The organism is Oxalicibacterium faecigallinarum, assembly GCF_014635705.1.
GTDB lineage: Bacteria > Pseudomonadota > Gammaproteobacteria > Burkholderiales > Burkholderiaceae_D > Oxalicibacterium > Oxalicibacterium faecigallinarum.
Window position 1 is genome coordinate 1 of sequence record NZ_BMDI01000005.1, and the last position, 51,565, is coordinate 51,565.

Below are 51,565 nucleotides of genomic sequence, written 5' to 3' on the forward strand. Positions count from 1 at the left end.
CTGAACCCCGAAGAAACACAAGCCCGGAACCCGCGAAAAATCAGGCTTTTTTCTCTCGCAAACTATTGACGGTCAATAGTTTGACGGGTAGAATATAGGCATTGCTTCAGTGATGAGGCGATGCCCCGGCAGGGGTGACGGTGAGCAGACCAGACCCCAGCCGCTTAGACCATCTTCAACCCTTCCGCATAAGGAAAACGACCATGCAAACGCTGACCGCCACCTACTCCCCCGAAGACAACAAGCTGCGCCTTTATCCGTCCTCCCGACTGGATAGCGCGACTTATGAGCGCGTGAAGGCGGCCGGGTTCAAGTGGGCACCCCGTCAAGAGCTTTTCGTGGCCCCCATGTGGACGCCGGCCCGCGAAGACCTGCTGATGGAGCTGTGCGGCGAGATTGGCGACGAGGACACCGGCCTAGTCGAGCGCGCCGAGGAACGCGCCGACCGTTTCGAGGACTACAGCGACAAGCGCGCCCATGACGCCAGCGCCGCGCGCAACGCCGTGCAGGCCATCGGCCAGCGGTTCGAGTTCGGGCAACCCATCCTTGTGGGCCATCACAGCGAACGCAAGGCCCGCAAAGACGCCGAGCGCATGGAAAACGGGATGCGCCGCGCCGTGCAGATGTGGGAAACCTCCGAATACTGGAAGCAGCGCGCAGCCGGTGCCCTGCGTCATGCGAAATACAAGGAGCTGCCCGCCGTCCGTCATCGCCGCATCAAAGGGCTGGAGGCCGACAAGCGCAAGCAGGAGCGCAGCAAGCAAGAGGCCGAAATGTGGCTGAAGCTGTGGCTTGAATGCGAGGCCGAGCAAGACGCCGAGCTGCAAAAGGCCGTCGCCCTGCGCATCGCTGGCATGTGCTGGCTGCACCTGCCGCGCAAGGAAGGCGACCGCGAAGACTGGAGCCACACCCCGACCGCTTACGACGCCTTGAACGGCTCGCATCCGAACCTCTACGCGCCGCGCACCCTAGCCGAAGTGATCGAGGCGGCCAAGAAAACCTACCCGGCGACGATTGCCCATTGTGACCGCTGGATTGCCCACTTTGAAAACCGGATTGCCTACGAACGCGCCATGCTGGACGAGCAAGGCGGCCTGAAGGCTGAAGGCTTCGACATCCAGCCGGGCGGCCGCGTCCTGGTCGATGGTGAATGGCTGGTGGTGATGCGCGTCAACAAGAAGGGCGGCCAGATCAACAGCGTGACCACGAATGCCCGTTATGTGCGCGTGCGCGGCATCGAGGAAATCAAGGACTACCGCGCGCCGACCGAGGAAGACGCCGCCAAGGTCAAGAAGGCCGCCAAGCTGCCGCCGCTGGTGAATTTCCCCGGTGAAGGCTTCATCGAAATGACCGCCGAGGAATACAAGCGCAAGCCCACCGATTACAAGGGCACCCGCACCGCGCAAGCCACGGCCGAGCATGGCGCATACCGCTACCGCACCGCCTTTTTGGCCAATAGTGGCTATCGGATCGTGCAGGTTTACATCACCGACGCCAAGCGCGTGGACAAGCCTGCACCCGAGGCCGCCGAGCCGGTGAAATTCGAGCGCGAACCCGTGGCCCCGGCCCCGGTGGCGACCGAGCAGGCCCCAGCCAGCGCCGAGAGCACCGACAAGCGCGCGGCGATGGCCGAGGACTTCCAAGCCATGCGCGACCAGCTCAAGGCCGGCGTGCAGGTTGTGAGCGCCCCGCAGCTTTTCCCGACCCCGGCCGACTTGGCCGCCCGCATGGTGGAGCTGGCCGACATCGAGCCGGGAATGCGCGTGCTGGAGCCGAGCGCCGGCACCGGCCGCATTCTGGAGCAGTTGCCCGAGGGCTGCGAAGTGGTGGCCGTGGAGATTAACGCGGCCTTGGGTGGCCGCCTCGATGCAGACCGCCGCGCCGTGGTGATCGGTGACTTCCTGCAATGCACGCCCGAAACCTTGTGGGGATCGTTCGACCGGATTCTGATGAATCCGCCCTTTGCCAACGCAGACGACATCAAGCACATCCGCCACGCGCTGCGCTTCCTGAAGCCTGGCGGCAAGCTGGTGGCGATCTGCGCCAACGGCCCCCGCCAGAATGCCCAGCTTCGCCCGCTGGTGGAGCAGCACGGCGGCGAATGGGAGAACCTGCCGCCCGATACCTTCGCGGAATCCGGCACCGCCGTTAATACCGCCCTTTTCACCCTGACCGCCTAACCCACCAACGCACGCGCCCCGGCTTCGCCGGGGCCGCTCAAGGAGTACGAGCCATGCAACCGAAATTTATGCCTTGGGTTGACCTGCTGCCGGAAGTGGGCGACCCGATCCGCAACGAGCGCAACAAGCTGGCCGCCAAGCTGGCCAGCGCCGAGGAACTGGAAAAACAAGCCGCCGCGCTGCGCGCGGGAGTCCGTGAGGGCCGCGCGGCCCTGCTGGATCGAATCATGAAGCAATGGACGCTGCACGACATCGAGCAGGCCGCGACCGCTGCCGCCGACCGTGGCCAGCCGTTCCCGCCCGGCTTCGTGAAAGACGGCGAGCTGCGCGAGGCGCTGCGCGCCCTCGATGGTGCCCCGTCCCCGCTGGAGGTGTTGCAAGCCTTCCACGCTGGCCGCGTGATCCGGCAACACAACCTTTTCAGCACCGCGACCGAGGACGAACAGCGCGACACGCTGCACCGGGTTTTCGACTGGTGGAATTACGGCGCTGTCCCGCTGCTGACCCGCTTGGAAGGCTAGGGGAGGGCGGCCGATGTCTATACAGGAGCAGGCCGCCGCACTGGTGGCCGCCGTCGATCCGGCCGCTGTCGCGGCCGTGATCGCGGAATTCCCCGAGGCCGAGAAGGTGGGCATCCGCACCAACTGGCAAAGCCTCGATCCCCATCTAGGGCACCGCGTCCCGAAGGCCCCGGCCGACCGGGCCGAGTACCTGGCCCGGAAAATCGAGCAGTACGAGGCCGAGCTACAGCGCGACATCGCCACATATACGCGCTACCGCGAGCAGGGCCTAGCGGCCCTGTCCGCTTACGACGTGTGCATTTCCAGCGGTAACAACCCGCTGGGCGCGCTGCGCACGGCGCTGCGCCTGAAGGACGCCCACATTTCCTATGACCTGTCCATTCTGGTCAAGCTGACGCTTGAGCTGGAGGACGTGAAAACCGAGCTGGCCGAGGCGGAACCCCCGCAACTGGCCCTTTTCTGAAACGCGCGGCCGCCCGGTGCCGGCCGCAACTGGAGCACCTACTATGCCCCGCGCCCATGTCCCAACCATTGACGAAGTTTTAGCTGATCCCGCCGCCTCCCACTGGATGAAAGACGCGCTGCGCTCCGCGCTGGCCCGTGACCCGGTGGACGTGGCCAACGATGCCGCCTTCCTGTGCGCCCTGCTGGACAAGCGGGCCGATGCTGCTATGGAGGCGGGCAGGGCGGCCGTGGCCGCGACCGCTCCCCAGGTGGAGCGGTAGGCCGGCGACAAGCCCGGCTGCGCCGGGCTGGAAGGGCAGGGCTTCGCCCTGCTGGCTGGGCCGGCAAGCCTGCGCGCTGCGCGCGCCGTCCTGCCGGCGTCCTTCCTTGTGTCGCTGCTGCTGGCTGGCTGGATCTTCTCCTTCCCCCTGTTCCGCTCCCTCCGTGGCTTGCCCTGGCCCCTGAAAACCTGCTGGGCGAATCGTCCCGCTTCGCGGGCCGACCGGGCTGCTCCAGGTTCGCGCATTCGCGCTCATCCCCTTCGGGGACTGCTGCGCAGCCTTGCACATCCCTTTCGCTTGCGCCCTCCGGGCGCTGGCCTGACGGCCTGAAGTGAGCTTTCGCGCGCGAAAGCTGGACAACTGCACAAAGGCGTCCGTGGTGTGCAGAGGGTGGGGATTGCCTGTCACTTCCAAGGGTATCAGTTCGTTCTCGCCGTCAAGGGCTGCGCGCCCTGAAGGGCGCTTGCGGCCGCTGGCCGTTTCACCCTTGACCGCTGCGCTGCGAACCGATCCAGAGGAAGTAGGCAATCCCGCCCACTTCCTGGAGTCCATGACATGACCGCTTCGCACATCGACCTTTTCACTATTGACGACAACGGCCAGTTTCAACTGGCCAGCGCCGGCCAAGTCATCGAGGCCGCCTTGGCCATCCTTGACGAAAAGGTGATGCGCAACGGCCTGATTTCAGCGCCGGCTGACGCCAGCGCCTTCTTCTCGCTGCGCCTCGGGAACCTGGAGCATGAGGTGTTCGCGGCCATCTTCCTGGACGCACAGAACCGCGTCATCGAGTACATCGAGCTGTTCCGGGGCACGCTGACGCAGACCAGCGTGTACCCGCGCGAGGTGGTGAAGACCTCGCTGCGCCTGAACGCTGCCGCCGTCATTTTCGCGCACAACCACCCGTCCGGGGTGCCCGAGCCGTCGCGCGCCGATGAGAACCTGACCAGAGTGCTGAAGGACGCGCTCGCCCTGGTGGACGTGCGCGTGCTGGATCACGTCGTCGTCGCGGGTGGCGCGTCCGTGTCCTTCGCTCAACGCGGCTTGCTGTAGCCGCTGCTGGCCGGGTGAAAAACCCGGCAAACGCCCCTTCGGGGCGTTTTGCCCGGTAGTTTTAACGACCGTTTTTCCTGCCGGAAAAAGCGGCATTAAAACGTACCTTTTAATTACCATTGAATCCGGTAAAATTCGCCCTTTCTGGACAAATAACTACCGTGAGGCCCTTATGAGCGAGCATCGCCCGATCTACGGCGCGAATACAGCCGTTTTGAGCGACTTTCCCGAGCCGGTGAGGGCAACCCTTCACCTGATCGAAAAAAACCCGTCTAACGAGGCCGCGCTGATCCTGCTCCAGTGCGCCGCTTCCGCCGCGCACCCGGACTACCTTTTCAGTCTGGCCATGCTCAGTGCTCTCCCCATCGAGTACAAGGAGGCCGCCCTGGAGCTGATCGAGCACAGCCTGACCAGCGGTTTCACCGTGGACGAGCAAAGCGCACTGCTGCGCTTTGTTGAGCCATTCATGGCCACCGCGCTGCGCGCTCCGCGCGGCCGCTGACGCGCCGGCCCATCATGGCGCTCGACATCTTCGCGCTGCTGACTTCGGACGGCGATCACGCCCAGGCCGACCACATGTTCACCGGCAAAGCCGGCGACATGCTGGCCGTGGCCGACGTGCTCGATGCCGTGCATTGTGCGAATCGCCGGCTGCGCGCCGTGCCGGCGCTGGCCCGTCGATTCCGCGATGGCGCTACCTATCCCATTCCCTGCGTGCGACTGACCAAAGCCGAGTGCCGCGTCCTGGTGGACGCGATCACCGACTTTGGCCAATCCATGCCCAAGACCACCAAAGCCCGCAAACTCGCTGACCTGCTGGCCAGCTCCGTTTGCGTCTACTGATCGGAGCCTTTCATGGATGACAAAACCGCCGACCGAGTGATGTCCGCATCCCTCGACTATTTCAGCCGCAGCACCTTCTTTGCCCTCCTGGTGCTTGTCGCCGGCTGGGGCCTTGGCTGGCTGCTGGGCTTCGCTCTCGCTCGCAGCATCCAATCCAAGACCGGCGCGGCGATCTGCCGCCGCCTGTGCCCGATTGTGGGCGTGCTGGCCGCCTTCCCGCTCGCCTACAAGCTCATGTTCTCCGCGTGAATCTGCCGTGCCTCGTTACTTCGCTTACTTGCGAGTCTCCCGCGACTCGCAAGACGTGGCGAACCAGCGGCTTGGCCTGCTGGATTTCGCCAACTCGCGCGGCTACGCCCCGCTCGTTGTCGTTGAAGAAACGGCAAGTCGCACCGTTCCCTGGCGGGAACGCGCTCTAGGCTCGCTCCTGCTGGAGCAGAGCCAGCGCGGCGACCTGATTCTGACCTCAGAATTCACCCGCCTGGGTGGATCGCCCGGCCAAGTCTTTTCGATTCTGGAGACTGCCGCCGAGCGCGGCGTCACCATCATCATCACGAAGAACGGCACCGTCATGGACGGTAGCCTGAATGCCCAAATTCAGGCCGCCGCTTTCGCTATGGCGTCCATGATCGAGGTGGAATTCACCCGCGCGCGCACCCGTGAAGGCTTGCAGCGTGCTCGCCTTGAGGGCCGCATCGGCGGCCGGCGCAAAGGCAGCACCGGCCGCCTCAAGCTCGACCCTCAACGCGACAAAGTAGGGGAGCTGCACGCCCTTGGTTTGACGACGCCGAAGCTCGCCAAATACTTCGGCGTCACCGAGAAAACCATGCGCAAGTTCCTTGCGCGGCACTTCCCCAAAAAAGCACCGGATTGACACCGCCGGCCCTTCGGCCCGGCCGTGCCAATCCGGTTTCCCCGGCTTCGCTTCTTCCCGGCCTCTCGTTCCCGCTTCGCAGGAACTCGGGCCGTAAATCGCTCCGCTTGCCTTGGCTCGATGGTGGCCAGCCTTCGGCCGACCACCATCCTTGCCCTATTGCCGCCATCGCCGGCTTTTGCCGCTTCGCTGCAACCGGCGCCGGCCGCGAAATGCGCGGCCTGGCTTCCGGCTGCCGATAGCCTCTCCGCTACCGCTTCTAGGCTCTCCGCTGCTAGCCCCGTAGGCCGCCACCCTCGCAAACTTGCTTCGTGTCGCCGGGCCGTCGCGGTTCCCGCTGCCGCCATTCGGCGGCCGTCCCGGCCCGTCCGCTTTGCGGCCGGTAATGCGCAACTTTCGCACGCGAAAGTCGGGGAGGCGCTGGGCGGCTTCCCTTGCTTTGCTGCGGTTCGCCTTGCGCCTACTCCCCGCTTTCCGGCCTGCTGTTTCGTTCCGCGCTTGTGCCGCGTCACGCAGGGCCGGAAAGTGCGAAAGGCGAAGACGACTTCCTTCGTTCGCCGCCTTCGCCTTTCCTTGTCACGCAACCGCGCCCCTTCCGTGGCGTCTGTCGGTTGCCCTCAATTTCTGAATGGCTCCGCTACAGCGTACCCCATTCCCGTTCGTGATCGTCTGTTGAAATGCGCTCCAGGATGCGGCCGCATCCTTCCGCGTCGTTGTCGTAAAACCCCACGTCGATGCCGTAGGGGTTAGTTAGCCAGATTTCAGCACCGTCCGCATTGATCGCCCAGCCGTCGATTTCCGCGCGGCCGTGTGTTTTCAGGTGCTGGTGCAGCTCCTGGCTTCCGATGTTTGGCTGCATCTTCTTCACCATCCTTTGCTGGGCGAATCGTCCCGCTTTGCGGGCCGACCGGGCTGCTCCAGGTTCGCGCATTCGCGCTCATCCCCGCTTTGCGGGGACTGCTGCGCAGCCTTGCACATCCCTTTCGCTTGCGCCCTCCGGGCGCTAGGCCGTGCGCCTATCAACCGCCGCGTTTCCCACAAGCTCAACAGGCCCTCGCGCTGATCCGCTTTCCCACAAGAGGTTTCTTGTGGAAAAGCGGGCGCGACCGTTGCCTCTTGCGATATTGAGGTATCGCGGGCAACGGCTACGGAGCCTGTTGATTTGTGGAAAACGCTCATCCGCTGCCTGCACCGTCCCGCCGCTGGATGCGTCAAAACCCAACCCCACCCATTTCGTCTCCCCGTGAGGGGAGCCGACCAAAGGCGCGCCTCTGGACTCGGGGCCGTCTCTCCTACAAACGCCGCGTTTCCCACAAGCTCCACAGGCCCTCGCGCTTTTCCGGTTTCCCACAAGAAGTCTCTTGTGGAAAACCGGGCGCGACCCTCTCCCTTTGGGATATTTGGGTATCCCCGGTCGAGGGCACCGGGGCCTGTGGATTTGTGGAAAACGCTCACTGGCTGGCCTCGGCCGTCGCTGCACCATCCGGCGCAGTTTGAACAGGCTTCGCCGGCTCTGCCGGCTTCGCTGCATCAACGATCAGAAGCGCCTTGATCTTTGGCATCGCTTCGCGCCAAAGATCAGATGGAACCGCATCAAGCCGTTCCGTCTTGATGAGTTCCATCACGGCCTTCTGGTTCCTCTCGCGCTCCTTGCGCTGCTGCTCCCGCTGTCGTTCCTCCAGCTTCCGCAGCTTTTCGCGCTGGGCTGCGATTTCTTCATCCAGCGTCTTGGCCTTGCGGCCTGACTTCGGATTCGTCGTTTCACTACTCATGGCTCTTACCTCGCAATGTGGGTTCTAGTGGAAAACCTGCCTGATCTGGCGGGACGTGCTGCGTCCCTGATCGGCTGCATTTTACCAAATGCCCGGTTTTCTTCCACTAGGGCCTGGGAGAGAGAACGGCACCGTTCTTCCAGCTCGCAGGGCAAGCCCCGCGCCCCGGAAGAACGGTCACACACCACGCAACATAGTTGGCGGTGCTAAAAGCCGCGCTGTGGCGCGCCTTTTAGCGTGGCGACACCGAAAAGACAACGCGGCGACACCGAAAATGCTATAATGGTCTAAACCCTTATGGAGTAAAGGAAAATGCCGAGAGCGAAAGGAACAGGGAAAGGCCCCACCGAGCGGTTCAACATCCGGCTCGATGAGGACACGGCGGGGTTCTACCGAACCAAGGCCAACGAGCACGGAATCAGCATTTCCGAGTTTTTGCGCCAAACGCTGGTGCAGGGCGTGATCGCGGAAAACGTGCAAGACATCGAGCAGCGCCTGCGCCGCCTTCTCGATGAAATCCGCACTGGCGGGCAAGGTGGCGGCAAGGTCGAGATTCCCGACGAGTTACTGCTTTCGGTCTTCACCGCCGAGAACATGCTGGCCGCGATTGTTGAGGCCAAGGATGTGCAGCAGTTGTACGAAGCGCAGAACAAGGCGAAGGCCAAGCTCAAGCGACTGAAAGGAGGCTGAAATGGCAAAGCGTGAGGAAAAGGGGAGTGCGGGCAGCTTCTCCCGTGGGGCCGAGTTGTGGATGCACCAAGCCCGGCTGTTCGTGGTGGCGATCTGGACGGTCGTGCTGATTTCCATCCTGGCCGGCTTGGGCGTGACTACCGCCTACTTCTGGAATGCGACGACGGCAGACGAAAAGTACGCGCTGGAGCGGAACGTCCTGGCGCACACGCGGGATGCGCTCTACATGACGGCCGGAAAGATGGAACTGAACGTCAACGGCGAACTGCGCAAGATGGAAGTGTCGGAGGTAGCCTTGCTGACCGACGACATGGCCGAGGACGCTTGGCGAAAGCTGCGCAACGGTGGCATGTTCGGCTTGCTGACTTCCATCGGTGTGGTGTTTCTGATCTCTTTGTACTGGTGGGGCTACGGCCGCGAACGTATGCAGGACAATCAACTACGCGGGGCCAAGCTAGTGGAAGGAAAAGAGCTTGCGCGCCTGATCCGGCACCGCGACGAGGCAAGCCCTTATGAGATTGCTGGCGTACCCATGCGCGTGAAGTCGGAGACGCTGCATACGCTGTTTGCAGGTGCGCAGGGTACGGGTAAGTCACAGCAGTTTTTCGCACTCATGAAGCAGGTGCGGGCGCGTGGAAAGCGGATGATCGTGTATGACCCGACCGGCGAGTTCACCCAAGCGTTCTACCGTGAAGGCAAAGACATCCTGATGAACCCGCTGGACTCCAGAAGCCCGAACTGGAACATCTGGAACGAAATCGCCAAGGACTACCACTTCGACAACATGGCGAACGGCCTGATTCCCGATCCGGCCGAGTCTGATCCATTTTGGGCACTTGCTGGCCGGATGGTGCTCAAGGACGTAATCGCAGTATTGGGACGCGAGGGCCGCCGCACGAACCGCGACCTCTACAACGCTATCGCCAAGAGCAACCTGGACGCCATGCACGCATTGTTGCAGGGAACGGCAGGGGCAACCTATGTTGACCCAACGACCGAGCGCACGGGGATGTCGCTCAAGATGACGGTTCAGAACCAGCTCGAAGCCTTCCGGTTTTTGCCAGATGAGGGCGAATCGTTCTCCATACGCAAGTGGGTACATGAAGAAGGCGATTCATGGATGTTCATCACCGCACGGGAAGCGATGCGCGAGGCATTGAAGCCTGTTTTGTCGTTGTGGATCGACACGGCAATCAAGGCCGTGCTCGACCTGGAGCCTATCCACCGAGAACGGCTTTGGTTTTGTATTGACGAGCTGCCGACGCTCCAGAAACTGGACATCCTGAAGCTGGCTCTGACGAATACCAGAAAGTACGGTTTGTGTATGGTGCTGGGCGTGCAGGACTTCAGCCAGCTCTACGAAATCTACGGGCACGATCTGGCCAAGACGATCATTTCCGGGTGCCAAACGAAGCTGCTGCTGCGTGTGACGGATGGTGCTGCGGCGAAGCTGTTGGCCGAATTGATGGGGCAGGCCGAGGTGGATGAAAAGGATGAAACCTTGAGCTACGGCCTCAGTTCGCAACGTGACGGCGTGAGCGTTATGGCGCGCCGACAGATGCGCGACCTTGTGCTGACATCGGAGATTTTGACGTTGCCCGACATGACCGGCTATCTGCTGGTTCCGGGTGACTATCCCATTGCCCGTGTCAAGTACGGCTACGTCCCGACCGAGAAACAGGCCAACGGATTCATCGAGCGCGACGGCTTTGCGATCAGCTTCAAGCCGACTACGGCGGCCGCCGCGCCGGCACCCGCACAGGCGACCGCAGAAGTTCATCAGCAGCCCGCGCCGGAGCAAGGCGACATGCTGGATGATGATGATATGGACGCGCCGGCTACGGTGGAGGTAATGCGCAACGAAAACGGCGATGTGATCGACAAGGCGACCGGCGAAATCATCAAGCCAGCCGAGAAGGTTTCGCGCGCGAAAGACGATACAGATGCGAATTCAGCGAGCCAAGGCAAGAAGCCCAACCCGCTGGCGGATGCGCTATAGGAGGATACCCAATGAAGACTCAGAGACGGGCATTTCTACATTCCGTCGCGGCCGCCTGCTTGGCGGCTTTTTGCGTTTCCGTGCAGGCTGAACCGGACTTGCTGCAACCTGATGAAGCCTTCCGTGTGTTGGCTCGCCGGGTGGATGCGCGGGTGGTGGAGCTGGAGTACATCATCGCGCCGGGCTATCACCTGTACCGCGACCGTTTCAGCTTCAAAACGGACAACCCGGCCGTTACGGTGGCAGGCGTTGAGCTGCCGCCACCGCTTGAAAAGTTCGACAAGGCGATGGGCCAGAACATGCGCTACTACACCGAGCGGGTGGCCGTGCGCGTGCGCTTGGCTGGGGCCAATCAGACCGTCAAGCTGGTGGCCACGGCGCAGGGCTGTGCGGCCATTGTGGGGGTGTGTTATGCACCGATCACCAAGGCTTTCAGCGTGCCGGCAATGGGAGGAAAACAGGGATGATTAGCATGAACAACGTAGGCAGCGCCGGGCAGGCACTGCACTACTTTTCCGCTGATAACTACTACACCCAGGACGAGGGATTGGAGCATTCCGAGTGGTTCGGCAAGGGGGCCGAGCACCTTGGGCTTTCAGGCAAGATCGACCGTCAAGCCTTCTTCGAGGTGTTGAACGGGAAGGTGGAAGGCCAGGAACTGGGCAAGTGGGTCAAGAACGAGGAAACCGGCGAGAAGGAACGCGAGCACCGGCCGGGCACCGACATGACGTTTTCCGCGCCCAAGAGCGTTTCGCTCATGGCCGAGGTGTACGGCAAGCGGGATGTGCGGGAAGCGCATGAGGCAGCAGTCAAAAAGGCACTCAGCCACATAGAAACAGAGCTGGCCAGGACGCGCCAAACCGTGGACGGGAAGACCGAGGCGGTGCAGACCGGCAACGTGACCGTGGCCATGTTCCGACACAACACAAGCCGCGACCTCGACCCGCAGACGCATACGCACGCCGTCATCATGAACGCCACCAAGCGGGAGGATGGGCAGTGGCGCTCCCTGACCAATGAGGAAATCTACAACGCGCAGCGCGTCATCGGGGCCATCTACACGTCCGAGCTGGCCGACCGGCTCCAGGCGCTGGGCTACGACATTCGCCGCACCGACGAGAAGGGCAACTTCGAGATTGCCGGCATCACCCGCGAACAGATCGAGCACTTCAGCCAGCGCCGGGCCGAAATCGAGGCGGCGCTGAAAGCCAAGGGCGTGGACATCGACGACGCCAGCGCGCAGCAGAAGGAGGACGCCACGCTGAAGACCAGGGCGCGCAAAGTGGACGTGGATCACGAAGCCCTGATCGGGAGCTGGAAGGAGCGGGCCAAAGAAATCGGGATCGACTTCGACGCCATCCAGGCGAAGGCCGACGCGCAGCGCGCGCAGGGCGGCGTGATCCGGGCCGACAAGCTCACCGGCCGGGAAGCGATGTCCTTTGCGGCTGCGCACCTGATCGAGCGCGAGGCCGTGGTATCAAAGAACGACCTCATGGCGGCGGCCATCGAGCACGGGGCAGGGCGCGTTTCAGCATCGGAAGTGAAGCGCGCCTTCGACAAGCTGGAGAAGGACGGCGATCTGGTGGCCTTGCCTGACGGCAACTACACGACCAAGAAGATGCTGGGCAGCGAAATGTGGGCGCTCGACCAAGTGCGCGCACAGAAGGGCCAGACGCCGAAGATGATGGAGCCGGAAGCGGTGGCAGCGCGGATCGCGCAGGCCGAGGGCAGGCAGGGCTTCAAATACAGTGAAGGCCAGAAAGAGGCCATCAGCAAGGTACTGACCACTGAAGATCGTTACGTGGCGGTGCAGGGCCTTGCCGGGACGGGTAAAACCACCATGCTCAAAGGCGTGCGCGAAATGGCGCAGGAGCAGGGCTACACGGTGCGCGGTATGGCTCCGACCGGCGCGGCCAGCAAGGTGCTGGCCAGGGAGACAGGTATTGCTACCGATACCGTCTCGATGTTCCAGATCAAGGAGCGGCAGCTACAGAAGGACATCGAGTTTGCCAAGCAGTACGCACCCGACTTCCAGCGCAAGGCGGAAGTCTGGATCGTGGATGAATCGTCCTTCCTGTCGCAGCGTCAGAAGGCCCAGCTCGACCACATGGCCGAAAAGGCCGGGGCCAAGGTGGTGTACCTGGGCGACACGCTCCAGTTGCAGGGCGTGGAGGCCGGCAAGCCCTTCGAGCTGGCCCAGCGGGACGGCATGGAAACCGCCTACATGACCGAAATCAACCGCCAGAAGACCGCCGACCTGAAGCAAGCCGTGGACATCATCACCGGCCGCGACAACCTTGGGGAAGGTCAGCGGCTCACCCAAGTGGAGCTGGCCAACAACGCACGGGCCTTCGAGTACATGGACAAGGCGGGAATGATCCGGGAAATCCCCGAGAAGTCCGAGGACGACAAGGGCCGCCTGGTGGCGGCCGTGGTGCAGGACATCTTGAAGCTCGACAAGGCCGAGCGGGAGCGCACCATCGTCATTACCGCCTATAACGAAGACAGGCGGGCCATCAATGCCGGCGTGCGCGAGGGACTGAAGGAACAGGGAGAGCTGTCGCGCTCCGAGGACACGCGGGAAATCTACACCTCGAAGGGCTGGACGCGCGCCATGCAGAAGGAGGCGCAATACTACAAGGCTGGCGACGTGGTGCGCTTCGGGCGGGACTACCAGCAGATCGACGCCAAGAAGGGTGAATACATGCGCGTTTCGGCCGTGGATGCACCCAACGGCACCGTGGTGCTCCAGAAGGAAGACGGCTCTGTGATCGCGTGGCAGCCGAAGAAGCACAACAAGATCGAGGTGTACGACCGCGACACCCGCGAGCTGGCCAAGGGCGACCTGATCCGTATCACCCGCAACGAAGGCGAGTTCAAAAACGGCGAGGTGGCGCGCGTCACGGCCGTGGCTGGGGACAAAGTGACGCTGGAGCTGAAGCAGGGTAAAGACGTGTCACTGCACCAAGTGGATCTGTCGCGCAACAAGCATTGGGATCATGCCTACGCGCAGACGGTTCACGCCTCGCAGGGTGCGACTCAGCACCGGGCCATCTTCCACATCCGCGCGCCTCAGACCGAGAGCGAGAAGAAGCAGGAGCGGGCGCTGGAGAACATGGCCAAGGTCTTCGGTGATCGGAGCTTCTATGTCGGGGCCACGCGCGCCTCGCATGAGCTGCGCATCTATACCAACGACAAGGCGGTGGCGGCCAAGGCGGTGGCGGCCAAGCAGGACAAGACCAGCGCCGTGGAAACGCTCCGGCAGCACGAACGGGCCACGGCAATCACCGCCGACAACGTGGGGGAACGCCCGGTGTCGCCGCAGCGAAACGGTGACGTGCAAAGGTAATCCCGATAAAATGTCAACTTGCGCGCGCTGGTCTTGACCGACTTTCGCGCGCGAAAGTTGGCGGCTGGTTCCGCTTTTCGCCAGTAGGCAAGTCGGCTTAGACTTGTGTGATGAACCTTTGACTATGCAAAAGAACAAGCCATGACCGACCCAAAGGACGCCGAGATGTCGGCCGATGGGCAGGGAACGAAACGCCGTAGAACTCGCAATTATGGCGACCGCCGAACGGTATCCCTGCGGATGGACCCCGAGCTGCACGAGCGCATGATGGACTTGTGCGACGATCTGAAAATCCCCGCCAACACTTATATTTCGGGACTCATCGAAAGCGACTTGAAGAAACGGAAAAAGTGACCGCGCCATAGTCGCCTCGCCCTGTTTGCCGGGGTGCCGGGAACCCGAATATCATGTGAGGTTCTTCGGTGGATTCAGGGAGAGGTGCGCGTGTCTATTATTTCAACGATCAACTGGAAACGCTTGGCTTCGGTTTTTGTGCCGGGCGTACTGATCGCAGCCATCAGCATTTATGTGCTGGGCTTTCGTGCCCCGCCTTCCCCTGATCTTAGGGTTCTGCCCGGTAAAGCACTGGCCGCCTACGACGAGTTCTACCCGATCCGCGCCGATGACACCGGGGCGCTGTACCTGGATCGGGAATTGTTCGTGAAGGCGGTCAACTACCTCTCTCAGCATCCCTCGCCGCGCGCCGTCGCGGATTTGATCTACCTGGGCAACTCCAACAACGTCACCCTGTTGCTGGACGGGCCGACCAAGGCCAAGTACCTCATGCTGACCCAGCAGCCCGACTATGCGGCGCTGTCAGAGGTGGATCGGGAGAAGGATCGCATCTTCCAGTCCTATGCGGACATCGTGAACGGCATTGGCCAGACCTTCGCGGGCACGCCGGTAGAAATCGTCTTGCACGACACGCGCAACCCACTGCGCTCGATTGTGGCCGTGCAGAACCCCATTTCAGGCCGCAGGCTGGGTGACACGAATACCAACTTCGGTATCCAGCTCATCAAGAACTACAGCTATGGCGAAGGGCAGGGCCAAGGGCGTGGCGCTTCGTTCGTGAGCTACGACATCAGCCTGAAAGACGGTCGGGCAGTGAAGTCAACCACGATCCCGATCTTTCATGACGTGTACGGCTTGATCGGGTTTATTTGCATCAATATCGACATATCCAAAATGGACAAGAAGCACCCGGAATATGTCGATCATTTTGTAGATGCGTTCAAGGCGACCATCGCCAATGACGCTATCAGTGAAATGATCCAGAACAGCAAACGCAAGAACTGATTTTTTCAACCCTCTCTATAAAGGAAATGACTATGGACGCTGGAGCCATTCAAGAGCACTTGGAACTGCTGCAATTCGATCTGGCGCGGCCGCTGCTGGTAATGAAGGCCCCAAAGGGGATTCTCGGTTGCGGGTATATCAATGTCGAAACCTGCAACAAAACCGGCGAGGTTTGCGCAATCGTGACCGGGGTGAATACCTTTGACGACATGCGCAAGGCCAAGGTGGTGGCCACCTCGAACAAAGCGGTTGAGCTGGGTATCCAGGTGGGCGAGTCTGGCCAAGACGCACTGAACAAGATGCGGTGATTTAGACCGTGCCGCCTGGAGAGTGGAGCGAGGGCATCCAAGTGGAAGTCATCTTCTATACGAGCTGCGCTTTCTTGCTGACCGTCTTTTTGGTCAGCATGGTGCTGGCTGTGCGCGGCAACCAGGCGGCCAAGTATTTCCTTTGGGTATGGGCGGCGCTGATGATCCTGGCGCTGCCGCTCATGAACCGGGCCAACATGATTTCGCACATCGCCGCTGGCCTGATGCTTGTGTTTTTTCTCTACGTGCTCTACATCACCGTCCGCTACGGGATGGAGCGCGTGGACGTTTCTCACGAAGAAACCCGCCGTGTCCTGGCTGAATCGAACCGGCGCATTGACGAGGAACGGCGCACCCTCGCACGCCGTCTGCACGACGAGGTGAATCCCCAGCTCCTGCTCACGCGCAACGTGCTGAAGCAGCTTGAGCCGCTGGTGGCTGGGAATACGCGGGCGGCCGAGCTGTTGGGCAACGCCTCGGGGATGCTCAACGACGCCTACGCCGAAATGCGGGACATCATCAAGAACACGCGGATCGAGGTTATCGACTCCATCGGCTTCACGGCCGCCCTGGAGTCGCTGGTGGCCCACTACACGAATATTTCCGAGAAACCGGCCATCACGCTGGAGCACAACCTACCGAAGCGGCCGGCGCTGCCAGAGACATCCGCAGTCAGTGCCTACAAGATCATCCGGGAAGCGATTTTCAACGCCATCAAACACTCCAAAGCCGACCAAGTTCACGTCAGCATCCACCACAACAAGGCGATGGATACTTACAAGGTCGAAATCACAGACGACGGCGTAGGCATGAAAGCTACCGCCCGGAATGGAGAGCACGCCGGAATCGGGTTGATCGACATGCGTGAGCGGGTGAGGGTGCTTGGCGGTGCGCTGAAAATACAGGCGGCCGATCCTACCAACCAGAAGCGGCCGGGAACGAAACTCAGCTTTTCGTTTTCAGGGCAGTTGTCGTAATGCCGTGACGGATCGCCAGCTTGGTGATGTCCGCTTGGCTTTCAACGCCTAGCTTGGCTTTTACGCCCTTCATCAAGTGGCCGATGGTCTTGGTGGACAAGTCCATTGCGGTGGCAATTTCGGTCATGGATGCGCCATCGGCTGCAAGACTGAAGGCCCGCATTTCGTTCTCATCCAGCAGCCGGTTCGGGTTCCGATCCTTGACGGCCGACCATGCGAGTAGGCGGGCAATCTCCGGGGAAAAGTATTCCTTGCCCTGGGCTACCGTGTTGATCGCCTCGTTGAGCACTTCCGTGCTTTCATCCTTGCGCACAAAGGCCAGCACGCCGAGCTTGTAGGAACGCTCGATGATGTATTGATCGTCAAACTGGCTAAAGACGATGATTTTGGCCGAGGGATCGCGGGCCAGCAGTTCCTCACACACGTCCAGCCCGTTCTCGCCACAGCCTTTACTGTCAAAGCGCACGTCGATCACCAGGACATCCGGCTTGACCTCTAGGAAGCGGTCGATCAGCCCGTCCAGGCTGTAGGCCACCTCTACTACGTCGATCCCGTAGTCCTTCAATACATCGCGGAAACCGGCCACCAGCAGCCGGTGATCGTCCGCAAGAAATACTTTTATTCCCAAAACGTCACCTATTGGTTTGGGATCGTGTTGATCCCGAAGTTCGTTGGCCATGCAGGCAGGCGCTGCCGTGCTTGGCGGATTTAGCGGCCATGCAGATCAGCGGTGGGTGCAACACCCTCGCCGGCGAGGCAATAACCGAATTTTGACAGAAAAGCCGCATTCGATATACCGCGCCCGGCTGATCTAGCCATGATCTGCACCGTTCGGGGGACAGCATTATACGTGCCATCTAACCCAATGCTTCCGCCGACAGGAAGTTATTTTTCTCCTACATGGTATCATTTGGCCCCTTGCCGTGGGCATTTCATGCCTTTGGCAAGCGGGATTCGGCGGGTAAAGCGGGGCTGTCGGATGGGTGCCGCAAGACCACATCCCAAGATGACAAACCTAGGCTAGATGCCTTGTCGCTCTAGGTTTTTTCTGTTATCGTGCTTTCACCGTGAAAGCAAGTTGACTGCTACAATAACGCAATGGGAAACGCCTCTATGTACTTCTCTGCACGCGCACTGATCGCGGCGGCATCGCTGATGCTGCCGCTTGCTGCTTCTGCAACGTGCTGGGATGAGGCTGGGCGCGGCTACGGGATCGACCCCCTGCTGTTGAAGGCGATTGCCTGGAAGGAATCGCGCGGGTGGACGGGGGCAGTCGGCCCGAAGCTGAAAGACGGCAACCGCGCGCTGGGCCTCATGCAGATCAACACGATCCACCTGCCGAACCTCGCTCGCTTCGGCATCCGCCGTGAACACCTGTTCGACGCTTGCACCTCGCAGAAGGTGGGGGCCTGGGTTCTGGCCGACTGCATCCAGCGTTTCGGCGCTACCTGGAAGTCCGTGGGCTGCTACTACGCCGGCCCGGCATCAACCAATGTGAGCGCCCAGGTCGAGTACGTCCGCGACGTGCAGCGGTTCTACGAGGGCTACCGCAGACAGCAAGCCCACCAAATTTCAACTTCACCGGCCCAAGTGGCCAGTTTCCAAGGGGATTGATATGGCGTTGCCAGCCAAACCGTTTCGCATTTCTATCGTCTTTGCGCTGGCTGCTGCTGGCGTCACTGCTGCCAATGCGCAGTCACTGAACCAGCCAAACCCCCTGGATCGTCTCTCCGACGTGGTGCAGTTCGGCGTCCCCCGCGACACCAAGTTTGTGTTCTGCGACGGGGAAGACTGCCCGGAACGCTCCATCAAGCACCTGTACGTCCCGCCTCCGCCGCCGCCTCCTGTTCAAGAGCCGGTCATGCCTGCGCCTCAATCCATCCAGCCGCCCGAAGAACTTTCGCACGCGAAAGTTCCGGCCAAGAAAAAGCCACTGAAGAAGAAGCGGAAGAAGCCCGCGATTCAGTACGAATGCAAGCCTGTCACCAAACCGAAGTGATGGGCTTTCCGTCTTTGCGCATCCCCCTGGCGCAAGGCCCCACACGGGGAAATTCAGGGGTTCCAACCAACTTTCTACGTAGGAGTTTTTGAAGATGAACGCAGCAATTCAAGCAGTCGATGTTCGCAAGGAAGCGGGCCAGTGGTTCAAGGCCCTGATGCTCGCCGGCCTGATCCTGGGTCTGATGATGCTGGCTTCCGGCGCATACGCCAGTGACGGCACGGAGTTCGACGCCGCCGTAACCAAGTGGGACGGCTGGGTGAAGGGCAACCTGGGCAAGCTGGCCGCCCTGATCGCCATCGGCGTGGGTTCCGTCGTCGCCGCCGTCAAGAAGGACTGGAGCTGGTTCTTCGGCGCGGTGGTGCTGTCGATGGGTATCGGCGTGATCGTCGGCATCGTCAACGCCAGTTTCACGGCCGTCATCTAAGCGCAGGAGGTGGCCATGTCCGAAAAAACGGATCTCTCTCACTACATCCCGCGCCGACTGGACGACGGAGCCAAGTTCCTCTTTTGGGAAATGGACGTTGCCATGATCGGCCTCATGGGCGTGTTGGTTGGCATTGGCTCCGGCTTCCCGGTGATTGGGCTGTTCCTTGGTATTGGAGCTGCCTTTTTCTACGGGAAGCTGAAGGCTGGGAAGCATCCGGGCATGGCCACCCACCTCCTGTACTGGTTCACCGGGTTTCCCGAGCCGAAAGAACTGCCGGGTAGCCACATTCGAGAACTCAATGGATAAGGGGCTACACGAGCAATGGCACCAGATAAAGCAAACAACGAGCGGGACGCGCTGAAAACGCAAGTCCGCTTTCACCGCGCGATGAACGCGGGCCTGCTGGGCACCCTGTTTTTCGGGGTGCTGCTGCTGGGCTTCGTAGTCGTGCGCGACACAACCAAGATCGTGCCGCCTGAAGTTAAGCGGCCCTACGAGATTGGATCGAACTACGCCAATAAGGACTACCTGCTGGATATGGCTGGTTATGTCCTGGGCACGGTGTTGACCGTCACGCCGGAGACGGTTGATTACAACAACAAGGTGATTCTCAAGATGGCCGACCCGGACGGCTACGCCGGGTTGAAGACCGCGCTGGATGCGGCCGCAATGCGGCTCAAACAGGAGCGAGTCACCACCATTTGGGTTCCTCGCAAAGAGGAAGTCAGCGAGCAGGACAAGCGCGTGAAGGTCAGCGGAAAACTCAAGACCTTTATTGCCGACAAGCTCACTTCCGAACGCGAGAAGGACTATCTCGTTGAATTCACCATCACTACCTCGGGGCGTCTCTATGTTTCCAAGATCGAAGAAATCGTTAAGCGCGATCCTTCTGCTAACAAGCCTGCTGGCAACTGAAGCAGGCGCAACGCAAGTCGTTGAGAACGCTGACCGGGGCCACGTTCAAGTCAATATCTCGGTCAACGAAACCAACCGTCTCGCAATCGACGGGCGCCGCATTGCCAATGTGGTGCCCAGCGTGAAGGGCGTGCTGGCAGGCCAGAAGGACGAGGCCCTGGGGGCTTACTACTTCACGCTGGCCAGCGAGTCGCCCAACCAGGGCACGGTCACAGTTTTCGTGTCCGACGAGAAGGGCGTCACCTACAAGCTGATCCTCGTTCCGCGTCCGGTGGCCGGCGAGGAAATCATCATCCGGCCGCCGAGCGAGAAGGCCACGCCTTCGAGCCGCGCAGCCGCTGATGGCCGCACCGTCTCCTACCAGCGCCGCATCAAGGACTTGATGCTGGTGATGGCCGACGACGAGCTGAAGGACAGCGTTGAAACCATCCCGGTGAACAAGGAAGTGCCTTTATGGAAAGAGGGGCGCTTGATCCTGGTGGCCAAGTACATGGATGGCGAAGTGGTGGGCGAGAAATACCGCCTGACCAATGTTTCCCCCTCCGAAATGCTGCTGGTCGAGCAGGAGCTTTACCGCCGTGGCGTGCGCGCCATTGCCGTGGAGCACCACACGCTGATGCAGGGCGACGGGACGGACATCTACATCGTTCGGGAGCGCAAAGACAATGAGTGAACCGAACGCACAAACCAAGAAACGCCAGATGATGCTCATCGGCGGGGCCGTGACCGGCATTCTCGGTCTGGCCGGGGCCGGCATGTTCCTGTTCGACAGCGGCCCAGCGCAGCACCGCGAAAAGCCCAAAACCGTAAGCATCACCGCACCGGGAACGGTAGATGACAAGGATGCGTGGCGCGCACAGCAGGCGGCCAAGGAGAAGTCCAACGAAGCCCTGATCGGGGAGGTTAAGACCCAGCTCAAGGCGCAGGAGGAACAGAACAAGAAGCTCGCGCAGGCGCTGGAGGAACTGAAGGCCAACAAGGCCGCTGCCGGTTCCGCTGGCACCACCACGGCTGCGAAGCCGGATGCTTCCGTTCTGGACAAGCCTTTGCCCATTGGCAATGGCACCGGGCCGGGCCAGCGTGTTCTCCAGTCACCGAACGGCAAGGCCGGGGCCACCGCCCTGAATCAGCCGCTCAATCAGGTGGATGTGCCGGCGCGGCGCGAGGTGGAAATCATCACCTTCAACAACGCCGAGGGCAAGGGCGCAGCGGGTGCGGCCGTTGGCGGCGCTGGTGGCATCACCGAGGTGCTGGGCTTCCCAACCGACGAGAAAGCCAAGAAGTACGGCACCACCTCCGGCGGTGCAGACGGCAAGAAGCAGACCATCGAGTTCCTGCCGGCTGGCTCCTTTGTGCGCGTGGCCATGCTCAACGGCGTGGATGCACCGACAGGCGGGCAAGCCCAATCGAACCCGCTGCCGGTGGCCTTCCATGTGCTCGATGTCGCCAATTTGGCCAACAAGCACAAGCTGGACATCAAGGATTGCCGCATCGTTGCCGCCACCTGGGGCGACCTGTCCTCCGAACGGATGATGGGCCGTACCGAGACGCTGGCCTGCGTCATCAACGGCGAGGCCGTTGAAATGGCGATCAAGGGCCAAGTGATCGGGGAAGACGGCAAGGCGGGCGTGCGGGGGCGTCTCGTCACCAAGCAGGGCCAGTTGCTCGCCAATGCCCTGTTTGCCGGCGCGCTCAGTGGTATCGGCAAAGCCTTCCAGTCCTCCGCAACCATCACCAGCACGGGCGGCGGCGGCATCACGCAAACCATCGACCCGGACAAGATCGGGCAAGCCGCTATCGGTGGGGGGGTAGGCAGCGCGGGCCAGCAGCTCGCTCAGTACTACCTCAAGGCGGCGGACAAGCTGTACCCCGTCATCGAAACCGATGGCGGCCGTACCGTCGAAATCCTCATCACCAAGGGCGCTGTTTATTCCGGCAAGGCGCTCGCCAAGGACGATTACCGGGGCCTCCTGAAGCGCACCGGCACCAACTCCAGGAGATACGAAGATGATTAAACGAGTGTTGACCCTCGCGCTGGCTGCTGCGCTGGCTGTTCCCGCATTTGCCCAGGATGAAGCACCCGCTTCCGTGGTCGAGAAGTTCAAGACCATGTACCCGAAGACGACCTTCAAAGAGATTCGCAAGTCGCAAGTCTCCGGGCTGTATGAGGTGGTGATGGGCGAGAACATCGCCTACACCGACGAGTCGGGCCGCTACTTCATTTTCGGGCACCTGTTCGACATGCAGCAGCAAGTCGATCTGACTGCCCAGCGCAAACTCGATAGCAAGAAAACCGAGTTCCCGGCGCAGCAACTTGGCCAAGCAATCAAGACGGTCAAGGGCGACGGCAGCCGCATCCTGGCTGTGTTCAGCGACCCGGACTGCCCCTACTGCAAGCAGTTGGAGGGCGAGCTGGCCCGCCTGGACAACGTGACCATCTACACCTTCCTGTACCCGCTCGAATCGCTGCACCCGGAAGCCAAGACCAAGGCTGTCAGCGTGTGGTGCGCGCCGAACAAGGCCAAAGCCTGGAGCGAGCTGATGCTGGCCGGCAAGAAGCCCAAGCTGGTGGCCTGCAACAACCCCGTCAACGACAACTTGGTGCTGGGTTCCAAGCTGGGCGTCGTGGGCACTCCGACCCTGATTGCCGCCGATGGCCGCGTCCTGCCTGGCTCCGCACCGGCCGAGAAGATCGACCAATGGCTGAACGCCGGCAAGCCTGCCGCGCCGGCCGCCACGCAGGAGGCAACCCAATGAAGCGCACGGCCTTGATGTTTGGTGCCGGCGCGCTGGCCCTGGCCCTGACGGGCTGCGGTTCGCTGGCTGGCCGCGACTGCGGCGCTTGCTGCAAGGGAGTCGGTTTCAGCGGCAGTGCCGCGCACGCATGGGAGGGAAGCAAATGAAGGCACTGGCCTTGACCTTTGGCATCGGGGCCGTGGTGGCCCTATCCGGTTGCAGCAGCATGTCCGGCTTTGATGCGAAATCCGAATTCGCGTGCAAGGCCCCGGACGGCATCTTGTGCGAGTCGATGAGCGGCATCTACGCCAATGCCCAGGCGAAGAACCTGCCGGGCCAGCGCGTGAATGCGCGCGGCGAGGCTCCGGTGGAACTTTCGCAGGCGAAAGCCGGCAGCAACGTGATGACCAAGCCCATCTACTCGGGCACGCCGATCCGCAGCGCCCCGCGCCTGCTTCGGGTCTGGTTCGCGCCGTGGGAAGACACCGATGGCGATCTGCATGACCAGTCCTACGTGTACCTGCCGGTCGATTCCGGCCGCTGGCTGATCGAGCACAACCGCCGCCGCATCCAGGACAACTACCGGCCGGTGCGCGCCCCGTCGAATGTGACGGCCCAGGCTGCGCAGCCGCAAGCGGCCGGCGCTGGCCAGCAACGGCAAAGCCCTGGCGTGCTGGGGCAGCAGCCGACGCCTCCCGCTGACAACGGGATGGAGTCTATCGGCGTCCGTCAAGACCGCATGAGCAACGAGCAAGCCACCGAGCTGCTGAACGGAATCATGCGCCCCGGCAACGTCATCCCGGACAGCGAATAAACAACGCTGGCCGGGCGGCCAACATGGAGAACATTCAATGCAAGACAGCATGATGGACAAGCTAAAGGGTGCTGCCGCCCGGTTTTGGGACGAAACCGTGCTGGGTAACACCTCGGATGTCGGGAGCCAACCGGCCCCTGTGGCGGCCGCCAACGAGGTGACGAGCCTCTACGGTCTTCACAGCATCCTCAAGTACGACCAATACGACCCCGACACGGGCCTTTTCTACAACGACAACTCGGTGGCCTTCTGCTTTGAAGTCATCGCCCAAACGGGCGCGGACGACGACATGGCAAGCCGCCTCAATACGCTCTTTACCCCGGTGCCGCCGCACTACGGGATTCAGTGGTGCCTGTTCGGTAGCCCGGTGCTGGATGACCAGTTTCAGGCGTACATGGATCAACGCCATATCGCGGTGGACAACGGCAAGACGACCCCGTTCTTCCAGGAGCTGGCCAAGCGCCGCGTGGAGTACATCTACAAGGCCAAGGGCAAGCCGCTTTGGCCCAATGACAACTACGTGGTGAAGAACATCCGGCTGTTGTTCTCCATCACAAAAGCCGGCTCTTTCCGTGACGCCAAGCTGGTGGAGGAAATGTACGAGCTGCGCGAGACAGTGCGCGCCTCACTGCGCACGGCAAGCCTGCCGTCCTTCCCCCTCGATGCTGACGGGCTGATTAGCTTCCTGTGGCCGATCCTCAACCCCGAAAGCATGTTCAGCAAGGAGCCGTTCCCCGACCTGCGCTACGACGACGGGAAATCCATCAAGAACCAAGTCACCGCCTTTGGCCAGCATGTGCGCGTGAAGGCCAACGAGCTGCTGTTTGGCCTGCCGCCCGAGAAGCAGGGCGACGAAGACAAGCGCATTGCCGTGCGTGGCTTCGGCGTGCTTCAGTACCCGCAGAAGAAAGAGCTGTGGGAGATGGCCAACATCATCGGTTCGTTTTTCGATGACGGCCTTCAATACCCGTGCCCGTTCCTGGTGTGCGGTGGCGTCTTCACGCTTGACCCCAACGTGGTGGACGGCAAGGCTCAGATCAAGGCCGCGCGCACCAAGCAAAACGCCAAGTCCAAGATGGCCGAATTCCAGCCCGAGCTTCAGGCCCAGGCGAACGATTGGGACATCGTGCTGCACCAGCTCAACAACGGCGGCAGCATGTGCGAGCTGTACCACACGTTGCTGCTGTTCGCGCCCAAGCGAGTCATCAATCGGGCCAGCCAAGTGGCCCTGAACGTGTGGCGCAGCGAACGCTTCACGATCTGCCCGCTGCAACTGCTGCAACTGACGGCCCTGTATTCCAGCCTGCCGATGACGCTCACCGAGACGGTGCGCGACGACTTGCAGAAGCTGCGCCTCATCACTTCCAAGACCACGGTGAACGCCGTGGACATGGCTCCGGTGATTGGCGAATGGAAGGGCGCAGGCGACCCGGTGATGATGTTCTTCGGCCGCCGTGGCACGCCTACTTTCCTCGACTTCTACAGCAACCAGCAGGGCAACTACAACGTGTTCGTGGCGGGTGTGTCCGGTTCGGGCAAGTCCGTGACCATGAACGAAGTCGTTTCGGCCTATCGCGGCATCGGTGCGCGGGTGTGGGTGATCGACGTGGGCCGCAGCTATCAGAACCTGATCCGGCTCCAAAAGGGCACCTTCCTCGAATTCACGCCGAGCACCAAGCTGTGCATCAACCCGTTCACATGGGTGGGCACTGACGACGAGCTGGATTTCAAGGCCGAAATGCGGATGCTCAAGCCGATGATCGGCCGCATGGCGTCACCCAATGCGCCACTGACGGAATTCCAGTACGCGCTGATCGGGGAGGCGATTACCGCTGTCTGGCAGGACTACGGCCAGGACACCAACCCGACCCGCATCCGCGACTATCTGTTGAGCAACATCAAGAACGAGTCGGGCAGCACCGAGCGCGTGGCCTACGAGCTGGCCAAGCAGCTCGCGCCGTTCACCAAGGATGGCGTCTATGGCGACTTCTTCAATGGCCGCGCCAACATCAGCCTGGATGCTGACATGGTGGGTCTGGAGCTGGAAGAACTGAAGAACGCGCCCGAGCTGCGCCGCGTGGTGCTGTTCGTGCTGACCTCGCGCATTGCCCACGACATGTACCTGACGCGCGACCGCAAGAAGCTGTGTCTGGTCGATGAGGCGTGGCAGCTCCTGGGGGCTGACAAGGAAACCGCCGAGTTCATCGAGGAAGGCTACCGCCGCGCCCGGAAGTACAACGGAATTTTCTGCGTGGGTACGCAGGGCATCGAGGACGCTTACAAGAACGATGCGGCCCAGGCGGCCTACAACAACGCCGACTGGAAGATTCTGCTGCGCCAAGACCGCAAGAACCTGGAAAAGCTGATCGAGGACGGCATGGTGAATTTCTCGCCGGCCGTGAAGCGGATGCTGCTGTCGTTGCGTACCGAGCGCGGCCGCTTCAGCGAAATGCTCATTTCCTCGCCTAACGGCGATTCTGTGGTGCGTCACATCCCCGATCCGTTCTCCCTGCTGATGGCTTCGACCAACGCGCAGGACTTCAACGAATGCAACGCGCTGCTGGAGCAGGGTCATTCCACGATGGAAGCCCTGGAAATCATGCTGGCCCGCCGTACCCCTCAAGAACAACTGTCCCCGCGCCGGAGGAAAGATGACTACTGAACCGACCACCAACCCAACCCCCGAGACGCCAGCGCCGACCGAGGCCGCAGCGCCGGCCGCCGACCGGATGCGTTACGTGATCCCGGCCGTGCTGTCCACCTTGCTCACTCTGGTGGCGCTCGCGCCAGTGGCCTACGTCATCAACCGCAACATGCCGGCGCGCGTGGCGACCGTGGATTTGCAGGTGCTGGTGGAGGAAGACCAGAAGCGCACCCTGGACGTGATCGGCAAGGGCGGCGACGTGACGGACGAGCAGCGCGCCGTGGCGCAGAAGCTGACCATCGACTTTGCCAAGAAGCTGTCCGCGACCGTGGATGCGCTGGGGCAAGAGTGCAACTGCGTGATCGTCAACAAGGCGGCGCTGCTGGGCGGCGTGACCATCGACTACACGGATCAAGTCCGGGCGAGGATGAAGTGATGAAGGCGAAGCGCATCTACTGGACGGTTTGCGCGGGTGTGTTCGCCGTGGGTGCGCTGGCCGCCGCCACTACCCCTTGGCTGGATTACACCTTCAACCTGACCAACAGCCTGCCCGGCACCCTCTACGTGATCCACAAGGGTGGGGAGGTGAAGAAGGGCGAGCTGATCGCCTACCGCTGGCATGGCGGGGCGACCTATCCCGCTGGCACCACCTTCATCAAGCGCGTGGCCGGTGTGGCTGGCGACACGGTTAAACGGGCCGGCAGCGCGTTTTGGGTGAATGACCAATACATCGGCACCGCCAAGCCCTTCTCGAAGGCTGGCGTGCCTCTCCAGCCCGCGCAGGATGGGGTTATCGGGGCAGGGGAGTATTTCGTTTCGACGCCCAACCCGAACAGCCTGGACTCGCGCTATGCGCTGACCGGCAACGTGAAGCAGGCCGAAGTCATCGGGAGGGCCTATGAAATTTTCTAAGCTGATCGCAGCCCTGTTGATCGCCTCGATCCTGCCCACCGCGAACGCGGCGAGCTTGGGCAGCATCGGGCCGACCTACCCGATTGGGGAGGAAAGCGCGCTCGACATGATTATGAAGAAGCTGCGCGAAAAGGAGCGCAGCGGCGAGCTGAAGCGGTTGCAGGAAGAAGCCATCCGCCGCTCGATGGGCAGCATCAAGAACATGAAGCCGGTGGATGGCATCACCACCGTGCGCGCCCGCGCACAGCGTTTCATCGACCCCACCGTGACCTACACCAAGCCGGTAACGACCGACGACGGCCGCATCGTGGTGCCGGCCGGCACGAAGATCAACCCGCTGGACATGACCGGACTGACGAAGACGCTGGTGTTCTTCGACGGCCGCGACCCCGAGCAGCGCGAAGCAGTGGGGCGCTTGGTGGCCAAGGGCGGCCAGCTCAAGGTGAAGCCGATTCTCGTTGCTGGGTCTTGGCTCGACCTCACAAAAGCCTGGAAGACCCAAGTTTTCTACGACCAGAAGGGCACCCTTTCCAAGCGGTTCGGCATCACGGCCGTGCCGGCTGTGATTCGTCAGCAGGGAAAGATGCTTGTGCTCGATGAGATTCCCGCGAAGGAGCTGCAATGAAACGCTGGCTTGTAATGGCTTTCATGGTGCTCGCGGCGACTTTCGCGCGCGAAAGTATGGCCGGCGTGTGCCAGGGCAAGTTTGCCAACCCCATCACCGATATTTGCTGGAGCTGCCTGTTTCCGCTGACGCTAGGCGGCACGCCGATCATGACGATGGGCCAGGAGGATACCGGCAACCCTGACGGCTTCCTCTGCACCTGCACCAACCCCCTGCGCATCGGCATCAAGACCGGCTTTTGGGAGCCGGCGCGGCGCGTGGATGTGACCCGCACCCCGTACTGCTTTGTCTCGCTTGGCGGCATCAAGCTCGATCCCGGTATCCGCGCCCCGGAAGGCGAGATCCGTTTGCAGCAAGACAACACCAAGCAGTCCAACTATCAGGTTCATTGGTACGCCGATCCGATCCTGTATTGGCTGGAGGTGATCCTGGACAACCCGTGTCTGGAAACGGGTTCCTTTGACGTGGCCTACATCACCGAAGTCGATCCGACTTGGAACGACGACGAGCTGACCATGTTGCTGAACCCGGAAACCTTCCTGTTCGGCAACCCCATTGCTCAAGCCGCGTGTGCCGGCGACTGCGTGTTGTCATCGGCCGGCTTTGGCAGTAACGCGCTTTTCTGGTGCGCCGGCTGCCAGGGTTCGATCTACCCCTTCAACGGCCATGTGCAGGCCCACGTCTCGCACGTTCAAGCCAGCTCGCTGCTGGTGCAGCGCATGACGGCCAAGCTGCACCGCGAATTCCTGATGTGGGGCACCTCGGGCGCTGACGGCTTGTGTGGCATCTATCCCGAGCCGGTGATGGACAAGACCCAATACAAGTACCAGATGCTCTACCCGATCCCGCAGACGGAAAAGATCAACGGGCGCTGCTGCCAACCCTATGGCCGCACGACCGCCATTTGGGGAGCTGGCAAGAGCTACCCGTATGCCGGCGAAGACTTCGCCTACATGATTTTCCGAAAGAAAAACTGCTGCCTGGGAGTGGGATTCTGATGAACAAGAAAACTGTCATCGGGCTGATGCTGCTGGCCGCTTTCGCCCGCGAAAGCGTGGCGCAGAGCACGCCGTCCGCATCCCAGCTCGACCAAGAACGCCAACGCATCGAGCTTGAACGCAAGCAGATGTTCGATCCGAACAACCCCGCCTCGAAGGCTAAGAAGGGCGCTATGCCCAACTCGGCCGACATCGACCGGGAAATGCGCCGCGTGGATCGTGAGCGCAAGCAGATGTTCGACCCGAACAATCCCGCGACCAAGAACGCCGCCAACGTATTCCCCAACGTGCCGACGCCGGAGCGCGCCGGGATCGACATCGAGGCGCTGGCCAAGCAATACGAGCAAAAGGCCCAGGCCCGCAAGATGGATGACCTGATGATTTTCGCCAGCTTCACGATGCCGGCCGAATCGCTCAAGCGGATCGTCAGCCAAGCCAACCGGGTGGGGGCTTCCGTGGTGCTGCGCGGTTTCAAGAACAACTCGCTGAAGGATACGGCGCTGGCCATCAAGGAGCTGGGAGAACAGGGCGGCAACGTCCTGGTGAACCCCAACGCCTTCACCAAGTACAAGGTCAAGGCCGTTCCCACGATGGTGCTGGCCAAGGCCGCAACCATCGACCAAGTGGACAACGAGGGCTGCGCCCTCCCTGACAACTTTGTGGCGGTGGCCGGTGACGTTTCGCTGGACTACGCGCTGGACGAGATTGTGCGCCGCGCTCCGCAATTTGAACCCGTGGCGTCTCGCTACCTTCGCCAGATCAGGGGGAACCAATGAAGCGCGTCCTTTCCATCGCCGCGATGCTGGCCGCTGTGGGTGTAGCCAGCGCACAAACCATCACGACGCCGGCCGATGCCTTCAACGCCGGCAAGGACTTCGCCAACACGGGCAAGGGTGTGGCGGGGGGCAAGATCAATGGCGCAACTGGCTCCAACGTGCTGCCGTACTACAGCACCACGGCACCGGAGACGGCCAACTTCCAGGAAGGGCGCAACCTCATCGGCGGGGCTGGCACGAACAAGCAGATTCAGTGCGAGACGTACAAGGCCCCAAATGCCTTCCAGCAGCAGGAATGCGACGCGGTGAACTTCATGAGCAAGAACCCGACGCAGCGGCCGAAGTTCACCATCGACAAGCAGACCGACCCGATCCTGACCGGCTCCAAGGGCGTCATCAACAACCCCGGCAGCATCCCCGGCGCTTCGACGCAGCAATGCCGCGTGGAGCGCGTGAAGAACCCGGCGACCTACATCACCGAGACTTGCACGGAAACGCAGACGCTCGAAAACCTGTCCTGCAAGCGCGTGCTCAAGGTGGCGTGCGATCCCGAACGCGACGGCTGCGACCAAGGGGGCATCGTCCCGAATAGCTGGGCCGGCGACATGGCCACCAGCTTCACCCCGGACGGGGCCGGCAACTACATCCTCCAGTTCGGCACCATCGCGGACAACTATTGGGGGGGGTACGGTGCGGTTTACGACCGCAACCTGACTTTCGACATCCGCGACGTGGGCCTGATTACTCGCTTCGCCCTGACCCGTGCAGCTTATGACGACTGGTTGATGGTGAAAGTCAATGGGACCACTGTGTATGTCGGCCCGCGCGGCGGGGATCGGCTTGATGTTGTTCAGCAATGCGCTTGGACAGATTGGGAAACCGGGCAGTGCGCCTACTACAGCAATGTTGTTCAGTATTGCGCGACATGCTTTAGCGGCCCGGAGCTTTCAACAAGCTGGAACTTCGGCTTGAACATCGACGTGAAGCCCTACCTCAAGAACGGTTCCAACACGATCTTTATGCGGACAGTTGTTGCGGGCGGCGGGGAGGGGGCTATCCAACTTACGACGCGCCAACTGTGCCCGCGCAACTGCTATGACCAATGGGACAACAGCCAGTGCGCTCCCCTGGAACAGAGGGCTCAATGATGAAAAAGATTCTTGCCGCATTGGCCTTTGTCGCCAGCTTCAGCGCCTTCGCTGCGCCTGACTGCCAGAAGACGGGCACGGTTTGCACCGCGCCCAATCAGACGCGCAACGTATCGGGTATGTCCGTCTTCCGTGAGTGCTGGGAGTACCAGGACACCTATCAATGCCGCAGCCAGAACATGGTCAACGACTGCCAGCCGCTGCGAGACAAGGGGTGCTCGCAGATCGGATCGTCATGCGTGGAGCGCGACGATTCCGGCACCTGCGTGATGTACGAGCAGAAATACAACTGCCCGGACAAGCCTGAAACCTACACCGAGAAAACGGTGTGCGATCAAAGCGCCTTCTGCCAGAACGGCGGGGCAGGGTGCTTTGATACCAGCGCACCACCCGACAAGGACTTTGGCCAAGCGGCCGTGATGATGGAGGCCGCCCGCGAGGCCGGCGTGTACGGCATCGACCCGAACAAGGTGGAAATCTTCAAGGGCTACATGGAGGAATGCAGCATCAAGGTCTTGGGCGGCACCACGCTCAAGAGCTGCTGCAAGTCAGCCGGTGGCGGCGCTGCCTTCAGCAATTACGCGCTTCTCGGCGCGGGGATGAAGGCGGCGGGCGAAGCGGGCCGCGAATCCATCGTGCTGGGTTCAAAGTACATGTACGACTCGCTCTATGGCCAGCTCGATAGCTCGTTGATCGACAAGGGCCTTGGGGCGATGAATAGCTGGGCATCCGGCTTGGGTGATGGCGTCTTCAATCCGCAATTCGGGTTCTACGGCTTCACCTTCGAGTTCACCTTTGCTAACGGCTTCCAGTTCGTCGGTTTCGACCCGTACAGCTTCGCCCTGTCCGTGGCAATCATGCTGGTGCAGGAATGGTTGAGCTGCGATTCCGCCGAGCAGGTCATGGCCATGAAGCGCGGCCAAAACCTGTGCGTCCACATCGAGACGTATTGCAGCAAGAAGGTGCTCAAGGTCTGCGTGGAGAAGAAAGAACGCCACTGCTGCTTTAACTCCAAGCTGGCCAAGATCATCAATCGCCAAGGCCGCGCGCAACTCGGGATGCCGATGAATAGCTGCGGCGGCTTCAACCAGGCGCAGCTCCAAGCCCTCGATTTCTCCCGGATTGATCTGTCCGAGTTCATCGCGGACATCGTGCCCAAGGATGTGCCGGCATCGACCATGAGCAACCGGGTGCAGCAAACCGTCAACCAAAAAGTTCAGAGCTACTACGACCAATGAAAACTCTCTCTATTGCCCTCATTTTGCTGGCCTGCTCGACTTTCGCGCGCGAAAGCCTCGCCGGGCCGACCGTCTATACCCGGCAACACGACGTGCTGGCCACTGCCATCCGCAACGGCAGCTCCAGCGGCGTCATGGAGGGGGAGGTGGCCGAGCACTTCACTCGCCAATTCCGCTCGACCGGGCCGCTGTTGGTGACTGCCAAGGTCATCAAGTCTTTCAGTCGCGCCGACTGCAAGCGCCTTGAAATGGTGTTCACCAAGAAGGATGTGGATACCCCGCAAGGGCGCACCGACGCGATCCTGAAGACCCAGCTCAACTACTGCCTCGACGGCACCCCGCCAATTTCCGTGGAGTAAGCCAATGATGAAGCGAAGCCTTCTCCTGCTGGCCCTGCTGTCTGGGTACGCCAATGCGCAATCGCTGGATTACCCCTCTGTTTGGCAGTGCGATGCGAACAAGCCCAACTGGTACTGCGACATGGAAGACGCCAAGCCGCAGCCTGTGCAGCCGACGCCGGCGCCGGCCCGGCCTCAGACTGGCCGCAAGGCTGACCAGCCCAAGCGCATCGAGCTGAAGGACATCAAGACCGCCGAGCAACTGCGACAAGAACTGAAGCGCCGGGAAGACGTGGCGGTGATGAACCCCACCGACCAGAACATGAAGGACTACCTGGAGCTTTGGCAGATGACGCAGGACAAGGGAGCTGTCTTCGCTGACAACTGGCGGCGCGTGGTTTGGCAAAACCCGAGCCTCGACTACGCGCAAAAGCGGCCGGTCAATAACTCCGCGATCAAGATTTACGACGAGGGCCGCATTCAGAACGAGGAACAGCAACTGAAGATGCTGGCCAAGGAACACGGGCTGATCTTCTTCTTCCGTAGCGACTGCCCGTACTGCCATGCAATGGCCCCGACGCTGAAGATGCTTTCCGACAAGTACGGCATCGAGGTGCTGCCGGTATCCGTCGATGGCATGGGCCTGCCCGAGTTCCCGAACCCCCGCGACGGCCGCGCGCAAGCTGCGGCTTGGGGGATTGAGCGCGTGCCAGCACTGTTCATCGGCTCGAAGCAGACCGGCGACCGCGCACCCGTGGGCTTCGGAATGATGGCCCTGACCGAAATCGTCAATCGAATTTTTGTCCTCACCGGCACCAAGCCCGGCGATAACTTCTAAGGAGCTGCCCATGCTACTGAAAAAAGTAACGGCGCTGGTGACGGCATTTGCTTTCACCACCTCTACCTACGCCATGAACATGCAGGAGCTTTTCGACTCCGTGAATGCTCAAGGCAACGTCAGCAACCCGGCCGTGCTGCAAGGCCAGACGATGAACCTCTACACCGGGGGCAGTCTGTTCATGCGGATGCCCAAGCGCACCTACCAACTGGCCACGGTGACGCCGCCGAGCTGGAACGCTGGGTGCGGAGGCATTGACCTGTTTGCAGGCGGCTTCTCGTTCATCAACAAAGAGCAGTTCGTGGCCATGCTGCGCAACATCGGCTCGAATGCCCTGGGCTACGGCTTCAAGCTGGCCATCCAGAACCTGTGCCCGACCTGCGACAACGTGATGCAGGCCCTGCAAGCCACGGCCCAAGCGGCTAACCGTCTGAACATGGATTCGTGCGAGGCGGCCAAGGGGATCGTCAATGCGGCCGTGCCCGACACCTGGACACGCGGCAAGCAGAACGCGGCCAAGAACTTCGGTGTGGACACCAATATTTTCGAGAACATCACCGACGCTTGGACGAACGTGATGAACAGCGAAAGCCGGGCCAACCAAACGGTGAACTCGGTGGCCAACGCGAGGCCCGAGGCGAAAGACCAGCTCCCGACCGGCAACGTGGTTTGGAAGGCGCTCAAGAAGCTCGATGGCATCACCGACGAGCAACGCATGATCCTGATGTCGATGATCGGCAGCATGATCTTCCCGACCGGCGACACACCGCAACTGCCAATCCCGCTGCTGCGCAAGGAAATCACGGTGGAGGCCCTGGTGGGTGCGCGTACCACCTCCGACACCATCACGGTGCCGATCTGGCGTTGCGACACCACCAGCGCGGACGGCTGCTTGAGTCCGACCGAGGACGAAGTGACCACCAAGAGCTTCAAGACGATGGTGCGGGAGAAGATGGAAAAAATCTCCGACAAGATCGCCAACCGTTCGGCACATGACGACATGGCGGCCACCATCGGCTTCCTGAACGCCACCGATCTGCCCATCTACAAGATGCTGGCCGTGACGACGACCCTCAACAACACCTCGATGGCCGACGCGCTGATTGGCCGCTACCAAGAGCTGATCGCCGCCAAATACGCCGAGGTTTACATCCAGCGTGCCGTCACCGACCTGCGCGGCGCAATGGCGAAGTTCTCCGCCGCTGCCGACGCTACCCAGGCCGCCGAGCTGGGCAAGATGAAGCCCGAGCTGGAGGAAATTTCGCGCGCAGCAAAGCAGGTGCTGGCCACTGCCTACTCGCAGACCATCAGCACCTACAACATCGCCCAGGAGGTGCAGTACATGGAGCGTGCGCTCAATGCCAACCTGTCGCAGACGCTGCGTAACTCGCTCGCCTTCGGCAAGAGCCTGCGCTAAGGGAGGATGCCGTGGACATCGAAATTCAAACCTACTGGAACGTAGAAACGCTCTACTACGTCTTCAACGCCGTCGCCTCGATGATGGCCGGCGCTGGCTTCGCTGGCTTGCTGAAGCTGGTTTTCCTGTTCGCCATTGCAATCGGCATGTTCGGCTACATGAACAAGCAGCTCGAAATGGCGAAGTGGTTTATCCACGCCTTGGCTTTCGTGACGGTGCTGAATCTGCCGATCGCGCGCGTTGCCTTGACCGACAAGACCGGGCTGGAGCCGCCTCGCGTGGTCGATAACGTCCCCTTTGCCCTGGCCGTCACTGCGCAAACGACAAATCTGGTGTTCGGCGCACTGACCAACACCTATGAAACTGTCTTCGGTGTGCCCGAAGACTTGGGCCTGCAAAAAGGGGATGTGGGCTTCGGCCACCGCATCCTGAAGCAAGTCAATAACGCGACGATCCGCGACCCCAGCTTGCGCTCCGACCTGATGCAGTTCATCAAGGAATGCACGCTGTACGACGTGAAAGACGGTGAAATTACCCCGCAGCAGATTGTGGGCGGCACCGATACCTGGAACGTGATTTTCAACAACACGAGTCCGGCCCGCTTCGTCACCTACAACACCCTGACGAATGCGCCGACCACCGATACCTGCACCAATGTTGCGGCCATCCTGAAGGAGAAGGTCAACGACGCCGTAACGGCTGGCCAAGCCTTCTACGGCAAGCAGGCTTTCACTCGGGCAAGCAGTGATGCCATCGCTACCAGCATGTTCGTTTCGACGGTGGGCACGTCCTACGACTGGATTCTGAACAACTCCAGCAACGCCTCCGACGCGATGAAGCAGGCGATGTTCAACAACATCTGGAAGGAGGCCGGCACCGAGCTGCCGGCGCTGCTGAACGATCCTGCGCGGGTGGCCGAGGTTAATGCCCTGGCCGGCGCTGCCCAGGCGGCACGGCAAGCTGACGGCTCCAACAGCACGTTGAGCCTGCTGGCCCAAGAGACGCTGCCCCACATGCGCAACTGGATCGAGGCAATCATCTACGGCCTATTCCCGGTTGTTGTGGTTCTGATGGTTGTCAGCTCGACCGAGGGTGCAAAGAAGATCATCGCGGGCTACATGATGTCGCTGGCCTGGATCGGCCTGTGGCCAATCTTGTTCGCCGTCATCAACCACCTGTCGCTCATGCACTTGCGCTACAAGGCGCGCGCGCTGGAGCTGGCGGCCGGTGTGCCGTTCCAGCTCACCGATGCTTTCGACGCCACGCTGACCAACGAGCAGGCGGCCATCGGCTACATGGTTGTCCTAGTGCCATTCATCGCCGGGGCCATCATCAAGCTGGGGCAGGGCGGTTTCATGGGTGTTGCCGACCGGATGATGACCGGCTTTGCCTCTGCCGGCGCAGCGGTGGGCGCAAGCAATGCCAGCGGCAATGTCAGCATGGGCCAAGCTGGACTTGATACCGCATCGGTCAACACGACCTCGATGAACAAGTACGACAGCAACATCGGCCTGCAAGGCGGCGGGGCAACCATCGGCCGAGGCAATGGCTCGACGGCCACAATGGCCGCGAACGGCGCGGTTGCCTTGCAGCAGCTTCAAAACCGGATGCTGACGCAGATGAACATGGATCACCGACTGGAAGCCGGCCGCAACCAGGAAGCGCATCGTACCGACATCACTTCGACCGGGGATCAACTGGCGCGCCGGCACGGCGACAGCTCAAGCCTCACGGACGTGAAGGGGCACGATACAACCCGTGGCCAATACCAGAACACGGGCGTGGTGGCGGCTCGCGGGAGCGAGGGCGGGTATGGTGGCCAACACTCCACTGGCCAGAACTTGGATCGCAACTTCCGTGAGGGTTCGCACTTCCGCACGGCGGCCGGTGCCAATGACCAGCTCCACATGAATTTGGGTGTTGGCCGTGGGAACCCCAACGGCGGCGGTGCTCCTGGTGCGGGTGGCGCGGGTGGCGCGCCTGATCCGCGCGAGGAAAAGCGTATTGCTGACGCCATGAAGCAGGGCGGCGCGAACCAGCAACAGATCGACCAGGCGCTGAAGAACTACCGTGGCGGCAAGGGCGGTGCCCAGCCTTCGGGCAGCCTCATCAACGCGGGCCTGGGCTACAACGGCGCGAAGACCTACACCGCCGAGCACGGCCGGGATCGGGGCGTGGATACGGTTCATGGCAACCAGGAGGCCGCGCGCACCGAGCGCACGTTTGCTGAACGCGGCTCCCGCACCGAGCAGGCCGGGACGGGCAATCAATCGGCCCAAAACGACCGCCACGGCCGCGATGCCGCCCTTACGAACGTGGATGAGGTTTCCCGCGTGCGTGATGTCTCTGATCGTCGTGAATTCGGTACTGGCGACCGCGCCAACCGTAGCGACAGCAACAGCTTCACGACTCACAAGGATCTGATGGCCGATCCGTATCTGTTCGAGAAGGTGGCAGCGCGCAATGGCATGACCGCCATGCGTTTCGCCAACCAATCCGAAGACCGGATCATGGACATGGTGCAGGACTACGTGAGCGAGAAGGGCATGGTTCAACAAGCCACCACCATGCCGCAGCAGACTTTCGCAGGCGAAAAACTGCCGACCACGAAGGGCGAGCTGGAGAGGCAATCCGCCAAGGATCGCGCCGGCATCCCGCAGGACATCCAGGGCGTCCACAAGAAGAAGGTGGGACAGACCGGCTACGGCGGAACCGCTCCGCTCAAGGTCGATACCTCTGCGCCTCCGATCATTGCGGAATCCAGAGGGGACGTACAGGGCCAGCTCGACCCGAAGAACAAGGGCAGCATCCCGGCGCGTGCCGGGGCCTTGGACGAGAACGTGAATGCCTGGGCCAGCCCGGACAAGGCTGTTGGCGCTGGGCGGGCCAACCCCGCAGCCGTCAACGAGGACAACATGATCCGCGACGGCAAGGACACCGTTCAGAAGGCTTGGGACAAGCTGACTGGCGGCGACGGTACGGCAGACGGCGAAAAGCTGAACGACAACATGAAGCGGGAAACAGCCGCCTCGGTTCAGATCAACAACGGCAGCAAGTAAAGGGAAAGGGGGCTTTGCCCCCTTTCAAGAATTGCCGCCCGTGTAGTTATCGCCCCAGGGTAAATGATGAACAACACAAGACTTGCCGGTAAATGGATTAACGCCTGCTGCGCTATTTGGCGCGCCAGTGCCGGGCCATTTCGACATTCCCTTGAATCCATCGCTTAACCACCATGCAAGCCAGAATGGAATCCAGAAAATCAATCCGCCGCCGAGCATTGGAATGTAGTCGGCAAGGAAATTACCACCGGATGCCGAAAGTGCGGCAGCGGCCGGCAATGGAAGCCAGAGCATCCAGCGCCTTCGAGAGAACAGCATTTTTGTCAGTCGCATCATTATTGTTCCTCAATAACCAGCATCACGTAGGTGGCCGTGTTTTTGTCGTCTTGCATATGCACGACACGGAAGCCTTTTTCGTAAATCTGCTTGATCGTCACCTTGCCGATGTGTTCGCACTGCAACACCGAGTCGCCACCACGGAAGGGGCCGATGCAGACACCGCCACGCTTCGAGGCGGCTGCTTGGGCGCTGGCGTTCGTCATGCCGGCAAGTGCTGCCACGATGAAAGCAGCGTAAAGCATTTTTTTCATTACAACTCTCCTTCCAATTTGGATAGAATTTGCGCATCTTGTCTATTGACAAAATACGCCCAAAACCCTTACGGTGCAAGGGGATGAGTCAGATATTCAAGACTGTTTCCGCAGCGTGTGGCCATGTGTCGCGTGCTGTCTTCGTGAAAGCAGCGCGGCGGCTGGGTCTTTCGTCCGAATCTTACCGCATCGCTGATGAAGTGTTCCTCAAAGGCTACCGGCAGGCAACCGTCGCGCGCCACGTCGGCGTCTCGCGTCAACGGGTGCATTCAGTGTGCCGGGAGCTGCTGGAAGAAATCAACAACCAACTTTCCCCTGAAAGGGCAACCGATGAAAAAACTTCTCCTGATTCTCATTACCACGGCCACCTTGGGCGGATGTGCTTCGCAACAGCCTCTCAGCATGAGAAATGACTGGCGCGCTGGCACCGATCAAACGCCGTATCGCTCGATCCCAACAGCTTTAATCTGTGACGACTGCAATTTGCAATGATCCCGTCTCACTGGTTCAGACGGATCATTCTGATCGTCTTCATCATGGAGGTTGCTGGCGGCATTTTGTGGGTAACTGGCAGGTTATCCACGAATCCGGCCGCCAAGCCAATGACTCAGGCTCTCGGTAGCCTGATATTCCTGTTCGGCTTTTATGCCAGCGCGCCATTATCGGCGCGCTTCCTTGCTCCGCGACCGTCGCGGGATGCTGCGCTTCAAGAGCGTTTGGCAAGGATAGTGGCAACCGTCCCTGATAGTCGCCCCGTCTTCCTGTATGACCATGCCGACAAGGAAGCCAACACTGTGGGGCTGCTGCCGAGTCATTCGCGCATCTACGTGACAACCGGCCTGCTGGCCAGCATGAGCGACGAGGGTATGCGGGGCGTGATCGCCCATGAAAACGCCCATGTTCATGAGCGCCACATCTTCGCCACGTTCACCTATGCCTGCTGCTTTGCTGTGAGCAGCCACCTCCTGGACAACAACAACTTTTTCTTTGCCGCCTTCCTCCTGTTCCTGGGGATTCGCCGGTATTGCGAGTACCGGGCGGATGCCGGCGCTGCGCAGTCCGTAGGGCACGGAACGATGTTGACGGCGCTGCGCGAGCTGGCCGTGTTGTACCCCTCGAAATCCTGGGTTCGCTGGTTCTCGTTCGCCAATGCCTACCCGACCTTGGCCATGCGGATGCGGGCCGTGGAAACCGGGCGCAAGGCCCTTCTGTGAGATGAGCATGGATGCCTTCTACCTGCAATGGATCGGCTGCGCGTTTGGGGTGCTGGGGGCCTTGATGCTGGCCCTCAATAACCGCTTGTCCGGCTGGGGCTTCGTGTCTTTCCTGGCCTCGAATGTCTGCTGGATCGGCTTCGGCGTCATGACCGACGCGCCGGGCCTGATCTTCATGCAAGTGGCTTTCACTGCCACCAGCCTGCTAGGCATTTATCGCTGGATGCTGGCCAAGCCCGACTTTCGCGCGCGAAAGCAGGAGGGGTGATGAGGCGGGCCAAAAAGTACCACACGATCACCGACATCGTAGGCACGGTTTACTGCGAGCAAAAGGTGGTTTTCGACCGTGAGCGTGGGGATGCCCGGCCGCTGGAGGTTCGGGCGAAGGCCGCTGCCGGCACCTTCGAGCACCTACGGTTTCAGGTCGAAGGGCAGACGCGCGCAGCGATTGATCGGCGCTGTTTCATTGCCACCGCGATCTACGGGCCTGACGCGGCCGAGACGAATTTCCTGCGCGCTTGGCGTGATCGGGTGCTGATGCCGGCAATGGCAGGGCGCTTGTTCGTCCGAGCCTACTACGCCGTCTCACCTAGCTTGGTGGCCCTGCTGTGCAGGAGCCGGTGCGCGGCCACGGCTGTGCGCGCCGGGCTGAACGCCCTGCTTCGCTTGATGGGGATGCCGCGATGAGTAACTTGGCCAGCTACATCCTATTCGCCCTTGCCCTGGTGCTGGCCGGCTGGACATTCATGGTCTGGCGCGGGTTCACTCAGAACTGGCTCCCTCCCGAGCTTGCGGCCGGCAAGGTGGCTCAAGTGGAACGCAACCTGTTCATCAATGCGCCGTTCCCCGTCGTGGGCCGGCCCGATCAGGTGTATCGGCTTCCTGATGGACTGCATGTTCCCCTCGAAAACAAGAACCGCGATGCCCACCGCGTCTATGAGACGGACATTGCGCAGCTCTCTTTGCAAGCGTGGCTGCTTCGCCTGAACGGACTCGAAACCGCGCCCTTTGGCTTCGTGGCCATCAACAACCGAAAAACCCGTGAGCGCCGCGCCATGCGCGTGGAGTTGCGCGACGACGCCTATTGCGAGCAGTTGGTGGCCCGGTACATCGACATCACCGAGCGCAGGGCCAAAGCGCGCAAAAGCCGGGGCCGCAAATGCAACACATGCGGCCATCGTTCCGAATGCTTTTCTCTTAACCCTTAACCAACAACATGGAGATTCCACCAATGACTACCCCTGACCGCGAACTGCGCCTGATGGAAACTTTTGTCGGCCTTCTCAGCGACCATCAAAAGGACTTCGAGGGCTTCGTGCGCGACGTGGAGAACGTCCGCTACTGCCATACCCCCATCGACGGCCAGCAAATCAATCGTTGCGAGTACGCGCTGCGCAACATGGAGATTCGCCTGCTGACCATCCACAACTGCATCCAGGCGGGGCGGTTCGACGCTGAAACGCTCGATGCGTTGGTTCAGACCAAACATACCTGGGCCAGCATGAAGAACCGGGTGGATAGCTACCTGGGCGAAATCCACCAGATCATCAGCCAGACATCCGCCGCGCTGCGGCCGGTGCGTGAGAGCTTGGTGGCGTGATCGCCCTCCCCTTCCTATTGACGTTATCGCGCTAAACGCCTAGTGCCAGTAGGATTTTTTTGATAAACTTGCTTTCACCGTGAAAGCAAATAAACGGCATCTGAATACTGGCACTGGACACCCGCATGGACAACTTACCGATGGATGCGCTGCTGACGCAGATATGGCAAATGGTTTCTCCCTACGTGGGCGGGGCCTGGGCCGCACTGCAACGCATCTTCGCTGAAACCCCTACTCCGCTGTTGATCGGCATTGTCGTTGGCTTGTTGCTCGCGCGTGTGCTGCGCGGCGTGCTGATCGTGGCGGGGTTGGCGGCAGTGGTGTTTGTTGCCGTGCGGGTGTTCGGCATTGCTGTGCCCGGCTTGGGCTGACTGGAGGCGAACATGGAAGACAAGAACCCGTATGAACTCGATACCGGCCCCGTGGCTGCGCCCCATCCGGCCGACGTGCGCCGTGCGCAGTTTGCTCAAGCCAATGCTTCCCTGTCCCTGGAGGGAATGCCGGTGGACGCCGCCGACCTCGCCATTCAGGAGGCCGTCATCGCCGGCACCCTGACCCCTGACGAGGCGGTGGCCAAGTATCTGGAGCGCGCACGCGGGGCTAGGCAATGAGCGAGCAAGAGGACTACACCTACCCCGGCACACACGTTCTCAAGAACAAGGCCGACATCCGCGACCTCGCGGCGCTTCAACGCTTCGAGCGCGGCGCAACGGCCGTTCGCATTCAGGAGCTGCGCGAAAACCCGGTACGGGGCGAGTACGACTTGGCCCACCTTCAGGCGATCCACAAGCAGGTTTTTCGGGATGTGTACGAGTGGGCCGGCGAAGTGCGCAAGGTGGATATTGCAAAGGGGCCTGCCGGCGACCGAACCCTGTTCACCTTCAAGGAAGACATCCCGCAGAAGGCGCAGGAAATCCAATCCGCGATCAAGGAAGTCAACTATCTGCGCGGGATGGACAAGGAGCAGTTCAGCGGGAAGATGGCCGAGGTCTATGCCGGCGTGAACGAAATGCACCCCTTCCGCGAAGGGAACGGCCGCACGACGCGCGAATTCATCGGGCAGCTCGCCAAGGATGCGGGCTATCAGCTCGATTACTCCAAGGTCGATAAGCAGACGTGGAACGAGGCCGCCAAGGAGTCCGCGCGCGGCAACCTGGAGCCAGCGCGCGAAGTTTTCTACGAAATCACGACCGTGGAGCGGGCGGTGGCCTTCGACAAACTGGCCACGCGCGAAGCTCTGGCCAAGCATCCCGAGCTGGATGGTGCCTACAAGATGCTGCACGACGCCCACCGGGCCGGGCAGGACGCCGCTTACCTGCGGGCAGAAATTTCCAAGGAGCTGCACAGCGGCCGGCTAGTGGGCGATGGCGTGACGCTGGACGAGTCCAAGCGAGTCATCGACCACGCCGCAGCCTATCGCGGGCTGATGGTGCGGGACGCCGAACGGCTTGGCGGGCAGTTCAAGGGCGAAGTGGTGGCGGTTTCGTCGCACCACGCGATGCTCCAAGTGGGCGACATGATCGCCGTGCGCTACGAACGCGCCAATCTGGATCGTGACCTTGCCGTGGGCGAGCGCGTGGCGATCCAGTACGACAAGGCGCGCAGCCAAGTCTATGAGCAGGGCAAGGAGCCGGCGCGGGATCGTGGCGGCAAGGACATGCAGATGGAGCGCGAGCGCGTGCCGACGCCGCGCTGACTTTCGCGCGCGAAAGACCGACGGAGAAGAACATGAATCGAGAAACGCTTGAGCTGCTGGTTTTTGTGGGGATGTGCTTTGCCGCGTCCTACCTGTTGATGCGCGAGTTTCGTGCCTACCTGGATGCCGTCTTCAGCCGTTCCCCCGGCGAGCCGTGGGCCGATGTCTGGAAACGCGCCCATGCCGAGCACGACCTGAACCGTAAGGCCCAGCTCGAAATGTTCGGCTCCAAGTGGGCGACCGTAGGGGGCCGCTTGCTTGTGGTGGGGCTTGTCATCGCTGGGGTGTGGTTTCTGGCTTTCGTCCCCGTTGCGGCCGTGCTGCTGGCCGTCTATCTGGCTTGGGGGTTGTACGCCACCCGCAGCCTTGGGTTGACGGCCAACGACGTGTATGCACGCCTGCTGAAGCGCGACCGCATCACCTACCGCCTGCTGCACGCGGCCCTGTGGCCGCTCCATGCAACTCAAGCCAAGAACCAATCCGGTAATCAGTGAGGAATCCACGACCATGACCAATCAACTTTTCAGCCGTGCCGGCGTCCGCTACGAGGTGGCGCTGGATGTCCTGGGGGCCATCATCGCCCACCACTCCGAAGCCATTGCCGCCGAACGCGAAAAGGCTACCCCTGACGAGGCCGTGATTGCGGCCGCTCAGAAAGCGAAGGACGAGCTGCGCACGATCCGCGAAGACCTCGATCCGAATGCTGACGAGGCCATCGAGCGCGTCATCACTCAGTACGGCCAACAGGCCCGCGACCTTTACCAATAAGGCAGGAGGGCAGACAAATGGCTGGGGAGGTTTCCAAGTACGCAATGGAGAGCGCCTACAAGGATGTAGAGCGCGATGCACTGGCAAGAACGACGGCGCAGGAGAATCCGAAGGCGATCCTGTTGGGCGGCCAACCAGGATCGGGCAAATCGGCGCTGGCCGCCGAAGCGATCCGCGAGCTGCGCGCCAACGGCGGCGCTGTGGTGATCGACGCCGACCGGATGCGCGAGGAAAACCCGCGCTACAAGCAGCTTTCGCGCGAAGACCCCCAGCACGCCGCCGACCGAACGCAGAAAGAGGCCGGCGAATGGGCTACCCGCCTCACGTTGGCCGCCGTGGAGAACCGCCGCAATCTGGTGGTGGACGGCACGATGCGCAGCCCGGAGAACATCCGGGACTTGACCACTCGCCTGAAGGAACAGGGTTACGAGGTGGAGGCCCGAGTGTTGGCCGTCAACCCGGAAACCTCAGTGACCCGCGCACGGCTGCGCTTCGAGGAACAGGTGGCCGAGCGCGGCACCGGGCGATTCGTCAACAAGGAACAGCACGACAACGCCTACAACGGCATGGTGGAGTCAGTGCGCGCCTTGGAGCGCGACAAGCTCACCGACTCGGTGCGCGTCTATGACGCCAATCAACGGCAAATCTACGAGAACAGCCAAGAGCGCGGAGAGTGGAAGCGGCGAGCAGCAGCGGTTGAGGTGTTGGAGCAGGAACGCGGGCGCGCTTGGACGCACGCCGAGCGGCGCGATTACGTGTCCGCCCTGGACGACATCAATACGCTGGCCAAGCAGCGGGAGGGTGTGCGCGACAACGTGACCTACACCGTGGGCACCGTGGCCAAGAACGATGCGAAGGACTACAGCAACGTCAATGAAGCCGCCAGGGCCTTCCGGGATGCCAAGGCTGAAGACCAGCCCTATGTGATCCGCACCGAGCGCCTTCCCAATGGCCGGGAGTCGGCCTCGACGCCGGGGCAGACCACGTACACCGAGAAAGATGGTGTGCGGGAGTATGGCAAGTACATTGGGGGCAACGACGAGGCCCTAAAGCGGGCCTACGCTGATGCCTTGCGGCCGGAACAGGAGCGCACCGCGCGGCCGGTGCTGGCCGACCGTGACGAGCTGGCGGCCAAGCTCGAAGCGGCTCGAAACGACTTGGCCCGCTTCGAGCAGACCCCAGCCTATCAGCGCGCCCAGGCATTCGACCAGCTCACCAAGCGCGAGGCGCTGGAGCGCCACCCGGACCTGGACGGGGCCTACAAGCAGCTTCACGACATCAAGCAGAGCTGGACACCTCAGACCAGTCAAGGCCAGCGGGAAACCAGCTACTTCAATGCGCGTGCCGAGCTGTCCGAGCAGCTTCACCGGGGCCGCGTCCCGGAGGGCAGTGTCACCGTGGATGAGTCGCGGCGCGTGATCGACATGGCCGCCAGTCACCGGGGCTTGGTGGTGCGGGATGCGCAAGAACTCAAGCAGGACGTGAAGGGCGAAGTGGTGGCCACCTCATCGCATCACGCCCTGGTGAAGATGTCCGACATGGTGGCTGTGCGCTACGAGAAGGACGGACTAGATCGGGATGTCCGTGTGGGCGAGAAAGTGACGATCCAGCACGGCAACGAAAAGAGTCAGGTGTACGAGCAGGGCAAGGAGCCGGCGCGGGAGAACGCGCGGGACGTGGGCCGGGACATGGGCCGGTAAGAAAGGGAGAAAAACATGGCGATCTACCAGATTGGCGGGCAATCCATTCATTCCGACGACCCAGGCTTGCCCGAGCTGCTGGCCCGCATCTACAGCTCGCGGGAGCGGCCGTTGTGCCTGTGTCGCACCCCCGGCATTGAAATGTACGTGGCCAAAGTTGATGAAAAGTACCTCATCAAACGGATGCCCAATTCTGGTAGCGGCCACGCCCCGGCCTGCGATTCCTACGAGCCGCCGCCCGAGCTGTCCGGGCTTGGCCAAGTCATTGGCTCCGCGATCCAGGAGAACCCCGACGAAGGCACCACGGCGCTGAAGTTCGACTTCGCATTGTCCAAGGGCGCGAGCCGATCCGCGCCGGCACCGAGCGGCAAGGAGACGGATAGCGTCAAGACCGATGGCAACAAGCTGACCCTGCGCGGCACCCTGCATTACCTGTGGGAAGAAGCAGGTTTCAACCGCTGGGCACCGACGATGGCCGGCAAGCGCAGTTGGTACGTGATCCGCAAGTACCTGCTGCAAGCAGCCGAGGACAAGACGGCAAAAGGCGCGAGCTTGGCCGGAATGCTCTACATGCCCGAATCGTTCAACGCCGAGAAGAAGAACGAAATCACCCAGCGGCGACTCGCGCAGATGATGCGAATCGCCACACCCGAGAAGGGCACACGGCGCTTGATGCTTGTGGTGGGGGAAGTGAAGGAACTGGCTCAGTCACGCTACGGGCACAAGATCGTCCTCAAACACCTGCCCGATTGCCACTTCATGATGAACGACGACATCTACAAGCGGCTGCTCAAGAGGTTCGAGGTGGAGCTGGGCCTGTGGGATGCCTTGGAGGGCACCCACCTGATGATGATCGGCACGTTCAGCATCGGCGCTACCGGCGTAGCCTCGCTGGAGGAAGTCGCGTTGATGTGCGTGACCGAGAACTGGATTCCCTTTGAAAGCACCTTCGAGAAGATGGTGCTCGATGCGCTGACGCAGCAGAACCGGCGATTCATGAAAGGGATGCGGTACAACCTGCCTTCCACGCGGCCGCTGGCCTGCGCGGTGGCTTCGGATACCGAGCCGGAGCCGACCGCCATGTACGTGGTTCCGCCTGGGGCCAGTGAAGACTATGCGGCCGCCGTCGATGAATTGATTGCGGAAAGCAAGCTCCCTTCATGGAAGTGGGTGGCTGGCGAGGCTCCTATGCCGGCGCTGCCCGAGCTGCCGGAGCACGGCCGATGATGGGCGCCCTACTCCGCTTCGTCGGCATTCGCCCGACCGTCGCCCCGACTTTCGCGCGCGAAAGTCTGCCGGTGAATCCCCGCGCGCCACGCTGGGCGCTTCAGCGTGCGCCCCGTGGCCCCGTCCTGATGCTGGACATCGACGGGGTTCTGCACCCTGGCCAGTCTGGCACGCTGATTTACCTGCCCCTGCTGGAAACGTGGCTGCGAGCGCATCCCGATGTTGATGTGGTGATTTCATCCAACTGGCGCGAGACACACACGCTGGATGAGCTGCGCAACTTCTTCTCCATAGAGCTGCGCGAGCGCGTTATCGGCTGCACGCCCGTTTTGCCTGATTGCACCAGGCTGGACGAGATCCTTTGCGTTGTCCGCGAGTACGGCGTCACCCAATGGGCCGCCCTCGATGACCGCGTGCAGGAATTTCCAGATACACGCCGGCTGGTGGCCACCGAGTACCTGGACGGACTTACCGGGGAGTCGCTGCTTCAGCTCACCCGCGTGATGTGGGCAGCGCCGTGAAGGTGTGGAACACCCTCCTTTGCCTGTTTGGCATCCATTCGCCGCTGTCCACGCCCATCTATTCGAGCTGGGACGGCACCCAAGTACATGAACGGCGCTGCGCCCGTTGCGGCAAGGTGCTGGGTCATATCCTCAACTGACGACACACGGAGATTTCCATGAACCGACAAGACCTGATCGACGCCATTGCTGAAGACACCGAAGCATCCAAGGCGGCCACCACGCGCTTTCTCGATAGCCTCATCACCATCGTGCAGAACGAGGTGGCCAAGGGTGGCGCGGTGAAGCTCACCGGCTTTGGCACTTTCGATAAAGCAGCCGTCGCCGCGCGCACCGGGCGCAACCCGAAGACCGGCGCGCCGATCAAGATTCCCTCGACCCATAAGCCGAAATTCACGCCTGGGGCCACGTTCAAGGACTTGGTGAAGGATTGAACCATGAGCAAACATCCCGACTTGAACGGAACCGCGCTTGCGCTGCTGCGCGCGCTCGACCGTGGCGAAGTGCGGGGCATTCGGGTGCTTTCGGAACGCGCGGCGGGCCGCCCATTGGGCGGTGCTGCCGATCTGGACGTGATGCGCAAGTACCTGGGTGAAACCCGTCACCTTATCGACCGCGGCTATCTGTCGCGCAAACCTGCCGGCACATCCATCCGACTGTCTCTGACGCGCAAGGGCCGGCGCGCGCTCCATCCTGGCACGCCGTTCTGGCCAGCGCCTGTGACTCTGGCGCTGGGGGCCTCGTTGCTGGCCGCTGGCGTAACGGGATGCGCGCCGATGCCTCCCGAGCAACCCCGTGCGCTCCTGATGGGCGCGCCTGTGCTCACCGGGCTGGCCCAAGTGCGCGATCCGCAAACCGGAACCGACTACTTTGTGCCGTGCAATCCGTGTGCGGCACCAACGCCCAAGACTCCAATGCTGGGCAGCGCCGATGTTGCGCCCGAGGCGAATGGCAAGCCGGCCGCACGGCCGCAGCCTTCGATCTTGGCCAAGCTCGACGCCCACACTGTTGCTACGCTGGCCATGCCGGCCGAGGTGGATGCCATCCCGGCCGGCTCCGCCCAGCTCACCGACGACGTGCGCCCCGTGACGGTGGTTGCAGTCGGCCCGGCCACGGCCGCGCCAGTCGCTGTTACGGCCTCCCGTTCCTTGCGCTCGCTCCCGTTTTCCAGCTCCGTGGCAAATCTGAACGATGAGGCCAAGCATGGCTTGTCCGAGCTGCTGCCGCTGGCCATGACGGCCGAGCGCGTCTTGATCCGTGGCCGCACCGATTCGACAGGCACGGCGGCGGGCAACCGGGCTTTGGCCATTGCTCGCGCTGCAACCGTCCGGGCTGCGTTTGTCAGTGGTGGGGTTGACCCTCGAAAGCTGAAAGTCTCGTACTGCGTGACCTGTTTTGTAGCCTCCAACGACACCGAGGCGGGGCGCAGTGCAAACCGGCGAGTAGAGGTTGAACTGGTGATGCCTGCGATGGCCGTGGCCGGCAGGAAGTGAAAGCCGACCATGAGCGCAGATGAACGGGATTGGTATCGAGAACGGGCCGCGAAAACCATGCGGGATCATTACTATGACCCGAAGGTGTTTCGCGGTTCGCGGGAGGTTCGTTCAGAACAACCCCGTATCACCTTTTTGCAGTTCATCATCGCCAATTCGCTGCCCTACGCCCTTCTGATTGTCGCGGGAACGGTCTGGCAAATTGCACACGGGGCAACTCCACACGACGCCCTCTTGATGGCCACTCAATGGCTCAAGGGTTTCGTGTTGAGCCATCCGGCCTTGTGTCTCCTGATGGTGGCCGGTGCGGCCTTCTACATGACAAAGCCGCGCCTGGCCGGCATGGTTTATACCTGGCTCGGGATCGGGTTCCTGTGCTTTGTTGCCTTTGACTACTTCGGCAACAAGCGTGTCTCCACGGCTGCGCCGCGAGCAAGCGAGCAGCCGCGCGTGGCCACCATGAGCGTGCCAAAGAATCAGCGCGGGCACTATGAGACGCCGGGCAGCATCAACGGCCAGCCTGTCACCTTCATTGTGGATACCGGCGCGGGCCTGACATCCGTTCCTGGCTCGCTGGCCAAGCCCTTGGGCATCACATCATGCGAGCCTCGCCAGTTCAGCACGGCGGCCGGCGAGGTCTTCGGGTGTGTCGCCACAGTAGCAGAAGTGGTTTTCGGTTCCTTCCGTGCCCACAACGTCCAAGTTGCCGTAATGCCCACCATGAACGGCCCTGCATTGCTGGGCATGAACATCCTGGGGATGGTGCAGATCGAGCAGCGCGGATCGGCGCTGCTGTTCTCCACCACCCATTTCCGAGAAGACGATTGAACGTCAAGAACAACAAGGAGGAAAACATGCGTCACCTTCCGCTTTACCTGCTTCTGGCCGCTGCGGCCGGCTGCGCACTGCCGGCGCTGGCCAGTTCTGATGCGGTGCCAGTTGATGCACCGGCCGCTGTTGCGGCCGCTCCGGCCGCCGAGGTCAAGGTGGCCATCACCGGCCACATCGACTTGGCTGCTGATCGAGGGCGCAAGGTCTTCATCGAATTCCTGGCCAGTCCGAGGCTGACGGCCGCCGTGCGGGCCTCGCTGGCCTCCAGCGGCTTCGAGCTGGTGGACAGCCGCGAGCAGGCCGACGTGGTGTACGAGCTGGATGGTGCCTTCCAGGCGCTGCGCCCCGCAACCCGGCGTACCGCCGAGGTTCGCGTGGGCGACTATGCCGAGAACCCCGCGCCCTTGGCCACCAAGAGCGGCCGGGGCGGCTCCGTGATGCTGTCGCTGAACCCCCTGGCCATGCTGGTCGGCACGATTGCATCCAATGTCGGGAATGCGACCGGCGCGCAGGACTCGGTGAACGCGGCCACGGCCGGTGACCCGGACGGCAAATGCCTGTCGCGCTGCGAGACGTGGCGCTACCGTCAGCGCAATGTCGTCAACATGACGCGCAAGGCAGGCACCACGGAACAGAAGTGCTCCGTCCTCGCCACAACCGAGGATGCCGAGCTGGTGCCGGCGCGACTCATCCAGTCGTCCCTTGCGGGCTTGCAGGAGGCCGCTGGCTTGATTGTGGCCCTGGGCCTCTCCGCTGATCCTGCTTTGGCGAAATGAACGCGCCGGGCCTGTCACTGGCGGATCGCTTTTGGATCGCCCATCGCTGGGCCGCTTTCGGGCTGGGTGCGGTGTTCCTTATGGGTGTGATTGTCGCCGGCATCGCCGGGCGTATCCGGCCGCACTACGCTTGGGCCTATGCGCTCATGAGCAACTTGGCCTTTCTGGCATACGGCCTCGACAAGTCGGCGGCCGTTGCCAACCGTTGGCGCTGGTCTGAAAAGGCTTTGCACTGGATCGAGCTGCTATGCGGCTGGCCCGGTGCATTGATTGGACAACATGCCTTCCGCCACAAGTCGCGGAAGGCTTCCTTTTTGTTTTTCACATGGCTGGCCAGCGCCGCGAACGCCGCTGTTTTCGCGCACTTGGCTGGCTTCTATCGTTGGAGTTGGCAATGAACGCTACTCGCGCCCTTGTGGCCCTGATGGCCTGCTTTGCCCTTGGAGCCTCGCACGCGCAGCAGCGCGAATACATCATCTACGATGGCCAGAGCTACCCCGGCGACCAGCTCGACGTTGCGGCCGCCTCTCCCGTGATGGTCAAGCCGGCGCAGCGCCTGGGCAACGGGGACTACTCCATCCCGCGCGCTGCGGATGGTCACTACTACATCGCCGGGGCCGTCAACGGCTTTCCCGTGGTCTTCATGGTGGACACCGGAGCGCGATTCACGACGCTGCCGGTCAAGCTCGCCCGCAATGCTGGTATCCGCGCCGGCCGCGCAACATCCTTTGACACGGCCGCAGGCCGTGAACGTGGTGGCATCACTGCGGCCAACACGGTGATCGTCGGCCCCTTCGCTGTTGAGGGTGCGGCTATCGCAGTCCTGGAGCGCCTTTCAGCTCCGCTGCTGGGGATGGACGTGCTCAACCGCTTCCAGATCGCCTATTCGGGCGGCTTCATGATCTTGCGGGGCGGCCGATGACGCCGGTAGCGGCGCGCGCGTGGGTTCGGCTTCCTTCTGGCCGTCGCCTCGACCTCATCAATCCCGATCCCGGCGCGTGGCTCGACAGTGACCTTGCCTTGCGTTTGGCGAGGACGTACCGCTGGGGTGGGGAATCGTCATGGCCCCTGCCCCTCTCCGTGGCCCAGCATTCGCTCCTGGTGCTCGCTTTGCGCCGGCAGTGGAGCGACACCCCTTTGACGCCCTCTGACGCGCTCCTGGAGCTTCTACACGATGCCGAGGAAGGTTTCCTTGGGTTCGACTGTATTTCCCCCTTGAAAGACGTGCTGGGCCTTTCCTTTCGGGCTGTTTCGTCTCGCCTGATGGCTGCGGTTTCAGATCGGTATGAGCTGCGCACTTGGTCGCCGGCAGCGCACGCCGCCCACAAGCGGGCCGACTCGGTGGCGGCCGCTTCAGAGGCTGTGCATTGCATTGGCTGGCCAGCTCATGAAGTCCGCGATGTCCTGGGCATCGTGCATCCTGTCCTCGATGTCGATCCACTGGCTGACATCTACGATTGCCGGCCGTGGGAGCCGTGGGCGGCTGACGTTGCGGCCGAGCGGTTCCTGGACGCGCTGGAGTCGTTGCGTGCCGCTGTGCATGGGCAGATCGAGGCGCAAGCGTGACCCCTGGGCGTCTCCCCTGCGGGGCCGGGCTTTCGTGCTGCGCATCGAGCCGCCTGTGGCGTCTCGCCCCTTCGGGCGTCAATCCCTGACGCCTCCGCGCCGTGCCGGC

65 protein-coding genes are annotated in these 51,565 nt (G+C 61.8%); 60 read left to right on the top strand and 5 right to left on the bottom strand.

Translation table 11 applies throughout. The annotated features are described in order from the left end of the window. Positions 1-203: 203 nt before the first annotated feature. The 9 genes from IEV29_RS15565 to IEV29_RS15605 all read left to right on the top strand — a co-directional run bounded on the left by IEV29_RS15565 (position 204) and on the right by IEV29_RS15605 (position 6,193). Positions 204-2,180, top strand: a complete 1,977-nt coding sequence (locus IEV29_RS15565; protein WP_051443603.1) for a DUF3560 domain-containing protein — start codon at positions 204-206, stop codon at positions 2,178-2,180. Between the two features lie 53 nt (positions 2,181-2,233). Next, positions 2,234-2,701, top strand: a complete 468-nt coding sequence (kleA, locus tag IEV29_RS15570) for a stable inheritance protein KleA (protein WP_027477989.1) — start codon at positions 2,234-2,236, stop codon at positions 2,699-2,701. A gap of 13 nt (positions 2,702-2,714) precedes the next feature. Continuing rightward, on the top strand, positions 2,715-3,164 hold the full coding sequence (locus IEV29_RS15575; protein WP_017510524.1) for a hypothetical protein: 450 nt from the start codon (positions 2,715-2,717) through the stop codon (positions 3,162-3,164). Between the two features lie 43 nt (positions 3,165-3,207). Next, positions 3,208-3,426, top strand: a complete 219-nt coding sequence (locus tag IEV29_RS15580; protein ID WP_011798645.1) for a hypothetical protein — start codon at positions 3,208-3,210, stop codon at positions 3,424-3,426. A gap of 555 nt (positions 3,427-3,981) precedes the next feature. Beyond that, complete coding sequence (radC, locus tag IEV29_RS15585; RefSeq protein WP_011798644.1) at positions 3,982-4,476, top strand: RadC family protein; 495 nt, start codon at positions 3,982-3,984, stop codon at positions 4,474-4,476. A gap of 172 nt (positions 4,477-4,648) precedes the next feature. Beyond that, a complete protein-coding gene (locus tag IEV29_RS15590; RefSeq protein WP_017510519.1) occupies positions 4,649-4,978 on the top strand; it encodes a hypothetical protein in 330 nt (109 codons plus the stop codon). A 14-nt stretch (positions 4,979-4,992) separates the two neighbouring features. Beyond that, positions 4,993-5,319, top strand: a complete 327-nt coding sequence (locus IEV29_RS15595) for a ParB N-terminal domain-containing protein (protein WP_188382256.1) — start codon at positions 4,993-4,995, stop codon at positions 5,317-5,319. A gap of 12 nt (positions 5,320-5,331) precedes the next feature. Beyond that, positions 5,332-5,568, top strand: coding sequence for a hypothetical protein (locus IEV29_RS15600; protein ID WP_011798641.1), 237 nt, complete (start codon positions 5,332-5,334; stop codon positions 5,566-5,568). 7 nt (positions 5,569-5,575) lie between these two features. Continuing rightward, positions 5,576-6,193: a recombinase family protein gene (locus tag IEV29_RS15605; protein ID WP_038314819.1), complete on the top strand. Its 618-nt coding sequence runs from the start codon at positions 5,576-5,578 to the stop codon at positions 6,191-6,193. Positions 6,194-6,830: 637 nt separating this feature from the next. Here the strand turns inward: IEV29_RS15605 and IEV29_RS15610 are convergent. Together IEV29_RS15610 and IEV29_RS15615 are read right to left on the bottom strand one after the other, a co-directional pair. Continuing rightward, the gene (locus IEV29_RS15610) at positions 6,831-7,124 is read right to left on the bottom strand and encodes a hypothetical protein (protein ID WP_229726452.1); all 294 of its coding nucleotides are present in this window, start codon (positions 7,122-7,124) and stop codon (positions 6,831-6,833) included. A 520-nt stretch (positions 7,125-7,644) separates the two neighbouring features. After that, positions 7,645-7,965 (bottom strand): hypothetical protein, encoded by a 321-nt coding sequence (locus tag IEV29_RS15615; RefSeq protein WP_188382257.1) that lies wholly within the window; start codon positions 7,963-7,965, stop codon positions 7,645-7,647. Between the two features lie 312 nt (positions 7,966-8,277). On the opposite strand from IEV29_RS15615, the gene IEV29_RS15620 reads away from it, so the two are divergent. From IEV29_RS15620 to IEV29_RS15655, 8 genes are all read left to right on the top strand, one after another. After that, entirely contained in the window at positions 8,278-8,655 is a 378-nt protein-coding gene (locus IEV29_RS15620) for a plasmid mobilization protein (RefSeq protein ID WP_017510513.1), read from the top strand. A 1-nt stretch (position 8,656) separates the two neighbouring features. Next, positions 8,657-10,654: a type IV secretion system DNA-binding domain-containing protein gene (locus tag IEV29_RS15625; RefSeq protein ID WP_188382258.1), complete on the top strand. Its 1,998-nt coding sequence runs from the start codon at positions 8,657-8,659 to the stop codon at positions 10,652-10,654. A gap of 11 nt (positions 10,655-10,665) precedes the next feature. Then, a complete protein-coding gene (locus IEV29_RS15630; RefSeq protein WP_188382259.1) occupies positions 10,666-11,121 on the top strand; it encodes a protein-disulfide reductase DsbD N-terminal domain-containing protein in 456 nt (151 codons plus the stop codon). A 5-nt stretch (positions 11,122-11,126) separates the two neighbouring features. After that, positions 11,127-14,003: a MobF family relaxase gene (gene mobF, locus IEV29_RS15635; RefSeq protein ID WP_507763461.1), complete on the top strand. Its 2,877-nt coding sequence runs from the start codon at positions 11,127-11,129 to the stop codon at positions 14,001-14,003. A gap of 141 nt (positions 14,004-14,144) precedes the next feature. Next, complete coding sequence (locus IEV29_RS15640) at positions 14,145-14,357, top strand: hypothetical protein (RefSeq protein ID WP_188382261.1); 213 nt, start codon at positions 14,145-14,147, stop codon at positions 14,355-14,357. A 90-nt stretch (positions 14,358-14,447) separates the two neighbouring features. Beyond that, a complete protein-coding gene (locus IEV29_RS15645; RefSeq protein WP_188382262.1) occupies positions 14,448-15,302 on the top strand; it encodes a PAS domain-containing protein in 855 nt (284 codons plus the stop codon). Between the two features lie 32 nt (positions 15,303-15,334). Beyond that, on the top strand, positions 15,335-15,610 hold the full coding sequence (locus IEV29_RS15650) for a YunC family protein (protein WP_009242076.1): 276 nt from the start codon (positions 15,335-15,337) through the stop codon (positions 15,608-15,610). 41 nt (positions 15,611-15,651) lie between these two features. Continuing rightward, entirely contained in the window at positions 15,652-16,587 is a 936-nt protein-coding gene (locus tag IEV29_RS15655; protein ID WP_229726453.1) for a sensor histidine kinase, read from the top strand. Here IEV29_RS15655 and IEV29_RS15660 read toward each other — a convergent pair. After that, the gene (locus tag IEV29_RS15660; RefSeq protein WP_229726454.1) at positions 16,556-17,266 is read right to left on the bottom strand and encodes a response regulator transcription factor; all 711 of its coding nucleotides are present in this window, start codon (positions 17,264-17,266) and stop codon (positions 16,556-16,558) included. The two genes, IEV29_RS15655 and IEV29_RS15660, sit on opposite strands and share 32 nt — an antisense overlap. Positions 17,267-17,700: 434 nt before the next feature. On the opposite strand from IEV29_RS15660, the gene IEV29_RS15665 reads away from it, so the two are divergent. The 22 genes from IEV29_RS15665 to IEV29_RS15770 all read left to right on the top strand — a co-directional run bounded on the left by IEV29_RS15665 (position 17,701) and on the right by IEV29_RS15770 (position 37,474). Further along, the gene (locus IEV29_RS15665) at positions 17,701-18,201 is read left to right on the top strand and encodes a lytic transglycosylase domain-containing protein (protein WP_009242079.1); all 501 of its coding nucleotides are present in this window, start codon (positions 17,701-17,703) and stop codon (positions 18,199-18,201) included. Between the two features lies 1 nt (position 18,202). Then, positions 18,203-18,586, top strand: coding sequence for a hypothetical protein (locus IEV29_RS15670; protein WP_017510505.1), 384 nt, complete (start codon positions 18,203-18,205; stop codon positions 18,584-18,586). A gap of 94 nt (positions 18,587-18,680) precedes the next feature. Beyond that, positions 18,681-19,013 carry a TrbC/VirB2 family protein gene (locus IEV29_RS15675; protein ID WP_009242081.1) on the top strand — a complete coding sequence of 111 codons (333 nt, stop codon included), beginning with the start codon at positions 18,681-18,683 and terminating at the stop codon, positions 19,011-19,013. A gap of 15 nt (positions 19,014-19,028) precedes the next feature. Beyond that, on the top strand, positions 19,029-19,322 hold the full coding sequence (traL, locus tag IEV29_RS15680) for a type IV conjugative transfer system protein TraL (protein ID WP_009242082.1): 294 nt from the start codon (positions 19,029-19,031) through the stop codon (positions 19,320-19,322). A 15-nt stretch (positions 19,323-19,337) separates the two neighbouring features. Next, a complete protein-coding gene (locus IEV29_RS15685) occupies positions 19,338-19,931 on the top strand; it encodes a type IV conjugative transfer system protein TraE (protein ID WP_017510503.1) in 594 nt (197 codons plus the stop codon). Beyond that, entirely contained in the window at positions 19,867-20,604 is a 738-nt protein-coding gene (locus IEV29_RS15690) for a type-F conjugative transfer system secretin TraK (RefSeq protein ID WP_038314810.1), read from the top strand. Before IEV29_RS15685 ends, IEV29_RS15690 begins: the two co-directional genes overlap by 65 nt. Beyond that, positions 20,597-21,946 carry a TraB/TrbI/VirB10 family type IV secretion system protein gene (locus tag IEV29_RS15695; protein WP_017510501.1) on the top strand — a complete coding sequence of 450 codons (1,350 nt, stop codon included), beginning with the start codon at positions 20,597-20,599 and terminating at the stop codon, positions 21,944-21,946. The genes IEV29_RS15690 and IEV29_RS15695 overlap by 8 nt, the downstream gene beginning before the upstream one ends. Continuing rightward, positions 21,939-22,688, top strand: a complete 750-nt coding sequence (locus IEV29_RS15700; protein ID WP_027477943.1) for a DsbC family protein — start codon at positions 21,939-21,941, stop codon at positions 22,686-22,688. Before IEV29_RS15695 ends, IEV29_RS15700 begins: the two co-directional genes overlap by 8 nt. Next, on the top strand, positions 22,685-22,834 hold the full coding sequence (locus tag IEV29_RS15705) for a hypothetical protein (RefSeq protein WP_009242087.1): 150 nt from the start codon (positions 22,685-22,687) through the stop codon (positions 22,832-22,834). The genes IEV29_RS15700 and IEV29_RS15705 overlap by 4 nt, the downstream gene beginning before the upstream one ends. Further along, entirely contained in the window at positions 22,831-23,481 is a 651-nt protein-coding gene (gene traV / locus IEV29_RS15710; RefSeq protein WP_017510499.1) for a type IV conjugative transfer system lipoprotein TraV, read from the top strand. The genes IEV29_RS15705 and traV overlap by 4 nt, the downstream gene beginning before the upstream one ends. Before the next feature lie 37 nt (positions 23,482-23,518). Beyond that, positions 23,519-26,143, top strand: a complete 2,625-nt coding sequence (traC, locus tag IEV29_RS15715; protein WP_013723313.1) for a type IV secretion system protein TraC — start codon at positions 23,519-23,521, stop codon at positions 26,141-26,143. After that, positions 26,133-26,561 (top strand): hypothetical protein, encoded by a 429-nt coding sequence (locus IEV29_RS15720; protein WP_017510498.1) that lies wholly within the window; start codon positions 26,133-26,135, stop codon positions 26,559-26,561. Before traC ends, IEV29_RS15720 begins: the two co-directional genes overlap by 11 nt. After that, positions 26,561-27,037, top strand: coding sequence for a S26 family signal peptidase (locus IEV29_RS15725; protein WP_017510497.1), 477 nt, complete (start codon positions 26,561-26,563; stop codon positions 27,035-27,037). Before IEV29_RS15720 ends, IEV29_RS15725 begins: the two co-directional genes overlap by 1 nt. After that, complete coding sequence (gene traW / locus IEV29_RS15730) at positions 27,024-27,662, top strand: type-F conjugative transfer system protein TraW (protein WP_017510496.1); 639 nt, start codon at positions 27,024-27,026, stop codon at positions 27,660-27,662. Before IEV29_RS15725 ends, traW begins: the two co-directional genes overlap by 14 nt. Further along, the gene (gene traU / locus IEV29_RS15735; RefSeq protein ID WP_009242093.1) at positions 27,659-28,660 is read left to right on the top strand and encodes a conjugal transfer pilus assembly protein TraU; all 1,002 of its coding nucleotides are present in this window, start codon (positions 27,659-27,661) and stop codon (positions 28,658-28,660) included. The genes traW and traU overlap by 4 nt, the downstream gene beginning before the upstream one ends. Further along, positions 28,660-29,436: a type-F conjugative transfer system pilin assembly protein TrbC gene (trbC, locus tag IEV29_RS15740; RefSeq protein WP_188382264.1), complete on the top strand. Its 777-nt coding sequence runs from the start codon at positions 28,660-28,662 to the stop codon at positions 29,434-29,436. The genes traU and trbC overlap by 1 nt, the downstream gene beginning before the upstream one ends. After that, entirely contained in the window at positions 29,433-30,584 is a 1,152-nt protein-coding gene (locus tag IEV29_RS15745; RefSeq protein WP_188382265.1) for a hypothetical protein, read from the top strand. The genes trbC and IEV29_RS15745 overlap by 4 nt, the downstream gene beginning before the upstream one ends. Beyond that, positions 30,581-31,822, top strand: a complete 1,242-nt coding sequence (locus IEV29_RS15750) for a conjugal transfer protein TraN (protein ID WP_188382266.1) — start codon at positions 30,581-30,583, stop codon at positions 31,820-31,822. Before IEV29_RS15745 ends, IEV29_RS15750 begins: the two co-directional genes overlap by 4 nt. Beyond that, positions 31,819-32,181: a hypothetical protein gene (locus tag IEV29_RS15755; RefSeq protein WP_188382267.1), complete on the top strand. Its 363-nt coding sequence runs from the start codon at positions 31,819-31,821 to the stop codon at positions 32,179-32,181. Before IEV29_RS15750 ends, IEV29_RS15755 begins: the two co-directional genes overlap by 4 nt. 4 nt (positions 32,182-32,185) lie before the next feature. After that, a complete protein-coding gene (locus IEV29_RS15760; protein ID WP_017510490.1) occupies positions 32,186-32,998 on the top strand; it encodes a conjugal transfer protein TraF in 813 nt (270 codons plus the stop codon). Between the two features lie 10 nt (positions 32,999-33,008). Beyond that, positions 33,009-34,415: a conjugal transfer protein TraH gene (locus IEV29_RS15765; RefSeq protein ID WP_017510489.1), complete on the top strand. Its 1,407-nt coding sequence runs from the start codon at positions 33,009-33,011 to the stop codon at positions 34,413-34,415. Between the two features lie 11 nt (positions 34,416-34,426). Then, positions 34,427-37,474 carry a conjugal transfer protein TraG N-terminal domain-containing protein gene (locus tag IEV29_RS15770; protein WP_188382268.1) on the top strand — a complete coding sequence of 1,016 codons (3,048 nt, stop codon included), beginning with the start codon at positions 34,427-34,429 and terminating at the stop codon, positions 37,472-37,474. Between the two features lie 24 nt (positions 37,475-37,498). Here IEV29_RS15770 and IEV29_RS15775 read toward each other — a convergent pair whose 3' ends face one another. Next, on the bottom strand, positions 37,499-37,810 hold the full coding sequence (locus IEV29_RS15775) for a hypothetical protein (protein ID WP_229726455.1): 312 nt from the start codon (positions 37,808-37,810) through the stop codon (positions 37,499-37,501). Then, complete coding sequence (locus IEV29_RS15780) at positions 37,810-38,064, bottom strand: hypothetical protein (RefSeq protein ID WP_017510487.1); 255 nt, start codon at positions 38,062-38,064, stop codon at positions 37,810-37,812. Before IEV29_RS15780 ends, IEV29_RS15775 begins: the two co-directional genes overlap by 1 nt. 83 nt (positions 38,065-38,147) lie before the next feature. Here IEV29_RS15780 and IEV29_RS15785 point away from each other — a divergent pair, with 83 nt between their 5' ends. The 21 genes from IEV29_RS15785 to IEV29_RS15885 all read left to right on the top strand — a co-directional run bounded on the left by IEV29_RS15785 (position 38,148) and on the right by IEV29_RS15885 (position 51,456). Beyond that, positions 38,148-38,477: a TrfB-related DNA-binding protein gene (locus IEV29_RS15785; protein ID WP_082355033.1), complete on the top strand. Its 330-nt coding sequence runs from the start codon at positions 38,148-38,150 to the stop codon at positions 38,475-38,477. Positions 38,478-38,552: 75 nt separating this feature from the next. Further along, positions 38,553-39,278, top strand: a complete 726-nt coding sequence (locus tag IEV29_RS15790) for a M48 family metallopeptidase (protein WP_188382269.1) — start codon at positions 38,553-38,555, stop codon at positions 39,276-39,278. Positions 39,279-39,285: 7 nt separating this feature from the next. Beyond that, a complete protein-coding gene (locus IEV29_RS15795; RefSeq protein ID WP_038314824.1) occupies positions 39,286-39,546 on the top strand; it encodes a hypothetical protein in 261 nt (86 codons plus the stop codon). Then, the gene (locus IEV29_RS15800) at positions 39,546-39,965 is read left to right on the top strand and encodes a CFI-box-CTERM domain-containing protein (protein ID WP_188382270.1); all 420 of its coding nucleotides are present in this window, start codon (positions 39,546-39,548) and stop codon (positions 39,963-39,965) included. Before IEV29_RS15795 ends, IEV29_RS15800 begins: the two co-directional genes overlap by 1 nt. Next, positions 39,962-40,486, top strand: a complete 525-nt coding sequence (locus IEV29_RS15805; RefSeq protein ID WP_017510483.1) for a Dna2/Cas4 domain-containing protein — start codon at positions 39,962-39,964, stop codon at positions 40,484-40,486. The genes IEV29_RS15800 and IEV29_RS15805 overlap by 4 nt, the downstream gene beginning before the upstream one ends. 23 nt (positions 40,487-40,509) lie before the next feature. Further along, complete coding sequence (locus IEV29_RS15810) at positions 40,510-40,878, top strand: hypothetical protein (protein WP_009242134.1); 369 nt, start codon at positions 40,510-40,512, stop codon at positions 40,876-40,878. Positions 40,879-41,003: 125 nt separating this feature from the next. Then, a complete protein-coding gene (locus IEV29_RS15815; protein WP_009242133.1) occupies positions 41,004-41,249 on the top strand; it encodes a hypothetical protein in 246 nt (81 codons plus the stop codon). A gap of 12 nt (positions 41,250-41,261) precedes the next feature. Beyond that, positions 41,262-41,489 carry an antitoxin VbhA family protein gene (locus IEV29_RS15820; protein ID WP_188382271.1) on the top strand — a complete coding sequence of 76 codons (228 nt, stop codon included), beginning with the start codon at positions 41,262-41,264 and terminating at the stop codon, positions 41,487-41,489. Then, a complete protein-coding gene (locus IEV29_RS15825) occupies positions 41,486-42,574 on the top strand; it encodes a Fic/DOC family protein (protein ID WP_188382272.1) in 1,089 nt (362 codons plus the stop codon). The genes IEV29_RS15820 and IEV29_RS15825 overlap by 4 nt, the downstream gene beginning before the upstream one ends. A gap of 32 nt (positions 42,575-42,606) precedes the next feature. Continuing rightward, positions 42,607-43,068 (top strand): hypothetical protein, encoded by a 462-nt coding sequence (locus IEV29_RS15830; RefSeq protein WP_017510481.1) that lies wholly within the window; start codon positions 42,607-42,609, stop codon positions 43,066-43,068. A gap of 13 nt (positions 43,069-43,081) precedes the next feature. Then, positions 43,082-43,342 (top strand): hypothetical protein, encoded by a 261-nt coding sequence (locus tag IEV29_RS15835; protein WP_009242129.1) that lies wholly within the window; start codon positions 43,082-43,084, stop codon positions 43,340-43,342. Positions 43,343-43,359: 17 nt separating this feature from the next. Beyond that, a complete protein-coding gene (locus IEV29_RS15840; RefSeq protein ID WP_188382273.1) occupies positions 43,360-45,042 on the top strand; it encodes a zeta toxin family protein in 1,683 nt (560 codons plus the stop codon). Between the two features lie 15 nt (positions 45,043-45,057). Then, a complete protein-coding gene (locus tag IEV29_RS15845; protein ID WP_017510479.1) occupies positions 45,058-46,269 on the top strand; it encodes a DUF1173 domain-containing protein in 1,212 nt (403 codons plus the stop codon). Continuing rightward, complete coding sequence (locus tag IEV29_RS15850) at positions 46,269-46,790, top strand: HAD domain-containing protein (RefSeq protein WP_229726456.1); 522 nt, start codon at positions 46,269-46,271, stop codon at positions 46,788-46,790. The genes IEV29_RS15845 and IEV29_RS15850 overlap by 1 nt, the downstream gene beginning before the upstream one ends. A gap of 158 nt (positions 46,791-46,948) precedes the next feature. Then, positions 46,949-47,224 (top strand): HU family DNA-binding protein, encoded by a 276-nt coding sequence (locus IEV29_RS15855; protein ID WP_188382274.1) that lies wholly within the window; start codon positions 46,949-46,951, stop codon positions 47,222-47,224. A gap of 3 nt (positions 47,225-47,227) precedes the next feature. Next, the gene (locus IEV29_RS15860; protein ID WP_188382275.1) at positions 47,228-48,283 is read left to right on the top strand and encodes an OmpA family protein; all 1,056 of its coding nucleotides are present in this window, start codon (positions 47,228-47,230) and stop codon (positions 48,281-48,283) included. 9 nt (positions 48,284-48,292) lie between these two features. Continuing rightward, positions 48,293-49,111: a retropepsin-like aspartic protease family protein gene (locus tag IEV29_RS15865; RefSeq protein ID WP_229726457.1), complete on the top strand. Its 819-nt coding sequence runs from the start codon at positions 48,293-48,295 to the stop codon at positions 49,109-49,111. Further along, complete coding sequence (locus IEV29_RS15870; protein ID WP_017510474.1) at positions 49,108-49,890, top strand: hypothetical protein; 783 nt, start codon at positions 49,108-49,110, stop codon at positions 49,888-49,890. The genes IEV29_RS15865 and IEV29_RS15870 overlap by 4 nt, the downstream gene beginning before the upstream one ends. Then, positions 49,887-50,288, top strand: coding sequence for a DUF1294 domain-containing protein (locus tag IEV29_RS15875; RefSeq protein WP_017510473.1), 402 nt, complete (start codon positions 49,887-49,889; stop codon positions 50,286-50,288). The genes IEV29_RS15870 and IEV29_RS15875 overlap by 4 nt, the downstream gene beginning before the upstream one ends. Then, the gene (locus IEV29_RS15880) at positions 50,285-50,812 is read left to right on the top strand and encodes a retropepsin-like aspartic protease family protein (RefSeq protein WP_017510472.1); all 528 of its coding nucleotides are present in this window, start codon (positions 50,285-50,287) and stop codon (positions 50,810-50,812) included. Before IEV29_RS15875 ends, IEV29_RS15880 begins: the two co-directional genes overlap by 4 nt. Next, on the top strand, positions 50,809-51,456 hold the full coding sequence (locus tag IEV29_RS15885) for a phosphohydrolase (RefSeq protein ID WP_105779236.1): 648 nt from the start codon (positions 50,809-50,811) through the stop codon (positions 51,454-51,456). The genes IEV29_RS15880 and IEV29_RS15885 overlap by 4 nt, the downstream gene beginning before the upstream one ends. The last annotated feature ends 109 nt before the right edge of the window (positions 51,457-51,565 follow it).

Coding starts and splice junctions, on each gene's coding strand:
- IEV29_RS15565 (WP_051443603.1), top strand. CDS start 204: ATGCAAACGCTGACCGCCACCTACTCCCCCGAAGACAACAAGCTGCGC.
- kleA (WP_027477989.1), top strand. CDS start 2,234: ATGCAACCGAAATTTATGCCTTGGGTTGACCTGCTGCCGGAAGTGGGC.
- IEV29_RS15575 (WP_017510524.1), top strand. CDS start 2,715: ATGTCTATACAGGAGCAGGCCGCCGCACTGGTGGCCGCCGTCGATCCG.
- IEV29_RS15580 (WP_011798645.1), top strand. CDS start 3,208: ATGCCCCGCGCCCATGTCCCAACCATTGACGAAGTTTTAGCTGATCCC.
- radC (WP_011798644.1), top strand. CDS start 3,982: ATGACCGCTTCGCACATCGACCTTTTCACTATTGACGACAACGGCCAG.
- IEV29_RS15590 (WP_017510519.1), top strand. CDS start 4,649: ATGAGCGAGCATCGCCCGATCTACGGCGCGAATACAGCCGTTTTGAGC.
- IEV29_RS15595 (WP_188382256.1), top strand. CDS start 4,993: ATGGCGCTCGACATCTTCGCGCTGCTGACTTCGGACGGCGATCACGCC.
- IEV29_RS15600 (WP_011798641.1), top strand. CDS start 5,332: ATGGATGACAAAACCGCCGACCGAGTGATGTCCGCATCCCTCGACTAT.
- IEV29_RS15610 (WP_229726452.1), bottom strand. CDS start 7,124: ATGCGCGAACCTGGAGCAGCCCGGTCGGCCCGCAAAGCGGGACGATTC.
- IEV29_RS15615 (WP_188382257.1), bottom strand. CDS start 7,965: ATGAGTAGTGAAACGACGAATCCGAAGTCAGGCCGCAAGGCCAAGACG.
- IEV29_RS15620 (WP_017510513.1), top strand. CDS start 8,278: ATGCCGAGAGCGAAAGGAACAGGGAAAGGCCCCACCGAGCGGTTCAAC.
- IEV29_RS15625 (WP_188382258.1), top strand. CDS start 8,657: ATGGCAAAGCGTGAGGAAAAGGGGAGTGCGGGCAGCTTCTCCCGTGGG.
- IEV29_RS15630 (WP_188382259.1), top strand. CDS start 10,666: ATGAAGACTCAGAGACGGGCATTTCTACATTCCGTCGCGGCCGCCTGC.
- mobF (WP_507763461.1), top strand. CDS start 11,127: ATGAACAACGTAGGCAGCGCCGGGCAGGCACTGCACTACTTTTCCGCT.
- IEV29_RS15640 (WP_188382261.1), top strand. CDS start 14,145: ATGACCGACCCAAAGGACGCCGAGATGTCGGCCGATGGGCAGGGAACG.
- IEV29_RS15650 (WP_009242076.1), top strand. CDS start 15,335: ATGGACGCTGGAGCCATTCAAGAGCACTTGGAACTGCTGCAATTCGAT.
- IEV29_RS15660 (WP_229726454.1), bottom strand. CDS start 17,266: ATGGCCAACGAACTTCGGGATCAACACGATCCCAAACCAATAGGTGAC.
- IEV29_RS15665 (WP_009242079.1), top strand. CDS start 17,701: ATGTACTTCTCTGCACGCGCACTGATCGCGGCGGCATCGCTGATGCTG.
- IEV29_RS15670 (WP_017510505.1), top strand. CDS start 18,203: ATGGCGTTGCCAGCCAAACCGTTTCGCATTTCTATCGTCTTTGCGCTG.
- IEV29_RS15675 (WP_009242081.1), top strand. CDS start 18,681: ATGAACGCAGCAATTCAAGCAGTCGATGTTCGCAAGGAAGCGGGCCAG.
- traL (WP_009242082.1), top strand. CDS start 19,029: ATGTCCGAAAAAACGGATCTCTCTCACTACATCCCGCGCCGACTGGAC.
- IEV29_RS15685 (WP_017510503.1), top strand. CDS start 19,338: ATGGCACCAGATAAAGCAAACAACGAGCGGGACGCGCTGAAAACGCAA.
- IEV29_RS15690 (WP_038314810.1), top strand. CDS start 19,867: ATGTTTCCAAGATCGAAGAAATCGTTAAGCGCGATCCTTCTGCTAACA.
- IEV29_RS15695 (WP_017510501.1), top strand. CDS start 20,597: ATGAGTGAACCGAACGCACAAACCAAGAAACGCCAGATGATGCTCATC.
- IEV29_RS15700 (WP_027477943.1), top strand. CDS start 21,939: ATGATTAAACGAGTGTTGACCCTCGCGCTGGCTGCTGCGCTGGCTGTT.
- IEV29_RS15705 (WP_009242087.1), top strand. CDS start 22,685: ATGAAGCGCACGGCCTTGATGTTTGGTGCCGGCGCGCTGGCCCTGGCC.
- traV (WP_017510499.1), top strand. CDS start 22,831: ATGAAGGCACTGGCCTTGACCTTTGGCATCGGGGCCGTGGTGGCCCTA.
- traC (WP_013723313.1), top strand. CDS start 23,519: ATGCAAGACAGCATGATGGACAAGCTAAAGGGTGCTGCCGCCCGGTTT.
- IEV29_RS15720 (WP_017510498.1), top strand. CDS start 26,133: ATGACTACTGAACCGACCACCAACCCAACCCCCGAGACGCCAGCGCCG.
- IEV29_RS15725 (WP_017510497.1), top strand. CDS start 26,561: ATGAAGGCGAAGCGCATCTACTGGACGGTTTGCGCGGGTGTGTTCGCC.
- traW (WP_017510496.1), top strand. CDS start 27,024: ATGAAATTTTCTAAGCTGATCGCAGCCCTGTTGATCGCCTCGATCCTG.
- traU (WP_009242093.1), top strand. CDS start 27,659: ATGAAACGCTGGCTTGTAATGGCTTTCATGGTGCTCGCGGCGACTTTC.
- trbC (WP_188382264.1), top strand. CDS start 28,660: ATGAACAAGAAAACTGTCATCGGGCTGATGCTGCTGGCCGCTTTCGCC.
- IEV29_RS15745 (WP_188382265.1), top strand. CDS start 29,433: ATGAAGCGCGTCCTTTCCATCGCCGCGATGCTGGCCGCTGTGGGTGTA.
- IEV29_RS15750 (WP_188382266.1), top strand. CDS start 30,581: ATGATGAAAAAGATTCTTGCCGCATTGGCCTTTGTCGCCAGCTTCAGC.
- IEV29_RS15755 (WP_188382267.1), top strand. CDS start 31,819: ATGAAAACTCTCTCTATTGCCCTCATTTTGCTGGCCTGCTCGACTTTC.
- IEV29_RS15760 (WP_017510490.1), top strand. CDS start 32,186: ATGATGAAGCGAAGCCTTCTCCTGCTGGCCCTGCTGTCTGGGTACGCC.
- IEV29_RS15765 (WP_017510489.1), top strand. CDS start 33,009: ATGCTACTGAAAAAAGTAACGGCGCTGGTGACGGCATTTGCTTTCACC.
- IEV29_RS15775 (WP_229726455.1), bottom strand. CDS start 37,810: ATGATGCGACTGACAAAAATGCTGTTCTCTCGAAGGCGCTGGATGCTC.
- IEV29_RS15780 (WP_017510487.1), bottom strand. CDS start 38,064: ATGAAAAAAATGCTTTACGCTGCTTTCATCGTGGCAGCACTTGCCGGC.
- IEV29_RS15785 (WP_082355033.1), top strand. CDS start 38,148: ATGAGTCAGATATTCAAGACTGTTTCCGCAGCGTGTGGCCATGTGTCG.
- IEV29_RS15790 (WP_188382269.1), top strand. CDS start 38,553: ATGATCCCGTCTCACTGGTTCAGACGGATCATTCTGATCGTCTTCATC.
- IEV29_RS15795 (WP_038314824.1), top strand. CDS start 39,286: ATGGATGCCTTCTACCTGCAATGGATCGGCTGCGCGTTTGGGGTGCTG.
- IEV29_RS15800 (WP_188382270.1), top strand. CDS start 39,546: ATGAGGCGGGCCAAAAAGTACCACACGATCACCGACATCGTAGGCACG.
- IEV29_RS15805 (WP_017510483.1), top strand. CDS start 39,962: ATGAGTAACTTGGCCAGCTACATCCTATTCGCCCTTGCCCTGGTGCTG.
- IEV29_RS15810 (WP_009242134.1), top strand. CDS start 40,510: ATGACTACCCCTGACCGCGAACTGCGCCTGATGGAAACTTTTGTCGGC.
- IEV29_RS15815 (WP_009242133.1), top strand. CDS start 41,004: ATGGACAACTTACCGATGGATGCGCTGCTGACGCAGATATGGCAAATG.
- IEV29_RS15820 (WP_188382271.1), top strand. CDS start 41,262: ATGGAAGACAAGAACCCGTATGAACTCGATACCGGCCCCGTGGCTGCG.
- IEV29_RS15825 (WP_188382272.1), top strand. CDS start 41,486: ATGAGCGAGCAAGAGGACTACACCTACCCCGGCACACACGTTCTCAAG.
- IEV29_RS15830 (WP_017510481.1), top strand. CDS start 42,607: ATGAATCGAGAAACGCTTGAGCTGCTGGTTTTTGTGGGGATGTGCTTT.
- IEV29_RS15835 (WP_009242129.1), top strand. CDS start 43,082: ATGACCAATCAACTTTTCAGCCGTGCCGGCGTCCGCTACGAGGTGGCG.
- IEV29_RS15840 (WP_188382273.1), top strand. CDS start 43,360: ATGGCTGGGGAGGTTTCCAAGTACGCAATGGAGAGCGCCTACAAGGAT.
- IEV29_RS15845 (WP_017510479.1), top strand. CDS start 45,058: ATGGCGATCTACCAGATTGGCGGGCAATCCATTCATTCCGACGACCCA.
- IEV29_RS15850 (WP_229726456.1), top strand. CDS start 46,269: ATGGGCGCCCTACTCCGCTTCGTCGGCATTCGCCCGACCGTCGCCCCG.
- IEV29_RS15855 (WP_188382274.1), top strand. CDS start 46,949: ATGAACCGACAAGACCTGATCGACGCCATTGCTGAAGACACCGAAGCA.
- IEV29_RS15860 (WP_188382275.1), top strand. CDS start 47,228: ATGAGCAAACATCCCGACTTGAACGGAACCGCGCTTGCGCTGCTGCGC.
- IEV29_RS15865 (WP_229726457.1), top strand. CDS start 48,293: ATGAGCGCAGATGAACGGGATTGGTATCGAGAACGGGCCGCGAAAACC.
- IEV29_RS15875 (WP_017510473.1), top strand. CDS start 49,887: ATGAACGCGCCGGGCCTGTCACTGGCGGATCGCTTTTGGATCGCCCAT.
- IEV29_RS15880 (WP_017510472.1), top strand. CDS start 50,285: ATGAACGCTACTCGCGCCCTTGTGGCCCTGATGGCCTGCTTTGCCCTT.
- IEV29_RS15885 (WP_105779236.1), top strand. CDS start 50,809: ATGACGCCGGTAGCGGCGCGCGCGTGGGTTCGGCTTCCTTCTGGCCGT.